The following is a 46,705-nucleotide window of genomic DNA, read 5'->3' as shown; positions in this document are numbered from 1 at the left end:
TCGTCAAGATTAAATTCCGAAACCCCTATCTGCGTATGCAGGTAGGGGTTTTGTTTTGTCCGCAGGAAAGTTCGTACAGCATTACCGGACCGCTCCCGGCTGTCACAGTCTCCCGACAATGCTAAGGTTCGGCCCTAGCGTTTGTATTTTCCCAAGGAAGCCTTTATGCCGGACGCCACGTCCCTCAACGCTGCTTTTATGGTGGTTCAAAGTAACAGTCTGAATGAACTGCGCAGCCTCGTGATCAGCGTAATGCGGCGTTATCCGCTGGCTCCCCTGGAAAATGAAATCGCCCTGGTGCAGAGCAACGGCATCGCACAGTGGCTCAAGCTGGCCCTGGCGGAAGATCCGGAAGAGGATGACATGGGCGGCTGCGGTATTGCCGCCGCCATCGACGTGCAGTTACCCGGTAGCTTCATGTGGCAGCTTTATCGCATGGTCCTTGGCCGGGATGAAATCCCGGTCAAATCGTTGCTCGATAAAGCGCCCCTGACCTGGCGTCTGATGCGCCTCCTCCCGCAACTGATTGACCAACCGCACTTTGAGCCACTGCAGCGCTTCCTGACCCATGACACTGATTTGCGTAAGCGCTACCAGTTAGCTGAGCGACTCGCAGACTTGTTTGACCAATACCAGGTCTATCGCGCCGACTGGCTCGAAGACTGGGCAGAAGGTCGTCACCAATTACGCAACGGCAGAGGCGAAGCCAAACCACTGGCCCCAGCCAACTGCTGGCAGGCCGAATTATGGCGAGCGCTGTTGCTGGATGTGGGTGAGGAAGGCATGGCGCAAAGCCGTGCCGGTGTTCATCAACGGTTTATCGAACGCATCAACAGCCTCGACGTCGCCCCCAGCGGATTGCCTTCACGGGTGATCGTTTTCGGGATTTCTTCGCTGCCCGCTCAAGCCCTCGAAGCACTCGCCGGACTGGCTCGTTTCAGTCAGGTTCTGCTGTGTGTGCATAACCCATGTCGTTACCATTGGGCTGACATCGTCGCCGATAAAGACCTGTTACGGCATCAATACAAGCGCCAGGCCCGCAAGAGCGGAATGCCCGTCGTACTCGACCCGCAAACGCTGCACCAGCATGCTCATCCGCTACTCGCTGCCTGGGGTAAACAGGGACGGGACTACATCAATCTTCTCGACAGCTATGACGATCCCAACAGCTATAGCTCCGCATTTCGTGATGGGCGCATCGACCTGTTCAGCGACAATCAGCCAAAGAACATGCTCAATCAATTGCAGGACGACATTCTCGAATTACGCCCACTGAGCGAAACACGAGAATGCTGGCCCATCGTCGATCTTGAGCAAGACGAGTCGATCCGTTTTCACATCGCCCACAGTGCCCAGCGTGAAGTCGAGATCCTGCATGATCAGCTCCTCGCACGCTTCAGCGCTGATCCAGATCTAAGGCCGCGCGACATCATTGTGATGGTCCCGGACATCGACAGTTATGCACCGCATATTCGCGCCGTATTCGGTCAGATTGAACGCAACGACCCTCGTTTCATTCCCTTCACGCTCGCGGATCAGGGCCAGCGTGGTCGCGATCCCCTGCTGATTGCGGTCGAACACCTGCTCAAACTTCCCGACAGTCGTTTCCCCGTTAGCGAGATCCTCGACCTGCTGGATGTTCCAGCATTACGTGCCCGCTTCGGCGTCGAGGAGCGTGATCTGCCGACGCTGCACCGCTGGATCGAAGGTGCGGGCATCCGCTGGGGAATGAATGCCGAGCAGCGTGCGGGGCTGGGCTTGCCTGAAGCGCTGGAGCAAAACAGTTGGCGATTCGGCCTGCGCCGGATGCTGCTGGGTTATGCCGTGGGCAGCGCCATTGCGTGCGAAGGCATTGAGCCGTACGACGAAATTGGCGGTCTGGATGCCGCGCTCATCGGACCTTTGGTGGCCCTGCTGGACGCGTTGGAAATCGCCCATCAGGAACTGGCTCAACCTGCACCGCCCAAGCAATGGGGCATTCGCTTGCAAGCATTGGTGCAGCTGTTCTTCCTGGCCAGCAACGAGCACGACGACTACTTGCTGGCCCAACTCGAAGAGCTGCGCGAAACCTGGCTCGACACCTGTGAATCCGTCGGTTTGCACGACGATTTGCCGCTGACCGTGGTTCGGGAAGCGTGGCTGGCCGGACTGGATCAGGGCCGCCTGTCCCAGCGCTTTCTGGCCGGTGCCGTTAACTTCTGCACATTGATGCCGATGCGGGCGATCCCGTTCAAACGCGTCTGTCTGCTGGGCATGAACGATGGCGACTACCCTCGTGCGCAACCGCCGCTGGATTTCGATCTGATGGGCAGTGACTACCGCCCTGGCGATCGATCCCGTCGTGAAGATGACCGCTATCTTCTATTGGAAGCGCTGCTGTCGGCACGTGATCAGCTCTACATCAGCTGGGTAGGTCGAAGCATTCGGGATAACAGTGAGCGCCCGGCTTCCGTGCTGATTGGCCAATTGCGTGACCATCTCGCCAGCGGCTGGCGATTGCGCGATGAGGACGAGGGCCTGCTGGAGGCCATGACTCAGGAACATCCATTGCAGCCCTTCAGCGCTCGTTACTTCCTTGAGGGTGACGCGCTGTTCAGCTACGCCAATGAATGGCAGGTTCTTCATCAAATCACCCATCAGGTGGCTGAAGGCGAAGTACTTGAAGCTTACGTACAAGAGGAGCCGCTGAGCCTCGGTCAATTGCAGGACTTCCTGCGCAATCCCGTGCGACATTTTTTCAGCCAGCGACTCAAGGTGTTCTTCGAAGCAGCTGAAGTGCCCTTGGCCGATGAAGAACCCTTTGTCCTCGATGCGCTGCAACGCTACAGCCTCAGCGACAGCTTGCTTGCAGCGGCGATGGGACGCATCGATCACGCCGATCGGGCACTGGAAGACCAGGCCAAACGCCTGCAAAACAGTGGGCTGCTGCCCATGGCCGGATTCGGCGAATGCCTTCAGCGTGAATTGATCGAACCGCTTCCGGATCTGTTGCAGCGTTATCAACAGCTCCTGGCGTTATGGCCGACACCGCTGACCAGCGCTTTGCCTGTGAATCTTGAGCTGGAAGGACTGCGCCTCGAAGGTTGGCTCAGTGGTCTGCATCAGCGTGCAGACGGTGGCTTGCTGTCGGTCACCACCATTCCCAACAGCATTGGCTCAATCAAAAACCGCAAATGGCACCGATTGACGAGGCCTTGGGTCAATCACCTGGTTGCCTGCGCCAGCGACATACCGATGACCACCGCACTGGTGGCCAGCGACGATAGCCTGCTGCTGGAGCCGCTGGAGAAGGGCGCCGCACTAAAAGCTCTGGGGCATCTTCTGGAGGCCTGGCAGGCGGGCATGCGTCAACCCCTGCCGGTTGCAGTTAAAACGGCCTTCGCCTGGCTTGGCCAGACCGATCCGCTGAAAGCCGAGGTCGCTGCCCGCAAAGCCTATGAAGGCGATGGCCAGACCACGGACGGAGAGCGCCGCGAAAACCCGGCACTCACCCGACAGTTTGCTGACTACGATGCACTGCTCGCCGACGAAACGTTCCCCGACTGGTGCAACGCCTTGTATAAACCGATGCTTGAAGCCCCGTGGCGTTCACTGACCAGCGAGGGGGCTCGTTCATGACCACAAAAATACCTCTGGCACTGGCCTTCCCACTGCGCGGCAGCCAACTGATCGAAGCCAGCGCCGGGACCGGCAAGACCTTCACCATTTCCGCGCTTTATCTGCGCCTTGTCCTCGGTCACGGCAATGACGAGAGTGGTTTCGGGCGTGAACTGTTGCCGCCGCAAATCCTCGTCGTGACCTTCACCGATGCCGCCACCAAAGAGCTGCGTGAACGTATCCGCACACGTTTGGCCGAGGCCGCGCGATTCTTCCGTGATGAAACACCTGCACCGGATGGCCTCATTGCCGAACTGCGTGATCAGTACCTGCCAGAACAGTGGTCCGGGTGTGCAAACCGGCTGGACATCGCCGCGCAATGGATGGATGAGGCGGCCGTCTCGACCATCCACAGTTGGTGCCAGCGCATGCTGCGCGAACATGCATTCGACAGCGGCAGCCTGTTTACCCAGACCCTGGAAACCGATCACAGCGATTTGCTGGGCGAAGTCCTGCGCGATTACTGGCGGTTGTTTTGTTACCCGATGCAAGGCGATGCACTGAACTGGGTCCGCAGCAATTGGGGCGGACCGGCAGCGTTGTTGCCACGTGTGCGCGGTTTGTTCGCCAGTGAACGTGACAGCGTTGAAGGAAAAGAGCCGGCCGAACTGATCAGCGAATGTTTGCAGGAGCGACGAAGCGCGTTGCTCGAACTCAAGATGCCGTGGCGCCAATGGGCAGACGAGTTGCTGGTGATCTGTCACCAAGGTGTCGCGAGCAAAAGCGTCGACGGTCGAAAAATGCAGGCACGCTACTTCGAGCCCTGGTTCGAAAAAATCAAAGCCTGGGCCGAAGATGAAGCGCTCGAGCAACTGGACATCGGCACCGGCTTCACGCGTTTGACACCGGATGGCATGGCCGAAGCCTGGAAAGGCGAAGTACCCCGTCATCCAGGATTGGACGCGATGCCCGGCCTGAAGGCCAGCCTCGACGGACTGCCAACCCCCGACGCTGCGGTTCTGCAACACGCCGCCCACTGGGTGGGAACGCGGTTCGAAGAAGAAAAGCGTCGCCGCGCCGAGATGGGCTTCGATGACATGCTGCTGCGTCTGGATGCCGCTTTGCAATCCGAGGGCGGCGAGCGTCTGGCCACCTTGATTCGGGAGCAGTTCCCGGTCGCGTTGATCGATGAATTCCAGGACACCGACCCGGTGCAATACCGGATCTTCGAAAGCATCTATCGCATCGAAGACAACAATCCCGAGTGCGGCCTGTTCCTTATCGGTGACCCGAAGCAGGCGATCTACGCGTTCCGTGGTGCCGACATTTATACCTACCTGCGCGCCCGTCAGGCCACGACCGGTCGACTGCATACGCTGGGCACCAACTTCCGCTCCAGCCATGGCATGGTCAGTGCGGTTAACCATGTATTCGAGCGCGCCGAGTCTCGTGAGTCGGGGCGCGGCGCGTTTCTGTTTCGGGAAAAGAACGGCGACAACCCGGTGCCGTTTCTGCCCGTGGAATCCCAGGGACGTAAAGAGGTTTTGCACGTAGAGGGGCAGGTGGTCCCGTCCCTGAATATCTGGCATTTGTCCGCAGAACAGCCCCTGTCCGGCGCGGTGTACCGGCAACAATTGGCCGCTGCCTGCGCCAGTGAAATCACGGCATTGCTCAATGGTGGGCAACAAGGGCGGGCGGGTTTCATCGCGGACGGAAAGGATTTCAGAGGCCTGCTGCCAGCCGATATCGCGATCCTTGTCCGCGATGGCAAAGAAGCTCAAGCGGTGCGCGGCGAACTCTCGGCTCGAGGTGTGCGCAGCGTCTATCTGTCGGACAAGGACTCGGTGTTCGCTGCACAAGAAGCTCACGACGTGCTGACCTGGCTCAAGGCCTGTGCCGAGCCCGACGTCGAGCGACCACTGCGAGCGGCGCTGGCCTGCATCACGCTTAATCTGTCGCTGGCTGAACTGGAGCGACTGAATCGGGACGAACTCGCCTGGGAAGCACGGGTCATGCAATTCCGTGGGTATCGTGAGCTCTGGCGCAAGCAAGGCGTGCTGCCGATGCTGCGACGTTTGCTGCATGACTTCCAGCTCCCGCAAGCGTTGATCGCGCGCAGCGATGGCGAACGAGTACTGACTAACCTGCTGCACCTGTCCGAATTGCTGCAACAGGCCGCCGCCGAACTCGATGGCGAGCAGGCGCTGATCCGTCACTTGTCCGAGCATCTGGCGTTGTCCGGCCAAGCGGGTGAAGAACAGATCCTGCGCCTGGAAAGCGACGAGCAACTGGTCAAGGTCGTGACCATTCACAAGTCCAAGGGGCTTGAATATCCCTTGGTGTTCCTGCCCTTCATCTGCTCGGCGAAACCGGTGGATGGCAGTCGTTTGCCGCTGCATTACCACGATGAAAACGGCAAGGCTCAGGTGAGTTTGAAGCCGACTGCCGAGTTGATTACGCTGGCCGACGATGAGCGTCTGGCCGAGGATCTGCGCTTGCTGTATGTCGCCCTGACTCGCGCGCAACATGCGTGCTGGCTCGGCGTGACCGATCTCAAACGCGGCAATAACAACAGTTCGGTGCTGCACTTGTCGGCGTTGGGCTACCTGTTGGGCGGTGGTTCGCCATTGGCCGAGTCGGCAGGCCTGAAGCGTTGGCTGGAAGACTTGCAGCAGGACTGCCCGGCGCTGACCTACGCGGAAATGCCGCCAGCCACCGCCGAGCTTTACCATCCACCGCAAAACCAAGCGAGTTTGCTTGCGCTGCGCGTCCCGAAACGCAAAGCCAGTGAAAACTGGTGGATCGCCTCCTACAGCGCCTTGCGCATCGGCGACAGCATGAGCGTGGGCAGTGACGAAGCCCCGGAGAGTCCGCAGGCGCAAAAGCTCTTCGACGACGAACGCCTCGACCCGCAAGCGCCACGAGAAGTGGCGGCCGGTGGCGGAGATATCCATCGATTCCCCCGGGGCCCCAACCCCGGCACCTTTCTTCATGGTTTGCTGGAATGGGCCGGCGACGAAGGTTTTGCCGCCAACCCACAAGCAGTCGAAGACGCGATTGCCCGGCGCTGCAACCGTCGTGGCTGGGAAGGCTGGATCACCACGCTGAGCGATTGGCTGCAACATTTGCTCAAGTCCCCACTGCACATCGGCGGCGGGCAGGCTCCGGTGATTTTCGAGCAACTGACCCAGTACCGTGTCGAGATGGAATTCTGGTTCGCCAGCCATAAAGTCGACGTGCTGAAACTGGATGAACTGGTGCGCCAGCACACCCACAACGGCGTTGCCCGAGTGGCCGCAGAACCGGTCTTGCTCAACGGCATGTTCAAGGGTTTTATCGACCTCACCTTCGAGCATGAGGGGCGCTATTACGTCGCCGACTACAAATCCAACTGGCTGGGCGTTGACGACGCGGCTTACACCGAACAGGCCATGGAACAGTCGATTCTCGATAACCGCTATGACCTGCAATACGTGTTGTACCTGTTGGCCTTGCACCGACAGCTCAAGGCGCGGCTGGTCGACTACGATTACGACCGGCATGTCGGTGGTGCGCTGTACCTGTTCTTGCGGGGTACGCGTGCTGCCAGCCAAGGCGTGTACTTCGCCCGTCCACCCAAAGAACTGATCGAGCGACTGGACCGCATGTTCCAGGGCAAGCCAGAACCCAAGGCCGAGCCCGCGTGGGAACAGGGAGTACTGCTATGAGCCGCACCTTTGCCGATTTGTTGCCCACCCCTTTGGCAGCCGAAAGCCTGGCGGATCTCGAGCCATTGAGTCGTGCCGATGACCTGCTGCTGTTACTGACGCGCTGGGTAGAGCGAGGCTGGTTGCGCGCGCTGGACAAGGCCTTTGTCGCCTTCCTCCACGAACTCGCGCCTGACGATGATCCGTTGGTGCTGCTCGCGGCCGCGTTGACCAGTCACCAACTGGGCCACGGCCATGTGTGCCTGGACCTGTTCGAGACCCTGAAAGAACCGGATTTCGCCCTGTCGCTGCCCCCTGAAGGTGATGTGCACAGTGGCGCGATGTTGTTGCCGTCGCAATTGCTTGAAGCACTGGACGGTGCCCATTGGTGCAAGGTGCTGGCTTCGAGCAGTCTGGTGGCGCTGGCCGCAGACGGGCGTGAAGCGGCGCAATCACGTCCCCTGGTTTTATCCGGCAAGCGCCTGTATCTGCGCCGCTACTGGGCGTACGAACGACGCATCGACGATGCCCTGCGCCTGCGCTTGGCAGAACACGAATCGACACCGGATGATTTATCCCAACGACTGACCGGTTTGTTTGGGGCAGCCAAAACCGGTGAAGTGATCGACTGGCAGAAACTCGCCTGTGCCCTGGCGACCCGCAGTGCCTTCAGCATCGTCACCGGCGGCCCGGGCACCGGCAAGACCACCACCGTCGTGCGCTTGCTGGCATTGCTCCAGGCTCCCGCCGTGGAAGCCGGCAAACCGCTGCGCATCCGCCTCGCCGCACCCACCGGCAAAGCCGCGGCCCGTCTCACGGAGTCGATCAGCCAACAAGTCCGGACCCTGCACGTCGCCGAATCGGTTCGCGGCCAGATCCCGTCGGACGTCACCACCGTTCACCGTTTGCTGGGCAGTCGACCGGGTACGCGGCACTTCCGCCATCACGCCGGTAATCGCTTGCCGCTGGATGTGCTGGTGGTGGACGAAGCGTCGATGATCGACCTGGAGATGATGGCCAATCTGCTGGATGCAATGCCGGCCCACGCGCGATTGGTGTTGTTGGGGGACAAGGATCAACTGGCCTCGGTAGAGGCGGGTGCTGTGCTGGGCGATCTGTGTCGGGATGCCGAGGCGGGTTGGTACAGCCCGCAGACTCGCCAGTGGCTGGAAACAGTCAGTGGTGAAAGCCTGGAAGACAGTGGTTTGCAGGCCGACACCCAGGGCACTCATCCGCTGGCCCAACAAGTGGTGATGTTGCGTCACTCGCGGCGGTTCGGCGAGGGCAGCGGCATTGGTCAACTGGCACGCTGGGTCAATCAGCAACAACCCGAACATGCCCGCAAACTGTTGGCAGCACGAAGTCACGACGACGTGTTTTCCCTGCCTCTAAAAGGGGAGCAGGACCGGGCCCTGGAGCGTCTTTTGCTGGAAGGGCATGGCGAAGGACCGCAAGGTTATCGCCACTATTTGAGTCTCCTGCGCAATCAGCGGCCAACGCTCGACAGCCCGCTCGACGATCCACGCTGGACCGAATGGGCGCGTCAGGTGTTGCAAGCCTTCGACGCTTTCCAATTGCTGTGCGCCGTGCGCAAGGGACCCTGGGGCGTGGAAGGGTTGAACCAGCGAGTGACTACCGCGTTGCTCAAGGCTCGATTGATCGACAGCGATCAGCAGTGGTACGAAGGTCGACCGGTGTTGATGACCCGCAACGACTATGGCCTGGGGTTGATGAACGGTGACATCGGCATTGCCCTCAAACTGCCGGAGCGTGATGGACCCGACGCAGGCAAGCAGGTGCTGCGCGTGGCGTTTCCGCGAAATGATGGTCAGGGCGGCGTGCGCTTTGTTCTGCCGAGCCGGCTCAACGATGTCGAAACCGTCTACGCCATGACCGTGCACAAATCCCAAGGCTCGGAATTTGCCCACACGGCGCTGATTCTGCCGGACGCCTTGAACCCTGTGCTCACGAAGGAACTGATCTACACCGGGATCACCCGGGCCAAGCATTGGTTCACCTTGATCGAACCTCGCGCCGGTGTATTTGAAGAAGCTGTTCGGCGCAAGGTCAAGCGCTTGAGCGGGTTGATGCTGGAGCTGGAAGAAGGGGTTACACCGAGCGATTGAGGTGCGAGTTTCCGGCGCCAAAAAACCGTCCAAAGCGCCGTAGTACGCGGCCTCGCGGGTGTTTCATCGCTATGCTATCGTGGCGAAATTATTTCGTTACGATCGAAGAGAATCACTGCATGAAGGTGGCTGCCTGGACGACAGGACGCGTCATTGGCGGCAAGCAAGTGTTGCTCGCTGGCCTGTTCTGCTGGCTGTCCGGCAGCGTTTTTGCGCAGTCGCAAACGCCGTCGAGCATGGCTGACCAGCGTGCCCAATCGGTCACTCAAGTGGTGCTCGGCATTCTCAGTTACGCCCGCTGGCCGGTTGAGCCCGCGCAACTGCGTTTGTGCGTGGTCGGCCCCACTGAATACACCGACGATCTGGTCAAAGGCACCACTCAGGCCACCGGCCGGCCTGTCACTGTGCGGCGCCTGCTGGCCGACTACCCGTCGATTGTCGGTGAATGCGATGCGGTGTACATCGGCAAACTGACCGGTGATGAACGCAGTCGACTGTTCGCCTCATTGATGGGGCGCCCGGTGCTGAGCATCAGTGAAAGCGACGATCAATGCACCGTCGGCAGCCTGTTCTGCCTGCGGGTTGGCGATGAGCAGGTGTCCTTCGAGGTCAATCTCGACTCCGTCGCCCGCAGTGGCGTGCGCATTCACCCCAGTGTGCTGCAACTGTCCCGCCGCAAGCCGGCGGCCTCATGAGCCTGTTCAAAGCCGGTACTCGCCCGACCTTGCGGTCAGTCATCGGTCGCGGGCATCTGATCGTCGCGCTGATCGCCGTGGCCATGGCCAGCGTGTCGCTGACCTTGCTTGGCGTCCTCGCGTTGCGGGTCTACGCCGACCACAACCTGCACCTGATTGCGCGCTCGATCGATTACACCGTCGAAGCAGCGGTGGTGTTCAACGACAAAGCCGCCGCCACTGAAGCGCTGGCCATGATCGCGTCTACCGAGGAAGTCGCCGACGCCCAGGTGCTGGACGCCAAAGGGCGGTTGCTGGCGCGCTGGCAGCGTTCGGAAAACGGTTTGTTCTCCGATCTCGAATTGCAGATCGCCAGGATCTTTCTGGAAAAACCCATCGACATGCCGATTGTTCATCAGGGGCGGGAGATTGGCAGCGTTCAGCTCACCGGGCACGGCGGCAGCCTGATGCGCTTTCTGCTCAGCGGTCTGGCGGGCATTGTCCTGTGTACGGCAATCAGTGCCTGGGTCGCGCTCTATCTGGCGCGACGCCAACTTCGCGGGATCACCGGCCCGCTGCGAAGCCTAGCCGCCGTGGCTCACGCCGCTCGCAGCGAGCGTGCATTCGACCGTCGCGTACCGCCGGCCGACATCGCCGAACTGGACAATCTGGGCAACGACTTCAATGCCTTGCTCGATGAGCTCGAATCCTGGCAGACCCACCTGCAAAGCGAGAACGAAACCCTGGCGCACCAGGCCAGCCATGACAGCCTCACCGGTTTGCCGAACCGCGCGTTTTTCGAAGGCCGGTTGATACGTGCGTTGCGCAACGCCAACAAGCTCAACGAGCGATTGGCTGTGCTGTTTCTCGACAGCGACCGCTTCAAGGAAATCAACGACAACTTTGGTCATGCGGCCGGTGACGCGGTGCTCGTGGCGGTCGCGACCCGCGTGCGCGCACAACTTCGCGAAGAGGACCTGGTGGCGCGTCTGGGCGGTGACGAGTTTGCCGTGCTGCTGTCACCGCTGCACAAAACCGAAGACGCCGAGCGGATTGCCGACAAGATCCTCGCCAGCATGGAAGCACCGATCCCGTTGCCGGGCGGTATCCATGTGTTGACTTCACTCAGTATCGGTATTGCGGTGTACCCGGATCATGGCGTCACGCCGGGCACTTTGCTCCATGCCGCTGACGCCGCCATGTACCAAGCCAAGCGCGTCGCTCGTGGCGCGCAGCACACGGCAGGATCGGAACATCCTGTCACCCATGCTCACACCAGGAGCTGATTGTTTTGTTCTCGATGACCCCGCGTTCCCTGCGATTTTTCGCGATCACCCTGTTCATGGCCTTGCTGGCATTGACCGGGTGCCAGACAGCACCGCAAAAGAGCCTGACCCCGGCGCAGATCGCCGTGCTTAAACAGCAAGGATTTGAACTGACCGAAGAAGGCTGGGCCTTTGGTCTGTCCGGCAAAGTCCTGTTTGGCAGTGACGACGACAGCCTGAATCCGGCCAGTACCGAAATCGTCCAGCGCATCGGCAAATCATTGCTCGGCGTTGGCATCGAGCGTGTGCGGGTCGATGGCCACACCGATGCTTCCGGCAAAGAGGCTTACAACCAACAACTGTCCCTGCGCCGTGCGAAAAGTGTCGGCAAGGTGCTGACCACAGTCGGCATGCAAGAACAGAACATCCAGTTGCGCGGTTTCGGCAGCAGCGAGCCGGTGGCGCCCAACACCACGGCAACGGGCCGTACCGAAAACCGCCGGGTGTCGATTGTGGTGAGCGCCGATTAATCGGCGAACAGCATCTTACGAGTTTCACCCATCAATAGAGCCTGATTCTGCTCAGTGACCGAGCGGATGTAATCCCACAACAGGGTGATCCGCTTGAGCTTCCTCAAGTCCTCGCGGCAGTACATCCAGAACTGCCGGGTGATATTGATCTCCTGCGGCAACACCGGCAGCAATCGTGGGTCCTGAGCCGCGAGGAAGCACGGCAGAATCGCCAGCGACCGCCCTTGCTGCGCCGCGACGAATTGCGCGATCACGCTGGTGCTGCGCAAATTGGCGCTGGCGCCGGGCAATACGTTCGCCAGGTACAACAGCTCTGAGCTGAACGCCAGGTCGTCGACATAGCTGATGAATGAATGCTTGCCCAGGTCTGCCGGGCGGCGGATGGGTGGGTGTTTGTCCAGATAGTCCTGGGTCGCGTACAGCTGCAAGCGGTAGTCGCAGAGTTTGCAGCACACGTACGGACCGTGCTCCGGGCGCTCCAGGGCGATGACGATATCCGCTTCGCGCTTGGACAGGCTGATGAAGTGCGGCAGCGGCAGGATGTCGACGGAAATCGCCGGGTAGGCGTCGACGAAGTGACTCAGTTGCGGCGTGATGAAAAAGCTGCCGAAGCCTTCGGTGCAGCCCATGCGCACATGCCCGGACAACGCCACCCCGGACCCCGACACCTGCTCGCAGGCCATGTGCAGCGTGCTTTCAATCGACTCCGCATAACCGAGCAATCGCTGACCCTCAGCGGTCAGGACAAAGCCGCTGGTCCGGGATTTCTCGAACAACAAAGTCCCCAATGCGGCTTCCAGCGAACTGATGCGCCGCGACACGGTGGTGTAGTCCACCGCCAGGCGCTTGGCCGCGGTGCTGGCCTTGCGGGTGCGGGCGACTTCGAGGAAAAACTTGAGGTCGTCCCAGTTCAGCGAGCCTAAAGACGTGATGTTTTTTTGCATGATGGACCGGCTTTTATGTGCGTTCTTATTAGAAGTTTGCACATCTATACTCCAAAAACAGCTGCACAACCAACTCGCGGCACACGCCTCATCGCAAGGCGACTTTCTCGCCTTGGCTCCCAAGATAGCTCTAACTATAAAAAGCAAACATCCGGAGACCCACATGAACGCTTCGCTCACGCCTGACCAAACCACTGTCCAAACGGTAAAGCTGTTGATCGACGGCCAATGGGTCGAGTCCAAATCCACTGAATGGCACGACATCGTCAACCCGGCGACCCAGCAAGTGCTGGCCAAGGTGCCGTTTGCGACCACTGAAGAAGTCGATGCTGCGATCAGCGCTGCTCATCGCGCCTTCCAGACCTGGAAGCTGACGCCGATCGGCGCGCGGATGCGCATCATGCTCAAGCTCCAGGCGCTGATTCGTGAACACTCCAAACGCATCGCCGTGGTCTTGAGTGCCGAACAGGGCAAAACCATTGCCGACGCTGAAGGCGACATTTTCCGTGGCCTGGAAGTGGTCGAGCACGCGTGTTCCATCGGCAGCCTGCAGATGGGTGAATTCGCCGAGAACGTCGCCGGCGGCGTCGACACCTACACCCTGCGTCAGCCAATCGGCGTGTGCGCCGGCATCACCCCGTTCAACTTCCCGGCGATGATTCCGCTGTGGATGTTCCCGATGGCCATCGCCTGCGGCAATACCTTCGTGCTCAAACCGTCCGAACAGGACCCGATGTCGACCATGCTCCTGGTGGAACTGGCGATCGAGGCTGGCGTTCCGGCGGGCGTGCTTAACGTCGTACATGGCGGCAAGGATGTTGTGGACGCACTGTGCACCCACAAAGACATCAAGGCGGTTTCCTTCGTCGGTTCGACCGCCGTCGGTACTCACGTCTACGACCTGGCCGGTAAACACGGCAAGCGCGTGCAATCGATGATGGGCGCGAAGAACCACGCCGTGGTGCTGCCGGATGCCAATCGCGAGCAAGCGCTGAACGCCCTGGTCGGCGCCGGTTTTGGCGCGGCGGGTCAACGTTGCATGGCCACTTCCGTGGTGGTGTTGGTGGGCGCGGCCAAACAATGGTTGCCGGACCTGAAAGCGCTGGCGCAGAAACTCACCGTGAATGCCGGCAGCGAGCCGGGCACAGATGTTGGCCCGGTGATCTCGAAAAAAGCCAAACAGCGCATTCTCGATCTGATCGAAAGCGGCATCAAGGAAGGCGCCAAACTGGAACTGGACGGTCGCGAGATCACGGTTCCAGGTTACGAGAAGGGCAACTTTGTCGGCCCGACCTTGTTCTCCGGCGTAACCACCGACATGCAGATCTACACCCAGGAAATTTTCGGCCCGGTGCTGGTGGTACTGGAAGTGAATACGCTCGACGAGGCTATTGCCCTGGTCAATGCCAACCCGTTCGGCAACGGCACCGGCCTGTTCACCCAGAGCGGCGCGGCGGCACGTAAATTCCAGACTGAAATCGACGTCGGCCAGGTCGGTATCAACATCCCGATTCCGGTGCCGGTCCCGTTCTTCAGCTTCACCGGTTCGCGCGGCTCCAAGCTGGGCGACCTCGGCCCGTATGGCAAGCAAGTGGTGCAGTTCTACACTCAGACCAAGACCGTCACCAGTCGCTGGTTCGATGACGACAGCGTCAACGACGGTGTGAACACCACCATCAACTTGCGATAAGGAGCCGGACATGAAAATCGCTTTTATCGGTCTCGGCAACATGGGCGCGCCGATGGCGCGCAACCTGATCAAGGCCGGCCACGCGCTACGCCTGGTCGACTTGAACAAAACCGTGCTGGCGGAGCTGGAGGAACTGGGCGGCAGCATCAGCCCTACCGCCCGTGAAGCGGCGCAAGGTGCAGAGCTGGTGATCACCATGCTTCCGGCCGCTGTGCATGTGCGCAGCGTATGGCTGGGCGAAGACGGCGTTCTCGCCGGCATCGGCCAAGGCGTGCCGGCCGTGGATTGCAGCACCATTGATCCACAGACCGCACGCGATGTCGCCGCCGCCGCTGCCAAGCAAGGCGTGGCCATGGCCGATGCACCGGTTTCCGGCGGCACCGGTGGCGCCGCGGCCGGGACGCTGACCTTCATGGTCGGCGCCACCCCGGAACTGTTTGCCACCCTGCAGCCGGTGCTGGCGCAGATGGGCCGCAACATCGTCCATTGCGGCGAAGTCGGCACCGGGCAAATCGCCAAAATCTGCAACAACCTGCTGCTGGCGATTTCCATGGTCGGCGTCAGCGAAGCAATGGCGCTGGGTGATGCCCTGGGGATCGACACCACCGTGCTCGCCGGGATCATCAACAGTTCCACCGGGCGTTGCTGGAGTTCGGAGATGTACAACCCATGGCCGGGCATCGTCGAAACGGCGCCGGCCTCGCGCGGCTACACCGGCGGCTTCGGTGCCGAACTGATGCTCAAGGATTTGGGGCTGGCCACGGAAGCGGCCCGTCAGGCGCACCAACCGGTGGTGCTCGGCGCGGTGGCCCAGCAGTTGTATCAGGCGATGAGCCAGCGTGGAGAGGGTGGCAAGGACTTCTCGGCGATCATCAACAGCTATCGCAAAGCTCAATAAGGTTTTCGCGGGGGCTGTGGCGAGGAAGCTTTTGTGGTGAGCACGCTTTTGTGGCGAGGGGGCTTGCCCCCGTTGGAGTGCGAAGCGCTCCCCTACATTCCTTCAGCCATAAAGAGTCGACTGAACATACGACGGCTTCGCCGCCGAACGGGGCGATGCGGCGTTCCGACAAGCCCCTCGCCACAGTGTTGCGCATTTCAAGTCAGAACATTGACCGGGAGATCACGTCGGGTGATCCCCCGGTTTTTTTGCATCAGGCAAACACGAAATACTTGCGCACGGTTTCAACCACTTCCCACGTGCCTTTCATCCCCGGCTCAATGACGAAAATATCACCGGCGCGCAGGTGGATCGGCTCTTTGCCTTCCGGGGTGATGATGCAGTAGCCCTCGCGGAAATCGCAGTATTCCCACTTCACGTATTCGACATACCACTTGCCCGGCGTGCAGATCCAGGTGCCCATGATCTTGCTGCCGTCTTCGCTGGTGTAGGCGTTGAGGTTGACGGTGTGCGGGTCACCTTCGAGTTTTTCCCATTTGCAGGCGTCAAGCACCGGCAGTGGATGAGTATCGCGAAGAACGGTAATCGGTGCGGTCATGATGACTCCGGGCAGTGGCTTGAAGAACTGAAGTGGCACCCTATAGCCCCCCTGCACCGGTCAGTTGTCTGAACTCGACATCCAGGTGTCCAGAAACGCGCACCCCTCAACTAAAGGGTCAAGACATGTAACAAGGCCTTCGCATAGCCGGGCAGCGCGGCAAAGTCCCGGGCACAGAGCAGGAGTTTGCGTTGGGCCCAGGGTTCATGCAGCGCGATGCTCTGGAAAGGGAGTTCGCCGGTCCAGCGTTCGACGGCCGCGAGCGGCACGATCGCCAACCCGGCACCGCGAGCGACCATGCGCATGACGCCATCAAAACCGTCGGCACGGATGCGGATTTTCAGGCGCGAACCGATGTGCAATGCCTGTTCTTCGAGGTACACGGCCAGGGCGCTGCTGGCGTTCAGGCCGACGTAATCGTGGTGCAAGGTGTCGCTGAAACTCAGGCATTCAGTGTCGGCCAACGGGTGGTCGTGGGGCAGGATCAATACCAGTGGATCGTCGCGAAAAGCGCGGGTCTGCAGGTCATCGGTGTCCACGGCGTCGGACACGATGCCCAGGTCTGCCGCACCTTGGCGCAAGGCGTGGGTGATGCGTGCGCTGGGCAATTCCTGAAGGTCGATGTCGAGGTTTGGATGTTCGTGCAGGAAATCGGCGAGCAATTCCGGCAGGTACTCGGTGATCGCCGTGGTGTTACACAGCAACCGGACCTGGCCTTTGACGCCTTTAGCGTATTCCGCCAGGTCCTGTTGCATGCGTTCGGCTTGTTGCAGCAGGGATCGGGCGTGTTTTGCCAGGGCTTTGCCGGCCGGCGTGGGGGTGACGCCGCGACGACCGCGTTGAAGAAATTCGATGCCGAGCGAAGCCTCCATGGCGCGGATTCTCGCGCTCGCCGCTGCCAGGGACAAATGACTGCGCGCGGCACCGGCGGTGATGTTGCCGCTGTCGAGGATGTTCAGGTAGAGGCGCAGGTCGGTCAGGTCGAAGTGCATCGGCAACCTCTGGAGGTGTGTTGTCTGGGCGGGCCCCTTCGCGAGCAAGCCCGCTCCCACAGTGGACCGTATTTTTTCAGTGAGAACTCGATCAACTGTGGGAGCGGGCTTGCTCGCGAAGAGGCCAGTAGCCTCAACCCATCTATAAGCCTATTGCTAGACAAGAGGCACCCTCAGTATATGGCAGATTTTCACCCGGCAAATCCAGGCTCAGGATAGCCCCATGAATACACTCGCCGCGTTCTATCAAAACCTCGGGCTGGCCTTGTCCTTACTGGTCATTGCCACGTTCCTCCTGGCCGGCATGATCAAAGGCATCATCGGTCTCGGCTTGCCCACCATCGCCATGGGCCTGCTCGGTCTGGCTATGGCACCGTCGCAGGCTGCCGCGCTGCTGATCATTCCTGCGACCCTCACCAATGTCTGGCAACTGGCATTCGGCGGGCACCTGCGCGGGTTGATCAAGCGTTTATGGCCGATGCTGCTGGCGATCTTTATCGGCACGGGCGCCGGCACGTTGTGGATCGGCATGGCCGGCGGGCATTGGGTCGTGCGGGCGTTGGGCGCCGCGTTGTTGCTCTACGCATTGAGCGGATTGTTCCTGCCGGCCTTGCGCGTCGGCAGTCGCGCCGAGCGTTGGCTCGGTCCGCTGTGCGGCGTGCTGACAGGCGTTATCACTTCGGCCACCGGCGTCTTCGTGATTCCGGCGGTGCCTTATCTGCAGGCGCTCGGTTTGAGCAAGGACGAACTCGTGCAGGCGTTGGGCTTGTCGTTCACCGTTTCGACCTTGGCGCTGGCGGCTGGCCTGTGGTGGCGCGACGCCTTGGGTGGTGGCGAACTGAGTGCGTCATTGCTGGCGCTGATCCCGGCCGTGCTCGGCCTGTTGCTGGGCCAATGGCTGCGGCAGCGGATCAGCGCGGCGCTGTTCAAGCGAGTGTTTTTCATCGGCCTCGGCGTGCTCGGCGGCCACTTGTTGATCAGCGGGTAGCGGATGACGGGCTGAGCATGTCGATGGCGCGGATCTCGAAATCCCGTTCCAGGAATTCGTCGCGCTGCTCAAGAAACTGCTTCATGTGCGGCAGGTTCGAGTGCACGTCCAGATGCGCCTGGGATTGCCAGATTTCGTAGAAGATAAACAGCGTCGGGTCCTGTTTGTCGCGCAGCATGTGGTACTCGATGCAGCCGGGCTCGGCGCGGCTGGCTTGCACATAGCCGTTGAAAAACGCTTCGAAGGCGTCGGATTTTTCCGGGCGGGTCTTGGCGTGCAGGATGAAGCCTTGCATTTCACTCATCAGAAATCCCCTCAAGTTAAGAATCGGCGCAAGTCTATGGCAACAATCGCCTGTCGATTCGTGCGTATTGGTCAAAAGGGTTTTGTGCATTCAGGACTTATTCCGCGCGAGCCTCGCCGCTAACCTGCCGCCATCCAATTTCTGACCTTTCGAGATTTCTCATGAAAAAAGTCCTGTTGCTCAATGGCGGAAAAAAATTCGCCCACTCCGATGGCCGCTACAACACCACCCTGCATGAAACGGCGCTGAGCGTGCTGGATCGTGGCGGCGTGGACGTGAAAGCCACCTTCATCGACGAGGGCTACGACGTCGCCGAAGAAGTCGCCAAATTTCTCTGGGCTGACGTGATCATTTATCAAATGCCAGGCTGGTGGATGGGCGCACCGTGGACCGTGAAAAAGTACATCGATGAAGTCTTCACCGAAGGCCATGGCAGCCTCTACGCCAGTGATGGCCGCACCCGTTCCGATGCGTCGCAAAAGTACGGCAGCGGCGGTTTGGTGCAGGGCAAGCAATACATGCTGTCGTTGACCTGGAATGCGCCGCAGCAAGCGTTCGACGACCCGACCGACTTCTTCGAAGCCAAGGGCGTGGACGCGGTGTACTTCCCGTTCCACAAGGCCAACGAGTTCCTCGGCATGACCGGCCTGCCGACCTTCCTGTGCGTCGACGTGATGAAACGCCCGAACATCGAAGCCGATGTCGCACGCTATGAAGAGCATTTGACCGAGGTGTTTGGCCTCAAGGCTTGAGGTTCCTTTTGCCCCGCATCCAGCTACTATCAAGCCAGTTTTGAATGAGGGGCCTTTGTGAAAGCCAGATCCGATGAATTGCAGATTTTCGTCTGCGTGATTGAATGCGGGTCGATTTCCGCTGCCGCCGAACAGGTCGGGCAAACGCCTTCGGCGGTCAGTCGCACGCTGTCGCGGCTGGAGGCCAAACTTGATACCACACTGATCAACCGCACCACGCGGCGCATGGACCTGACCGAAGAGGGCAAGTACTTCTTCGAGCACGCCAAGCGCATTCTCGATCAGATGGACGAGCTCGAAGAACGCCTCAACTCACGCCAGCAAACCCCGTCCGGGCGGCTGCGGATCAACGCCGCGTCACCGTTCATGCTGCACGCCATCGTGCCGTACATCGACGAATTCCGCCGGCTCTACCCGGACATCCAGCTGGAACTCAACAGCAACGACCTGATTATCGATCTGCTGGAGCAAAGCACCGACATCGCCATCCGCATCGGCACGCTGGCCGACTCGACCTTGCACGCCCGCTCGCTGGGGTGCAGTCCGCTGCACATCGTCGCCAGCCCGGCCTATATCGAGCAACACGGTGCGCCGCATGCGGTTGCGGATTTAAGTGACCACGCATTGCTGGGGTTTACCCAGAACGAAGGTCTCAACCAATGGCCGCTGCGTTATGTACACGGTGATCGCTGGCCGATCGAGGCGTCGATCAGTGCCTCCAGCGGCGAGACGATCCGGCACCTGGCGCTGGAAGGGCAGGGCATTGCCTGCCTGTCGCATTACATGACGATCGAGGACATTCGCGCCGGCCGTTTGCAAGTGTTGCTGGCGGACTTCAACAGCGGCTATCGTCAGCCAATCAACGCGGTGTACTACCGCAACTCGCAATTGGCCCTGCGTATTCAGTGCTTCCTCGACTTCATTCAGGGCAAGTTGGCGGTGTATGCGAACTCGGATTTCAAAGGCTGATTCGTGATCCCTGCGCAAGAGTGAATTGGGTCGGAGGGGATTTTTCCTCAGTGATCGCTCCTCGATACTCGTTGCATCACTTATTCACGCAGGGAGTTTCTCCATGAACGTATTCGTCACCGGCGCTGCAGGTTTCATCGGCGGCTCCATCGCCACCGGCCTGATCCGCGCGGGCCACAAGGTCACCGGCCTGGTGCGCAGCGAAGCCCAAGCCAATGAACTGAGCGCGCTAGGCATCACCCCGGTGATCGGCACGCTGGACGACAGCGCATTGCTCGCCGAACAGGCTCGTGCTGCCGACGCCGTGATCAACGCCGCCAGCAGCGACCATCGCGGCGCGGTGCAAGCGTTGCTCGACGCCTTGCGCGGCTCCAACAAAGTATTCCTGCACACCAGCGGTTCGAGCATCGTCGGCGATGCCTCCGGTGGTAAGTCCAGCGACGTCATTTACTTCGAAGACAAACTGCCGGAACCGACCGTCGACAAGGCCGCCCGCGTGGCCATCGACAACCTGATCCTCGCTGCCGCGAACGACGGCGTGAACTCGGCGGTGATCTGCAACACGCTGATCTACGGCCACAGCCTGGGCGTCAATCGCGACAGCGTGCAATTGCCGCGTTTGCTCAAACAGGCGCGTAAAAGTGGCGTGGTCCGGCATGTCGGCCCGGGGCAGAACATCTGGTCCAACGTGCACATCGAAGATGTCGTGTCCCTGTACCTGCTGGCGCTGACCAAAAATGCGCCGGGCACGTTCTACTTCGTAGAAAGCGGTGAGGCGTCGTTCATCGACATGACCACCGCGATTGCCCAAGCGCTGGAGTTGGGCGCGCCGCAAGACTGGCCGCTGAAAGACGCCGAGGCCGAGTGGGGGTATGAAATGGCCAACTATGGTTTGGGTTCCAACAGCCGGGTGCGCGGGAAGAAGGCGCGTGAGTTGCTGGGCTGGGCGCCGAAGCGGGTGTCGGTGATTGAGTGGATTCGGGACGAGATGGTTTGAGTTCGCTGTAGACCGCGTCGCTGCCTTCGCGAGCAAGCCCGCTCCCACATTTGATCTGCATCGCACCGGATATCGCGGATTAGCACATATCGAGTGTGGGAGCGGGCTTGCTCGCGAAGGCTTTTTCAGCAGCCCAACAACTGGCCGGGCCGCCCTCAATTCCGTAACATCCGCGCACTTTCCTCTCGTCACTCCCTGCGTGCGATCCCTCCCCATGAAACCAAAACGTCTACGCGCCGATGTCCTGGCCGGGCTCACGACCTCTTTCGCCCTGCTGCCCGAATGCATCGCCTTCGCGCTGGTGGCCCACCTCAATCCGCTGATGGGGCTTTACGGGGCGTTCATCATTTGCACCCTGACCGCGCTGTTCGGCGGGCGGCCGGGCATGGTGTCCGGTGCGGCCGGTTCGATGGCCGTGGTGATCGTCGCGCTGGTGGTGCAACACGGCGTGCAGTATCTGCTGGCGACGGTGTTGCTCGGCGGGTTGATCATGCTGGCGTTCGGGTTGCTGAAACTCGGCAAACTGGTGCGCATGGTCCCGCACCCGGTGATGCTCGGTTTCGTCAACGGCCTGGCGATCATCATTGCCCTGGCGCAGTTGGAACATTTCAAAAGCGGTGACACCTGGCTCAGTGGTACTCCGCTGTACATGATGACGGGGCTGGTGGCCGTGACCATGGCCATCGTTTACCTGCTGCCGCGCCTTACGCGTGCGGTGCCGCCGGCATTGGTGGCGATTCTGGGCGTGGGGCTGGCGGTGTATCTGCTGGGCTTGCCGACCCGTACGCTGGGCGACATGGCGCACATCGCCGGGGGCTTGCCGACCTTTGCGTTGCCAGACATTCCCTGGACGCTGGACACCCTGCGCATCATCGCGCCCTACGCGATTTTGATGGCGCTGGTCGGCCTGCTGGAAACCCTGCTGACCTTGAACCTGACCGACGAAATCACCGAGAGCCGTGGCTTCCCGGATCGTGAGTGCGTGGCGCTGGGCGCAGCGAACATGGTCTCGGGTGTGTTCGGTGGCATGGGCGGTTGCGCGATGATCGGCCAGACGGTAATCAACCTCAGTTCCGGCGGTCGTGGTCGACTGTCCGGTGTGGTTGCCGGGGTGCTGATCCTGCTGTTCATTTTGTTTCTGTCGCCGCTGATCGAGCGCATCCCACTGGCGGCGCTAGTCGGGGTGATGTTTGTGGTGTCACAGCAAACGTTCGCCTGGGCCTCGTTGCGGGTGGTGAACAAAGTGCCGTTGAACGACGTGTTGGTGATCCTCGCAGTGACGGTGATTACCGTGTTCACCGACCTGGCCACCGCCGTGTTGTGCGGGATCATCATCGCCGCGCTCAACTTTGCCTGGCAGCAGGCCCGGCAGCTGTACGCCGACAGTCATCTGGAAAACGACGGCAGCAAACTCTACCGGGTGCATGGCACGCTGTTCTTTGCCTCGACCACACCCTTTCTCAATCAATTCGACCCGGCCAATGATCCGGCCCACGTCACGCTGGATTGCCGGCATTTGAGCTTCGTTGATTACTCGGCCATCTCTGCGCTGGATACGTTGCGTGAACGCTACACCAAGGCCGGCAAGCACCTGCGCGTGCTGCACCTGTCGGAGCGTTGCAAGAAACTGCTGAAACGCGCGCGCGTGAGTCACGACTGAGGTCCCAAGTAAAATCCTTGTGGGAGCGAGCCTGCTCGCGATGGCGGTGTATCAGTCACATCATTGTTGACTGACACTCCCTCTTCGCGAGCAGGCTCGCTCCCACAGGGAAATCTGGATGTAAATTCGCCTGTCGGATTTACATATTCACCGACCTCGCATATCTCTCAGCGACAACCCTTACCCCTATACGAAAATAACTTTCACCTCGTTTGAATATCACCTCTCGAAATGTTTTAAGAGTTTCACAATCCATTCGACGTGACCCTTTCGAGGAGTACCGCATGACCCTGTCCTTCGGCTATTGGCTGCTGGTGTATGCCGCCATCGCCATCATTGCGCTGATCGTGCTGATCGCCCGTTACCGACTCAATCCCTTCATCGTGATCACCCTGGTGTCCATCGGTTTGGCCTTGCTGGCCGGGATGCCGGCGTCCGGCGTGGTCGGCGCCTATGAGGCGGGGGTCGGTAAAACCCTCGGGCATATCGCGCTGGTGGTGGCGCTGGGCACCATGCTCGGCAAGATGATGGCCGAGTCCGGCGGCGCCGAGCAGGTGGCGCGGACCTTGATCGACCGGTTTGGCGAAAAGAACGCGCACTGGGCGATGGTCTGCATCGCATTCCTGGTCGGGCTGCCGCTGTTTTTCGAAGTCGGTTTTGTGTTGCTGGTGCCGATTGCCTTTACCGTGGCGCGGCGTGTCGGTGTGTCGATCCTGATGGTCGGTTTGCCGATGGTCGCCGGCCTCTCGGTGGTGCACGCCTTGGTGCCGCCGCACCCGGCGGCGATGCTGGCGGTGCAGGTGTATGGGGCGTCGGTCGGGCAGACGTTGATGTACGCGATTTTGATCGGCATTCCGACGGCGATCATTGCTGGACCGCTGTATGCCAAGTTCATCGTGCCACGCATTCAACTGCCGGCGGAAAATCCGCTGGAGCGCCAGTTCCTCGACCGCGAACCACGCGACAGTTTGCCGGGGTTTGGCATCACCATGGCGACCATTCTGTTGCCGGTGGTGCTGATGCTGATCGGCGGCTGGGCCAACCTGATTTCCACGCCAGGCAGCGGCTTCAACCAGTTCCTGCTGTTCATCGGCAACTCGGTCATCGCGCTGTTGCTGGCGACCTTATTGAGCTTCTGGACCCTCGGCATCGCCCAGGGCTTCAGCCGTGAATCGATCCTCAAGTTCACCAACGAATGCCTGGCCCCCACCGCCAGCATCACCTTGCTGGTCGGCGCCGGCGGTGGTCTGAACCGGATTCTGGTGGACGCCGGCGTCACCGATCAGATCGTCAGCCTGGCCCACGAATTTCAGTTGTCGCCACTGATCATGGGCTGGCTGTTCGCCGCGTTAATGCGCATCGCCACCGGTTCCGCGACGGTGGCGATGACCACCGCCTCGGGGATTGTTGCGCCGGTGGCCATCGGCCTGGGTTATCCGCACCCGGAACTGCTGGTGCTGGCGACCGGTGCCGGCTCGGTGATTTTTTCCCACGTCAACGACGGCGGCTTCTGGTTGATCAAGGAATACTTCAACATGACCGTGGCCCAGACCTTCAAGACCTGGACCGTGTTGGAGACCATTATTTCCGTGGTCGCTTTCGGCCTGACCGTCGGCCTTTCTTACCTGATCTAACCGGAGTCGCCTGCCATGGACATCCTTTATCAGATCCGCGCCCGCCAGGACTCCTTCAGCGCCGGTGAAGGGCGTATCGCGCGCCTGATGCTCGACGACGTAGGGTTTGCCTCCGCTGCCAGCCTCGATGAGCTGGCGCTGAGGGCGGAAGTCAGCACCGCCACGCTATCGCGATTTGCCCGCACGGTGGGTTGCCGCGACCTGCGCGACTTGCGCCTGCAACTGGCCCAGGCCAGCGGCGTCGGCAGCCGTTTTCTCGACCCGGCAGGCACCCCCGATCAGTCGGCGTTTTACGGGCAGATCGTCGGTGATATCGAGTCGACCTTGCGCCAGCATCTGTCGGCGTTCGACGAGTCGCGCTTCGCCGATGCGGTGAAGCTGCTGGGCAAGGCGCGGATGATTCACGCGTTCGGCATGGGCGGCTGCTCGACCTTGTGCAGCGATGAACTGCAAGTGCGGCTGGTGCGATTCGGCTACCCGATTGCGGTGTGCCACGACCCGGTGATGATGCGCGTCACCGCCGCCAGCCTCGATGCCGGGCGCGCCGTCATTGCCTGTTCGCTGACCGGCATTACCCCCGAACTCATCGAAGCCGTCGAACTCGCGCGCAGTTACGGCGCACGCATTGTCGCCATCACCCGGGCTGATTCGCCGCTGGCGCAATTGGCGGACGTGCTGCTGCCGCTGCAAGGCGTCGAAACCTCGTTTATCTACAAACCCACGGCGGCGCGCTACGGCATGTTGCTGGCCATCGACGTGCTTGCCACCGAGCTGGCGCTGGCTAATCCTGAAGACAATCAAGAACGTCTGCGGCGGATCAAACTCGCCCTCGACGATTACCGCGGCGGCGACGATCACTTGCCGCTGGGAGACTGACATGAAGTACGACACGCTGATTCGCAACGCCCTGATCATCGACGGCAGCAACGCCCCGGGTTACACCGCCCACGTGGCGATCCTGGACGGTCGCATCGAGCGCATCGGCGACTTGCACGACGCTACTGCCACTGAAGAGATCGACGCCGCCGGTCGCGTGCTGGCGCCGGGTTTCATCGACGTCCACACCCATGACGACACGGTGGTGATCCGCCAGCCAGAGATGCTGCCCAAACTCAGCCAGGGCGTGACCACGGTGATCGTCGGCAACTGCGGCATCAGCGCTTCGCCGGTGAGTTTAAAAGGCAATCCGCCGGACCCGATGAACCTGCTCGGCACGGCCGCAGCGTTTGTTTATCCGACCTTCATCGACTACCGCGCAGCGGTCGAAGCGGCGAATACCACGCTAAACGTCGCCGCACTGGTCGGCCACACGGCGCTGCGCAGCAATCACCTCGACGACCTGTTTCGTACCGCCACGCCAGACGAAATCAGTGCGATGCGCGAACAACTGCGTGAAAGCCTGGAGGCCGGTGCATTGGGGTTATCCACAGGCCTGGCGTACGCCAGCGCGTTCTCGGCCTCCACCGATGAAGTGATGCAACTGACCGAAGAGCTGACGGCATTCGGCGCGGTGTACACCACCCATTTGCGCAGCGAGTTCGAACCGGTGCTGGAGGCCATGGACGAGGCGTTCCAGATCGGCCGTCATGCGAAATCCCCGGTGATCATTTCCCACCTCAAATGCGCCGGCGCTGGTAACTGGGGACGCAGTCCGCAATTGCTGGCCTCCCTCGAACACGCGGCGAAAACCCACCCGGTGGGCTGCGACTGTTACCCCTACGCGGCGAGTTCTTCAACGCTGGACCTCAAGCAAGTCACCGATGCCCATCGCATCACCATCACCTGGTCCACACCGCACCCTGAAATGGGCGGTCGCGACCTGATGGACATTGCCGCCGAGTGGAACCTGCCGTTGCTCGACGCTGCCCGCCAGTTGCAACCGGCGGGGGCGGTGTACTACGGCATGGATGAATCAGACGTACGAAGAATCCTCGCGCACCCGCTATCGATGGTCGGCTCTGACGGATTGCCGGAAGACCCGTTCCCGCATCCACGCCTGTGGGGCGCATTCCCAAGGGTTCTCGGCCATTTCAGTCGCGATGTCGGGTTGTTTCCGCTGCACACCGCGGTACACAAAATGACCGGGCTGTCGGCGGCGCGGTTTGGCTTGAAGGAACGTGGCGAAATCCGCGAAGGGCATTGGGCCGATCTGGTGTTGTTCAATCCGGAGACCATTCGCGACGTGGCGGACTTCAACGATCCGCAGCGGGCGGCAGAGGGGATCGACGGCGTGTGGGTCAACGGCGTATTGAGTTACAGCGAAGGGCAGGCGAACGGCAGAAGGGAAGGGCGCTTTTTGGCGCGGGAAGGGGATTTGCGTGACGGGTTTCAGTGAGCATTCTTTGTGGTCTGTCACACTAGTGGCACATTGCAATTAAAGAAAGCCACCACCGAGCCGAAGCGCTGACAATCGGCCCAGTTACACTGGGTGTCTTTTTCAGTCAGGGAGTAACTGCATGAGCTTCGGTAAAACCACCCCGATCCTGCGGATTTTCGATGAAGCCAAGGCGTTGGAATTCTACGTCGACTTCCTCGGCTTCAAGATCGACTGGCAGCACCGTTTCGAAGCGAACTTCCCGTTGTACTTGCAGGTGTCTCGCGGCGAATGCGTGTTGCACCTGTCCGAACACCACGGCGATGCGACGCCGGGTTCGGCCTTGCGGATCGAGACGGATGAGCTTGAAGTGTTCCAGCAGCAGTTGATCGCCAAGGAATACACGTTTTCGCATCCACAGATTCAGGCCATGCCGTGGGGCAGCCAGGACATGACCATCGCCGACCCGTTCGGCAATCGGTTGGTGTTCACCAACGCGATCAGCCTCTGAGCGCAAACGTTGTAAGCCGCGCAAAGAAGCCCGTTGCCGAACCCTTTGGTTTGGCAGCGGGCTTTTTTCGTTCATGGAAGCAGTGATCAGTCAGTGGGCACTAATTTATCCAGCACTTGATTGACCGCCATTTCCGCCACCATGACTATTTGGGCAATACCTTGCGCGGTTTTTCGGTGCGAGCCTTCGAGCAACGCGGCGAAGTCGTTGAGCATGACGGTGGCTGAGCCCAGGGTTTCACAGGCGTCGGTCAGCAAGGGTTCGGTGCCGGACGCCGGGTTGGCCATGTAGAGGCGGTTGGGTTGGTAGGGTTTGGCCATGACGTGGGCGGCCGGTGGGCCCAGATAGTGATTGAGGGCGCGCTCGGCGGCTTCGTGGAATTTCTTTGATTCCGGTGTTTCGTAGGGGGATGCCGGATCGGTGTCCGGTGGGTTTGGCGTAACTTTGAACATGGGCGCGTACCTTGTTAGACCGCATCCATTTCGCCGCTAAGCGAAAGGGAGGCAGCTGTGCGCAAGTTAGCGGACCGGTCGCATCCCATCCCGGCGCACCCGAAGGTGCCATGCGCACAGCCACCATCAAGCTCAGGCAAATGCCTGACTGGATGATACTTGTGCAACCAGGAGCGAATGTAGCCGAGCCGCTAAGCTCGATCACTGGGAATCAGTGACGCGATCCAAGTTACCGAGCAGCCCCGAGGCGCACAAGCCGGCGGATTCTGGCGTAGTCGTAGGCAGCGGCGCAAGGATCTGTGGGCGTTGTCGCGTAACGCCGAGTGTCTTTAAACATGCGCACTGAAAGACGTTTAATGCGCTGTCGCGACTGACGCCTTCGCGAGCAAGCCCGCTCCCACACTGAATCTGAGTGAGCACCTATTTTGTGTATGACTCATATCGAGTGTGGGAGCGGGCTTGCTCGCGAAGAGGCCCGTGCAGTCACACCCGGTAAGTCTGCCGAAACTCGCCGGGTGGCATTCCGCGTCGGCTCTTGAACGTACGGTGAAACGAGCGCGGTTCGGTGAAACCCAGGTACTGGGCGATGTCCTGAATCGGCAGCGTGCTGTTGAGCAGGTAATGCTCGGCCAGTTCCTGGCGCAGGTCGTCGAGGATTTGCTGGTACGACGTGCCAGCCTGATGCAACTGGCGTTGCAGCGTGCGCACCGACACGGCGAGATGCTCGGCCACTTGCTCCTTGCGTGGCAGGCCTTCCTTGAGCAGCTGGCGCAGGATGCTTTTGACCCGCTGCTCCAGCGACGCGTCCTCCAGTGTCGCCATCAACCCCTGCGCATGTTCTTCCAGGGTGCGCAGCAATTGCGCATCGGCCTGGCGCAACGGCAACTGCAAGTACGGCAACGGCACAATCAGCGCCGAATACGGCTGGTCGAACAGCACCGGGCAATCGAAGAACTGCTCGTATTGCGCCAGCGTCGCCTCGGCCGGGCGTGAATGTTCCAGCCAGACGGCGGCCGGTGACATTTGCGTATCGGCGATCCAGCGCGCGTATTGCAGCCAGGAGCCGAGCACGTTTTCCACCAGGTGCCGGCGAATGCGCGGGCGTTGATAGCGGCAGGTCCAGATCAGGTGCACGTTGCTGTCATGAACTTCGGCGCGGCTGACACCCATGTCGCCCACCAGTTTCTCGAACGGCATGATGCGGCTCATGGCATCGCCCAGGGTCGCGCAGTTCATCGTGATGTAACCCAGCACGCTCCAGGAGTTGGGCAACACAAAATGCGCGGCGTTGAGACCGAACAACGGATCGCCCGAGTGTTCGCAGAAATAATCGAGCAAGCGTTCATGGGCTTCACCCGGCAACCGCAGGCTGTTGTCACTCAACTGCTGCGCCTGCAATCCGGCCGCCGCCAACGCAGGCTCGATGGCCATACCCAGCTGTTCGGCATGACGCAGGTATTTGAGCAGCGGCGGAACGGAAGTGAACCCCAGGGATTGCATGATCGTATTCCTTTGATCAAGGCCCGCATGCGCGGATGAATGCGCTGAAAGGTAAGTTGAAACCACGGCTAAAGTAAATGGCTGGCATCTGTGCGACGTTTGACTCAATTGGCTACTCGAACTGGCCGGATGCGACCGTGACACTTTCGGGCAGCTGACTAGTATGGGGGCCTGAAATATCACCAATAAGAACCGCAAAAGGACACACGCATGCGACGCTGGAACGGCTGGGGAGATGCAACCACGGTGGTCGAACTGCCGGCCCAGGGCGCGAGTTTTCTCGCCCAACGGCTGGGTGACGGTCGAGCGTTGCCCGATGCCACGCTGGAAACGGCATTGGCCCGCGTGCCGGCCTCGCGGTTGCAGGAACACGCCTTGTACAGCGTGGTTGCGCAGGATCGTCTGCTGCATGCCCGGGGGCAGAGCTTGCCGGACTGGCTGGCATTGCGTGAAGGCGCGCTGGGGAAGTATCCCGACGCCGTGGCGTTCCCCGAGACTGCCGAGCAGATCCGCCAGTTGCTGGCGCTCGCTCATGAACAGGACTTGTGCCTGATTCCTTACGGCGGCGGCACGTCGGTGGCCGGGCACATCAACCCACCGAATTCGACGCGGCCCGTGGTCACGGTGTCCCTGGCGCGGATGAGTCGCCTGCTGGACCTCGACGAGCAGAGCCTGCTCGCCACCTTCGGCCCCGGCGCGACAGGGCCGCAGGTGGAAAGTCAGCTGCGGGCCCGGGGTTATACGCTGGGGCATTTCCCGCAGTCGTGGGAACTGTCGACCCTCGGTGGTTGGGTCGCCAGTCGATCCAGTGGCCAGCAATCGTTGCGCTACGGGCGCATCGAACAACTGTTCGCCGGCGGGACACTGGAGACTTTCGCCGGGCCGTTGGAGATTCCCACATTCCCGGCCTCAGCCGCCGGACCCGATCTGCGCGAAGTGGTGTTGGGCTGCGAAGGCCGTTTCGGGATTATTTCCGAGGTCAAGGTGCGGGTCAGTGCATTGCCCGCCGATGAGCGTTTCTACGGCGTGTTTCTGCCCAGTTGGACCAAGGCGCTGCAAGCCATCCGCCAATTGGCCCAGGCGCGCGTACCGCTGTCGATGCTGCGCTTGTCCAACGCGGTGGAAACCGAAACCCAGTTGGCGCTGGCCGGTCACCCGCAGCAGATCGCCTGGCTGGAAAAATACCTGTCGCTGCGCGGTGCCGGTGAAGGCAAATGCCTGCTGACGTTCGGCGTGACCGGTAATCGCCGGCAAAATGCGCTGTCCCTGAGCCAGGCCCGGCAGCACCTCAAGGCATTCGGCGGGGTGTTTACCGGCACCTTGCTCGGCAAGAAGTGGGCGCAGAACCGCTTCCGCTTTCCCTACTTGCGCGAGAACTTGTGGAACGCTGGTTATGTGGTCGACACACTCGAAACGGCCACTGACTGGAGCAACGTCGACAACCTGCTCACCCTGATCGAAAACAGCCTGCGTGATGCCTTGGCGGCTGAAGGCGAGCGGGTGCACGTGTTCACTCACCTGTCCCACGTCTACGGCGAAGGCTCGAGCATCTATACCACCTACGTGTTTCGCCCGGCGGCGGACTATCCCGCCACCCTGGCCCGCTGGCAGGCGCTCAAGCACGCGGCCAGCCAGACCATCGTCGACAACCACGGCACCATCAGTCACCAGCATGGCGTGGGCAAGGACCACGCGCCGTACCTGCTGCGCGAGAAAGGCGCGCTGGCGATGGACACCTTGCAGGCGCTGAGTAGGCATTTTGATCCGGCCGGGCGCCTGAACCCCGGCACGTTGTTGCCGGAGTGACGGCCGTGAGCCCGAACTGGAACGCCGCGTGGCGTCAGCAAGTGCTGCCGACGCTGGCGGATGAAACCTGGGACCTGATCGTCATCGGCGGCGGCATCAGCGGCGCCGGTATCCTGCGCGAAGCCGCGCGCCGTGGCTGGCGTTGCCTGCTGCTGGAGCAGCGCGATTTCGCCTGGGGTACGTCCAGTCGATCCTCGAAAATGGTTCACGGCGGCTTGCGTTACATCGCCAAGGGCCAGTGGCGCCTGACCCGCGATTCCGTCCGCGAGCGGCAGCGCCTGCTCGACGAAGCACCGGGGCTGGTGGAGCCGATGAGTTTCATGATGCCGCATTACCGTGGCGGTTTTCCCGGACCGCGAGTGCTCGGTGGTTTGTTGTCCGTCTATGACGCGCTGGCCGGACGGCGCAGCCATCGCTTCCATGACGCGCAACAACTGCGTTATCTGGCACCGGGAGTTAAGGAACATGACCTGCTGGGCGGCACCAGTTTTGTCGATGCGCTGACCGATGATGCCCGTTTGGTGATGCGCGTATTAGGCGAGGCTCGGGCCGATGGCGCCGTGGTACTGAACGGCGTGCGCGTGCAGCAATTGCTGCGTGAGGAGGGACGTGTTTGCGGGGTCCAGGTCGAGGACTGCGAAGGTGGCGGATTACTGACATTGCGTTGTGGCGTGCTGGCCGTGGCCACCGGCGCCTGGGCCGAACGCTTGCGCCTGCCCGATGCCCCGCGTCAGTTGCGCCCGTTGCGTGGCAGCCATTTGTTGCTGCCGGGCTGGCGCCTGCCGGTGGCGCAAGCCTTCACTTTCCTGCACGAGCGCGACCGTCGACCGGTGTTCGTTTTCCCTTGGGAGGGCGCCACGGTCGTCGGCACCACGGACCTCGATCATCAGGGCGATCTGGACCAGAGCGCGAGCATCAGCGTTGATGAACTCGATTATCTGCTGGCAGCCTGTACTCAACAATTTCCCCACGCAGAAGTAGTCGCTGACGACGTGCTGTCGACCTGGTCCGGGGTGCGCCCGGTGGTGGGCAGTGCGGCGGGTGAACATCAAGGCAAACCGTCGAATGAAACCCGCGAGCACGTACTGTGGCAGGAACCGGGTTGCGTGACCCTGGCCGGCGGCAAGCTGACCACCTTTCGCCCGCAAGCCATCGAAGTGCTCAAGGCCTGCGCGAGCATGCTCGACCGTCCCTTCAGTGACGACGCCGCGCCAGTGTTTGCCGTGGTGCCACCGCTGGACATCCCGGGGCTCTGTGGCAACCAGTGGCGGCGCCTGGCCGGGCGACATGGCCGTGACCTGCCGAGGCTGGCGACACTGATCGCGGAACTGGGCCATGACAGCGTGGGCGCCACGGACACCTTGTGGGCGGAGCTGGCCTTTGCCTGTGAGGCGGAAATGGTCCTGCACCTGGATGACTTGTTGTTGCGCCGAACCCGTCTGGGCCTGTTGCTGCCGCGCGGTGGCGAGGAATACTTTGCAGCCATCCGCCGACTCTGCCAGCCGCGACTCGGCTGGGACGACGAGCGTTGGCAACAGGAATTGCAGCGCTATCAGGCGTTATGGCAACGCCATCACGGTTTGCCCAGCTGTCGCGTTGAGCACCCATAACCCTGTAGCAGCTGTCGAGCGCAGCGAGGCAGCGTTCGGCGGCGAAGCCGTCGCAAAACCCTCACCCCGGTGTTTCAGATAAACCACCGGGGCAGGAATAGCGAGAACGTTGTTCTCGGACGCAGCCTCGCTGCGCTCGACAGCTGCTACAGGGCTACGGACTACGGAAAATAAGAATTCAGGAACGTGCGCGACCCATGCCCATTGAAGAGAGCTCCATGGATAACCACCCGAACAAGCGTTACCTGCTGGCCATCGACAATGGCACCCAGAGCGTGCGCGCGTTGCTCTTCGACCTGCAGGGTAATTTGCTGGGCAAAGGCAAGGTCGAGTTGCAGGCCTATTATTCGACGCAACCCGGCTGGGCCGAGCAGGACCCGGAGTATTACTGGGCGAAACTGGGTGAGGCTTGTCAGCAGGTGTGGCAGCAAACCGGTATCGATCGTTCACAGATTGCCGGCGTGTCCCTGACCACCCAGCGCGGCACGGTGATCAACGTCGATGCCCAAGGCAAGCCGCTGCGCCCGGCGATTCTGTGGCTTGATCAACGCCAGAGCGAAGTCGAAGGCGGGATCAAGGGGCCGTGGGGCTGGCTGTTCAAACTGGTCGGCGCGCAAGCCACCGTGGATTACTTTCGCGCCCAGGCCGAGGCCAACTGGATCGCCCGCCACCAGCCTGATGTCTGGGCGGCGACCGACAAGTTTTTGCTGCTTTCGGGGTTTCTCACCCATCGCCTGTGTGGGCGCTTTGTCGATTCCGTGGGCTGTTGCGTCGGCTACTTGCCGTTCGATTTCAAACGTCTGCAATGGGCCGCGCCCAGCGACTGGAAATGGCAGGCGCTGGCGGTGCGTCCCGAACAACTGCCGAGCCTGCTCAAACCCGGTGAAACCCTGGGCTACATCAGCGCCGAGGCCAGCCGCCACACCGGTATTCCTGAGGGGATTGCGCTGATCGCTGCTGGCGCCGACAAGGCCTGCGAAGTCGTCGGTTCAGGCGTCGTCGATGCAGACACGGTGTGCCTGTCCTACGGCACCACCGCGACGATCACCAGCACCCGGTCGCGCTACCTGGAAATCGTCCCGCTGATCCCGCCTTACCCGTCCGCGGTGCCGGATCAATACAACTGCGAGGTGATGATTTATCGCGGCTATTGGATGGTCAGCTGGTTCAAGAATGAGTTCGGCCTGCGGGAAATGCAGCAAGCCAAAGCGCAGGGCATTGAACCCGAGCAACTCTTCGATGCGCTGGTCGACGCGGTGCCAGCGGGGTCCATGGGGTTGATGCTGCAACCCTACTGGTCGCCCGGTATCCGCGAGCCGGGTGTGGAAGCCAAGGGCGCGATGATCGGCTTCGGCGACGTGCATACCCGCGCGCACATTTACCGGGCGATTCTTGAGGGGCTGGCGTATGCCTTGCGCCAGGGCATGGAGAAGATCGAGAAACGTTCGAAAATCTCGGTCAAGCGTTTGCGCGTTGCCGGTGGCGGCTCCCAGAGTGATGCGGCGATGCAGCTCACGGCGAACATTTTCGGGCTGCCGGCCGAGCGCCCGCATGTCTATGAAGCGTCAGGTCTGGGCGCGGCGATTTGCTGTGCGGTGGGGTTGGGTTTGCACGCGGATTTTCCCACGGCGATTGCGGCCATGACTCGGGTGGGAGCGGTGTTCATGCCGCAACCCGAGGCGCAGCAGATCTATGAGCGACTGTACAAAGAGGTTTACCTGCGCATGTATCGGCAGCTCAAGCCGTTGTACCAAAGCATCCGCAAAATCACTGGTTACCCGGCCTGAAATAACACCGAAGATCCCCTGTGGGAGCGGGCTTGCTCGCGAATGCGGTGTGTCAGTCACTACTTATTTCACTGACACACCGCCTTCGCGAGCAAGCCCGCTCCCACATTGATCCGTGCCGTTTCTTGCATCCTGGGCGTGGCGCTATCGGAGAACTTTTCTGGTGAGATTGGACAGTGTCAGGGGCAGGGTCGGTTGTTAGGCTCAACCCCACTGCTCATCCAATAAGAACCAAAAGCAATGAAGCTGACATTCCTCCTGTTGCTGCTTTGTGGAACGGCACCGATGGCGTGGGGCTGGTCCAACCACACGGTCGGCAGCTACCTGGCGTTGCAGGATCTGCCGGCCTTGCGCGATGCCCCGCAGGTCGAGGTCGAGCCGTTGGAGCAGTTTCTCGCGCAACAATACCCAGCCGTTTCTGCGCTGCTGGACGAACAGGAACGCTTCGCTCGCGAGCACTTCGCCCAATACCCGCCGCGCCCCGATAACCTGAAGTTGCCCGCCGTGCCTGGGGACAATTTGCGCCACGACTTCCTCACCGCGCTGCGGATCAATCCGCAGATTCATCTGGCCATGGTTATCCAGCCGATGCCGGGCAAGGACCTGCCCGAGCGAGAACACCTGAAGGCCGAGCAGGTCATGGTTGAGCAGACCCTGTCGCCGTGGAATCGCCAGCGTTTCATCCGCGTAACGGACGGCGAAAAAGTCGCGCCCCTGGCCGTGTTGGCCAGCGCCGCCGATGAACCTGATTACGGCCACGACATCAACCTGTTCAGCGATAACCCAGGCGAGGTGGGCGCGTTGTACGGCTTCGGCCCGCAGCCCTTTGGCGATGCGCGGTTTCAGTACAGTTCCCAGGCGCCGTTCCATATGGGGTTCTTCCATGAAAGTGCGGTGGTGTATGCCGCGGCCGGATTTCTTCAGCGCAGCTGGCCGGACTGGCGCGCCTACCAATACATGGGATTGGCGCGACTGGCGTTTGCCAGCGGCCATCCTTACTGGGGTTATCGTTTTCTCGGTTGGGGCCTGCACCACGTTCAGGACCTGACCCAGCCTTATCACGCCAAGCCACTGCCCGGCGTTGAACTGGCGAGCCTGCTGCTATTGGAAAGCAAGGCGCTGGCCGGCTTCGATTCGGACAAGAAGGCAGCTATCGAACGGGTCGCCACGCGGCACATGGAAGTGGAGAAGTATCAGTCGACCTGGCTGCGTCGCGTGCTGCGCGCCGGCCAGGCCCATCCGATGCTCGACGCATATGCCGACGCTGCACAGGACGCCGGTTATCCACCGTACTCAGTCGACTATCTGCGCGACGTGGTGAGCGCCGAGTCCGCCGACGCATCCGCAGCCTTTGATGAAGCCATCGGGCAGTGGCTGGACACGGCGCCGATCACCAGCGATTTCAGCGCCGGTAACCAGGTGCAGCGCGAAGACTTCGACCATCCGGCACTGAACCAACAGCTGTTCACACTGCTGGGGCATTTCGGTGCGCACAGCCGGATTTATGTCGATGCGGGTTTGGCGCCATAGCCATCGCGACAACGACGTAGAAACCCTAAAAACAATAAAACCAGGGAAGAGGAACAGATCATGAGAACCCGATTTCGCCTGTCTGGCGCGGCGCTCCCCGGCGTCGGCCTGGCAGGGCTGCTGCAACTGTGCGCGGTCGACGGCGTGCAGGCCGAAGAATTCAGTGTGCTGGACAATCAGGTCACCGGTTCATTCGACAGCACCTTGTCCTATGGCCGCTTGTGGCGGGTCCAGGGCCGGGACAAGAACAACGACGACATCAACACCAACGACGGCAATCGCAACTTCGACACCGGGCTGGTTTCCGAGGTGTACAAGATCACTTCGGAGCTGGAAGCCAACTATCAGAACTACGGGATGTTCATGCGCGGCACCGCGTTTTATGACACCCAACTGATGGACAAGCGCAACGATTACTACCGCAACAACAACCCGTCGCAACCGAGCCAGAGTTACCCGCAGGACGACCACTTCACCGGCCAGACCCGCGATATCGCCGGCAGCCGGGTGGAGATGCTCGACGCTTATCTCTATGGCAACTGGGACGTTGCGCAGATGCCGGTCACGGCTCGTATCGGACGCCAGGTGTTCAACTGGGGCGAGGGGATTTTCTACCGGGGCGGGATCAACACCACCAACCCGGTGGACGCGGCCAAATACCGTTTGCCCGGCGCCGAAGTCAAGGAAGTGCTGGTGCCGGTGGAGGCACTCAGCTTCAACATCGGCCTGACCGACACCCTGACCATGGAAAGCTTTTACCAGACCAACTGGAAGGAAACCCGCATCGACCCGGTCGGCACGTTCTACTCGCAGACGGACCTGTTCGCCGACGGCGGCAACACCGGCTACAACAACTTCACCGATACCGCGCTGGACACTCCGGTACCCGGTTTCGGCAACGTGATCGGTCTGTACAGCGCGCTGGGCAACAACCCCGCGCTCAACCAGGCCCTGAGTTCCACCGGCCTTTACGCCAATGGGGTCACTCCAACCTTCGGCAATATCGTCAAGGTCGCCTCGGTCGGCAAGGATTACAACGCGCGCAATGACGGTCAGTTCGGTTTCGCTTTCCGCTACATCGCCGAACAACTCAACAGCACCGAGTTCGGCTTGTACATGGTCAATTACCACGCCAAGGAGCCGACCGTTTCCGCCGATCTGGGTGGGTACCAGGGCATCGACATGAATGCCCTGACCAACCTGTTGACCGGTGTCGCCGGCAGTCAGGCGGGGCAACTGGCCAACGGCCTGGCGACCGTGGATGTACTGGGCAATATTCAGGCGCATCGCCGTTACGCCGAAGACATCCGCATGTACGGCTTCAGTTTCAACACTACGCTGGGCCAGGCGTCGGTGTTTGGTGAAGTGGCTTATCGGCCGAACTTGCCTATCGGCGTTGCGGCCACCAACGACCTGATCGGCGACCTGGCCAACGGCGCTGCCGCCGCGGCGGCCGGCCAGACCATCAACATTGGCGGGCAGCAGGTCACGCTCGCCAGCCAGATCAACAACGCTACGCGGGTCGAAGCGTTCAACACCTCAGTGGGCACCATTTACAACTTTGGCCCGAGCCTGTCGTTCGACTCGATGTTCGGCGTGTTCGAACTGGCGTCCGAGCACCTGCGCGGCAGCAGTTTGCAGTACACCGCGTACGACGGCAGCACCCGTTACTACGCGGGTACCGGTAACTTTTCCTATGTGTCCGGCGGTGATCGCGCCGACCAGGTCAACCGCAATTCCTACAGCTACACCGCGATGTTGAACGGCACCTGGAACGACGTGTACGCCGGGGTCAACGTCTCGCCTTACGTCGTCTACAAGGACGACTTCGAGGGCAACAGTTATCAGGCGGGCAACACCATCGAAGGCCGCAAGGCCTACACCCTGGGGATCAAGGCCAACTACCAGAACAAGCTGGAGGCCGAGCTGCAATACACCGAGTTCTACGGCGGCGGGCAGGACAACGGCCTGCGTGACCGCGACAACGTCGGCTTCAACCTCAAGTACTTCCTTTAAGTGCTACACGCAGACCAAATGTGGGAGCGGGCTTGCTCGCGAAGGCGGTGTATCAGGCGACATCTGTGCTGGATGTGCCGCCCTCTTCGCGAGCAAGCCCGCTCCCACATTGGATCTTCTGTGTCTTGCTGACCGCAGCAGGATTTATTTCGGAGAACGATGATGTTTCACACCTCACGCCTGACCAAAACCACACTGGCGCTGATCCTGAGCCTGGCCGCCGGCAGCACGCTGGCCGCCATTTCGCCCCAGCAAGCCGAGCAATTGAAAACCACCCTGACACCGCTGGGCGCCGAGCGTGCAGGCAACGCCGCCGGGACCATTCCGGCGTGGGCCGGCGGCATCACCCAGGCACCCGCAGGCTACAAACCCGGTCAACACCACCCGGACCCGTACGCGGCGGACAAGCCGCTGTTCACCATCACCAAGGCCAACCTCGATCAGTACAAGGCCCACCTCAGTCCGGGTCAGGTCGCCCTGTTCAACAGCTACCCCGACACCTTCCAGATGCCGGTCTATCCCTCTCGCCGGTCGGGTTCGGCACCGCAGTGGCTGTATGACAACACCTTCAAGAATGCGACCTCGGCCAAGCTGCTCGAGGGTGGCAGCGGTTTTGCCGACGCCTATGGCGGTGTGCCGTTCCCGGTGCCCAAGGACGGGATCGAAGTGCTGTGGAACCACATCACCCGTTATCGTGGCATCTATGTGGTGCGGCGTGCTTCCGAAGCGCCGGTCCAGCGCAACGGCAGCTTCGCGCTCGTGACCTCGCAGCAGGAAGGGCTCTTCAATTATTACCGTCCGGGCGGGCAGTTCGCCGACCTGAAAAACATCCTGTTTTACTACCTGGCGTTCGTGAAGAGCCCGGCCCGGCTGGCCGGTGGTGCGGCGTTGATTCACGAGACTCTGGACCAGCTCAAGGACCCGCGTCAGGCCTGGGTATACGACGCCGGGCAACGCCGTGTGCGCCGCGCGCCGAACCTGGCGTATGACACGCCGATCGCCTCATCCGACGGCCTGCGCACGGCGGATGATACCGACCTGTTCAACGGCTCGCCGGATCGCTACGACTGGAAGCTCAAGGGCAAGCAAGAGGTCTACATTCCGTACAACAACTACAAAGTCGGCAGCCCTGACGTGAAGTACGCGCAGTTGCTCACACCGGGTCACCTCAACCCGCAATTCACCCGTTATGAGCTGCATCGGGTGTGGGTGGTCGAAGGCACGCTCAAGCCGGGCTCGCGGCATATCTATTCCAAGCGTGTGCTGTTTATGGACGAAGATAGCTGGGGCGCCGCACTGGTGGATCAATATGACGGGCGAGGGGAGTTGTGGCGCGTGTCGATGGCCTACCTGAAAAACTTCTACGACCTGCCCACCACCTGGAGTGCGCTGGACGTCTTCCATGACTTGCAGGCGCGTCGTTACTACGTGCAGAACCTGGACAACGAAGAACCGGCCACCGTGGACTTCGCCCAACCAGTGCCGGAAGACGCGTATTTCATGCCGTCGGCCTTGCGCCAACGCGGGACGCGGTAACTTCCCTGACGCATTCGCGAGCAAGCCCGCTCCCACATTTGATCGTGGTACGACGCCGATCAAATGTGGGAGCGGGCTTGCTCGCGAATGGTTCTTTCATTCACCGCACAGTGAACGTCAAACGCGGAAGTGGCTGACCATCTGCTGCAATTGCCCACCCAACCGCGCCAGTTCAACACTGGAGGCGGCGGTTTCGTCGCTGGCGGCGGCGGTCTGTTCGGACACGTCGCGTACGTTGATGATGCTGCGGCTGATCTCTTCGGCCACGGCGCTTTGCTGTTCGGCAGCGGCGGCGATCTGCTGGTTCATCGACTGGATGTTGGACACCGTACGGGTGATGTTTTCCAGCGACACACCAGCCTTGCGCGTCAGCGCGACACTGCTGTCGGTCAGGGCGCGGCTGTTGTTCATGACCGCCGACACCTGTTGCGTACCATTTTGCAGAGCGGCCACCAGGCCTTCGATTTCTTCGGTGGATTTCTGTGTGCGCTGGGCCAGGCCCCGCACTTCATCGGCCACTACCGCAAAACCACGACCGGCTTCACCGGCGCGCGCGGCTTCAATCGCGGCGTTGAGCGCCAGCAGGTTGGTCTGTTCGGCGACGGCCTTGATCACATCCATGACGCTGCCGATCTTGTCGCTTTCCTGTTGCAGCACGCTCATGGCTTCGGTGGAACGCACGACTTCGCTGGCCAGACGCTCGATCTGGGCGATGGCTTCGTTGACCACTTTGTCGCCTTCACGGGCTTCGCCGTCTGCCGCGGCGGCGGCTTGCGAGGCTTCTTCGGCGTTGCGCGCGACTTCCTGCACCGTGGCGGTCATCTCGTGCATGGCGGTGGCGACCTGATCGGTTTCGATCTTCTGGCTGTTCACCCCGGCGCTGGTTTGTTCGGTCACGGCCGACAGTTCTTCGGCGGCGCTGGCGATTTGCGTGACGCCGTCGCGGATGCCGCTGATCAGATCGCGCAGGGTCACGCCCATGCGCGCGATGCCTTGTTGCAACACACCGAGTTCATCACGGCGCGTGACTTTGACATCCTGGGACAGGTCGCCGCTGGCGATGCGTTCAACCACGGCCAGGGTGTCGCGAATCGGGCCGGTGATTTGACGGGTGATGATCACGGCGGCAATCACGCCGACCAGCAACGCGAGCAAGGTGCTGATCATTTGCAAGGTGCGGGCCTGAGCGCTTTCGGCGTCGCGGCGGTCGAGCTGGATCTGATACAGCTGGTCGCTCAGGGTCACGATGGCGGCGCCCTGGTCGGTCATTTCCTTGCGCGCCTGCACCGCATCGGTGTTGGCCGCTTTAAACGACTGCAAGGCGCTGCGGTAGTTGACCAGCGCGGTTTCGAGCTGACGCAAGGCGTCTTGCTGAGTCTCGGCGAACTGCGCGTTGAGTGGTTTGAGGCTGGTAATCGCCACGTCCAGTTGGCCGACGGCTTTTTGTTCGGTCTCAGCGTTGGTGGTGGCGGTATAGCCGCGCACTTCATAGCGGGCCAGGATGAACGCTTCCTTGGCGGCGGTGATGGCCTGGAATTGCTCGAAGCGCTGATCGCTCAGCGGCATTTGCTGCACTCGGGTGCTGATGGCGTCGATCAGCGAGCTGGCGGTTTCAGCATTGGCGCCCATGGTGTCGCGGGCGCTGTTGCCGGTGCGGTAGGCGCTGCGCATTTTGTTCAGAGAGGTCTGGTACGCCGCAATGACGGTGCCTTGCTCTTTGAGCAGCTTGAGGTTTTCCGGGCTCTTGAATTTCGACAGCAACGCTTGTTGCTGAGCCGAGAAGGCGTCGAGGGTGGTCTGTACGTTCTGCGCGGCGGTTTCGTCGCCGTTGGTCAGCATGTATTGCAGGCGCACCACACGCAGCTTGGTCAGGCCGGCATTGAGCTGGGTGATGTCGCTCATCCAGTTGCTGCGGTCAATCAGGCTGCCCAGGCTTGTCCAGCCGGTCAGCGCCAGGACGCAGGTCAATGCCAGGACCAGGCCGAATCCCAGGCCCAGTTTCATGTTCACGCTGATATTGCCGAACCAGCTATTCATCAATTCCTCCAGGAACGTTGTGCTTCTTGATCGTCGATTGGCTGGAAGATTGTTGTTTTTGGGAGCCAGCAAGGTAGGTCGCAGGTGTGTATCGGCCGCATTCGCGAGAGCTGAAAGGATTTTGTAGGACGTACCCTGTAACAAGACTTTGCGTGGTTTTAAGCTTTTTTTCACATGAGTTTCACTCGCTGCCGACGCCTGCCTCATTACCCTCACCGGATTTGATGAGCGCGGTACGTGCCGGCGAGGCGGCTTGATGTGGAATTGAGACTGAATCTACTCGGGATAAAACGCTCGATCGATTTGAGCCGCTATGCCCGCTATCGCAATGCGGCGGTGGTGCTGGCGTCGGCGCTGCTGGTGATCCCGTTGACGGTCTGGCTGTTGCAGCCTGCCGCGGTGCCGGACCTGGCCCATGGCAATGTCGCGGGTGCCAAGGCACTGACGGACGGTTGGGCCAAGGGCGACATGATCGTGCTGGTGCGCCATGTCGAACGCTGCGATCACTCTCCGGCCCCTTGCCTGGCGGGCGATGATGGCATCACCGAGCGTTCCCGCAGCGTGGCGGTCAGTGTAGGCGAGCAGTTCCAGCGCCTCGGGATGAGCAAGGCGGACGTTTACAACAGTCCTATGGTCCGTACTGCGCAGACCGCCAATTTCATGTTCAGCAAGGCAGGCGTCGGCGAAGACTGGCTAATCAGTTGCAAGGGCACTATGTTGCGTGATGCCCTGGCGCACAAAGTGGCGGGGCGCAACCTGGTGCTGGTGACCCACAGCGAGTGCATGGCGCAACTTGAAAAAGACCTCAAGTTGCCGACCTCGACCCTGGGTTACGGCGCTTCATTGTTTATCTCCGCTCCAACACCGCAAACGACACACATGTTGGGTTTCATTGAAGCCTCCGACTGGCACACGGTAACCACCGAATGACTTTTTCTCTGGATCAGGACACACAATGCTGAATTTTTCCCGCCACCGCTTTTATTGGGTGAACTTCGGTATTGCGCTAGCCTGCGCGGCCGTGGTTTTCCTGATGTTTGACATGACCAAAATCGACATCTGGTTCAGCAACCTTCTTTTTGACCCGGTCACCCAGACCTTCCCGCTCGACAAGGTTCACTTCTTCGAGAAACTCACCCACAAGTGGGCGCGGATCATTCCGAACTGGACCGCTGAAATCGCCTTGATCGGCATGTTTCTTTCGTTTGCATGGCCACTGGTCAACCCGCAAAAGCGTCCGCGTATCGGTCAATTCCTCGAGCGAATCAAAGCAGCCCCCGTGCTGCGGTTTACCTACGACCATCGCCGTGACTTCATCTTTGTGGTGGTCGCGTTTTCCGTGTGCACCGGCGTGATCCATTTCCTCAAGGCGCACACCAGCGTGTACTGCCCGATTGAAACGACCCTCTACGGCGGCAAGATTGCTCACATGGAGTGGTACAACAACTTCCAGCTGTTCCGCGAAGCCGGCGACGGTCGCTGCTGGCCGGGTGGGCATGCGTCGGGCGGTTTCACCATGCTCGCGCTGTACTTCGTTGCGCGCCGTTACCAATGGCGTTTTTCCAAAGCGGTGTTGTGGTTCTCGTTGGTGCTGGGTTTCGTCTACGGCACCACGCGGGTTCTGCAAGGCTGGCATTACATGTCCCACACCTTCTGGGCCGGGATCTTCGTCTGGCTGGCGTGCCTGCTGACAGCCCTGGCGTTTTATGGCCGGGCCCGGCTGGATGTACCGGTGCTGCAAAAGGCCGAACGCTCCAGGGTTGATGTGGCTACAGGCTCACAAAGTAGTAAGCCTGTCGCCCCACCTTCATTGTCTTGAGCACCTTCAACGGCGCGGCCGGTTCGGTATCACCGGACATGACCGCGACGTTGGACGCTGATGCCGCGAGAAACTCATGCAGTTGCGCATCAGTGTCCAGGCCTTTGAGCAGGCGCTGGCTGTAGAACACACTGGCGCCACCCACTCGCTCATTGGCCTGGAACAGGGCGACCTGTTGTCCGTTGGCTTGCATCGTCTGAATCTGCGCGGTCAGCGGCACAAAGGACAAGGTGCGATCCGCCAGCGGCATCGCCCATTGCGCAGCGGCAAGGTAGCCGCCAATCACCACGGCGAACACGCCGATCACCCCACTCCGTCGATACCGTGCGATGCGCCCCAACAGGGTTGCAGCGGTTTCACGACCCTTCAGCTTTGCGTACAGCACACTCGCGTATTCCGCCGCAATCACCGCTGCCGCCGGTGTCATCGACATCAGGTACACGGTGCGTTTGCTCGAGGCTAGCGTCAGCATGGCGAACTGCGCCAGCAGCCACAGTGTGAAAAACAGCAAGTAACGATTGGCCACCAGACTTTTGCGGAAGTGCCAAAGCCCCAGGTACACCAGAATGTTCCACGGCAAAAACGCTTGCGGCAGCTTGGCCAGGTAGTAGTAGAACGGTTCGTAATGCCCGGCCTCGACGAACGAGCCGCTGAAGCGTCCGACACTGTTGGTCAGCAGCACATCCGTCACCGCCTGCGCTCCACTGCGCTGATAAAGCAGGGCGAGCCAGATCAGCAAAGGCACCAACCCCAGCAGCGTCAACAGTCCGGGGCGCAGCCAGGCCGCCAGGTTCAGGCGTTTGTCGATCAGCGTGTCGGCCAACAGGTACGCGAAGATCACCACCCCCGGCATGGCCAGGCCCAGCACGCCTTTGCTCAAGGTCGCGATAGCAATCCCTGAAGCAAACAGCATGGCGTTGCCGAGCGTCGACTTTTGTTGCCCTTGAAAGAACGCGAGCAACGCCATGCTCACGCCCAACGCCAGCAAGGCGTCTTCGCCGACGCCACGCACGTTGCTCCAGTAACTGGCCATGGTGGCGAGCAGGATGCCCGCCGTCCACGCGATGTCCTTGGGGCGGTCGAATCGACGCAGCATCGCGTAAAGAATCATCACGCTGAACAACCCGGCGAAGGCTGACGCCAGTCGCACGGCCCACGGTGTGCCGCCGAACACGCGGATCGCTGCGGCATCGAGCCATAAACTTAATGGCGGTTTTTCAAGAAACGGTTCGCCAAACAAACGGGGGGTCACCCAGTCGTTATCCAGGTGCATTGCCATGGCGATCCCGGCCACCCGAGCCTCGGTGGAACCTTGCAGTTGGTAATTGCCCAGCGCGAAGAAGAACAGCAAAGCGGCAAGCAGAAACAGTGAAGCGGCAGGGCGGGACATGGACGTCGAAGACCGGACAGGGAGCTGAGAGGCCGATCATAGGAAATGAGAGCTGAACGAAATGTGAACGGCACGTAGTTATCGAGTTATAGAAAACCCGACCCAATAGCGCCCTTTCTTGCAGGCAAAAAAAAGCCCGCGGGAGGGCGGGCAAACCGTAGTTTCTTGAATGAGCGAGGGCAATGTACCGATTGCTGAGGCGCGATGGGGTGAAGAAAAGTTCATGTAGATGAACGTCCTCGCGCCAGTGCGTCTACGGCAAGTGATCCGCCGCAAAGTCCGCCTCTGAACGCGCACGCAACTGGCCCTTGCGGCAGGCTTGCTGGAATCGTTCATAGTCGCGGTCATTCTGGTCGGTGTAGCTTTTTGCATACTTGACCAGCGCTTCTGCCAGCGCATCACTCTTGCCAATGTAGCCGCTGATCTGCGAAGCGTGCCCGGATGATTTGGCATGCGCGCGGGCGAGGGCGCGGCCACACAGGCGCCCATAGGCCGCAAAGGCTTCGGCATCGAAGTTTTCCAGTTCCGCTGAAATCTTCATGTCGCGCAACTGGCGTACATAAAAGTGTCGACCGCTGGGCCCGCTGGCCCAGCCAAGGAACAGGTCACTGGCCGACTGCATCAAGCGCTGACCATCGACCACGCGCTGACCCTCATGCCGGACACGGGATTTGACCTTCACGTAATCAGCCAGCACCGAAAGCCGCGCTTCCTTGAATTGCAGGAACAACGGGAACTCCTGTTCATCCGTCAGCAACGCCACCAGGCAGCGGGTGCCGACACTGCCCACACCCACGACTTTGAAGGCCATGTCGTGAACGTGAAACCGTGACAGCAACTCACGACGGTCGGCTTGCAGCGTGGCCCGGTATTCGCTCATGAATGTTTTGTACAGCGGGCGCCAGTCCGAGAGGCGCAGCCAGTCATCGTCGGCATCCAGCAGCGTGGTGTCTTTATGCAGGTGGAAAATTTCCGGCAGGTCATCGCGAATCACCAAATGACCTTTCGCGTCACGCTCGCTGATCTTTGGCAGCAGCTCAGCATGCGTCCGCCGCTCGGCCTTTTCGATGGCGCGCTCCACATGCTCCAGCGTGCTTTTGCTCGCCTGCTTGAGCAAATCATCGTAACTGATGGACTCGTACCAGTTCTCCAGCGAGCTTTGTTGGGCACATTCCAGCATGGTGTCCTGATAGGCGCGGACCACCTGGAAGCAGACGTCTTCCTCCACTGTTTCACCGTGGCGCAGGTCACGAGCTGCCACCATGAAACTTGCCACCAGACGTTTCAGGTCCCATTCCCACGGACCGGGGTGGACCTCGTCGAAATCATTCACGCTGAACAACAGATTGCGCTCGGGCGTGGCAAAACCACCGAAATTCATCAGATGGCAATCGCCGCAGATCGTCGAGACCAGGCCCATGTTGGGGGTGGTGGCCAGGTCGTGAGCCTGCAGCAAGGCGTTGCCGCGATAGAAGGTGAACGGCGACACGAGCATGCGGCCATATCGCAATTCGACCAGTGATTTGATTCGACCTTCGCTGGATCGCTTGATTAGCGGCAGTGGGTCACGGGTGACTTTTCCCATGGACGCTTGAGCTCTGCGCGAGCAGTTTTTGCGAGCAGCCTTGCCTTGCTTCAAGCGGTTCTCGAGGGTGGTCATGGGGGCTCTTTTTGGGTCGGTGTCATGGGGTGGGATCGAGGTGAGTGTAGAAGGGGTTTGGGTGGTTATGCGTAGGGTTCGGTGGGCGTGGTTTTGGAAGTGAGCGATTTTTGTGTGTCGTATACGCAACATCTACCTCTCGATGTTACGTATAAGGGACATTTTGTAAGGCGCCTGCGAGGGTCAGGCGCCTTACTTTCAATCGCGGGACTGTCAGATATTTTGTGTGCGGGCCGTTAACGGCCTGCCGTTAGGCAGCCATGCTTTTACCAGGTCGGCCTGATAAATCGATCTCCGTACAGAATCGCGAATTGATTCATCGCACTTTTCCAGTCATGGGCCGCGGAGCCCCAGTTTGCTGTGATATTGCGCAGTCCAAGCCAGATCAGTTTTGTCGCCGCATCGTCAGTCGGGAAGTGACCTCGGGTCTTGA

At 60.8% G+C, this 46,705-nt stretch carries 34 protein-coding genes and 2 pseudogenes; 25 read left to right on the top strand and 11 right to left on the bottom strand.

Annotated elements, in window-relative coordinates; translation table 11 throughout:
- Nucleotides 1-165: 165 nt before the first annotated feature.
- From recC to yfiB, 6 genes are all read left to right on the top strand, one after another.
- Complete coding sequence (gene recC / locus BK660_RS28605) at nucleotides 166-3,618, top strand: exodeoxyribonuclease V subunit gamma (RefSeq protein WP_123436185.1); 3,453 nt, start codon at nucleotides 166-168, stop codon at nucleotides 3,616-3,618.
- A complete protein-coding gene (gene recB / locus BK660_RS28600; RefSeq protein WP_123436184.1) occupies nucleotides 3,615-7,304 on the top strand; it encodes an exodeoxyribonuclease V subunit beta in 3,690 nt (1,229 codons plus the stop codon). Before recC ends, recB begins: the two co-directional genes overlap by 4 nt.
- Complete coding sequence (recD, locus tag BK660_RS28595; RefSeq protein WP_123436183.1) at nucleotides 7,301-9,409, top strand: exodeoxyribonuclease V subunit alpha; 2,109 nt, start codon at nucleotides 7,301-7,303, stop codon at nucleotides 9,407-9,409. Before recB ends, recD begins: the two co-directional genes overlap by 4 nt.
- A 119-nt stretch (nucleotides 9,410-9,528) precedes the next feature.
- Nucleotides 9,529-10,104 (top strand): regulatory sequestration protein YfiR, encoded by a 576-nt coding sequence (gene yfiR / locus BK660_RS28590; protein ID WP_123436182.1) that lies wholly within the window; start codon nucleotides 9,529-9,531, stop codon nucleotides 10,102-10,104.
- Nucleotides 10,101-11,369 carry a diguanylate cyclase DgcN/YfiN gene (dgcN, locus tag BK660_RS28585; protein ID WP_123436181.1) on the top strand — a complete coding sequence of 423 codons (1,269 nt, stop codon included), beginning with the start codon at nucleotides 10,101-10,103 and terminating at the stop codon, nucleotides 11,367-11,369. Before yfiR ends, dgcN begins: the two co-directional genes overlap by 4 nt.
- A 14-nt stretch (nucleotides 11,370-11,383) precedes the next feature.
- Nucleotides 11,384-11,878 (top strand): outer membrane lipoprotein YfiB, encoded by a 495-nt coding sequence (yfiB, locus tag BK660_RS28580; RefSeq protein ID WP_123436180.1) that lies wholly within the window; start codon nucleotides 11,384-11,386, stop codon nucleotides 11,876-11,878.
- Here yfiB and BK660_RS28575 read toward each other — a convergent pair.
- Nucleotides 11,875-12,822, bottom strand: coding sequence for a LysR family transcriptional regulator (locus BK660_RS28575; protein WP_123436179.1), 948 nt, complete (start codon nucleotides 12,820-12,822; stop codon nucleotides 11,875-11,877). The two genes, yfiB and BK660_RS28575, sit on opposite strands and share 4 nt — an antisense overlap.
- Nucleotides 12,823-12,985: 163 nt before the next feature.
- Between BK660_RS28575 and BK660_RS28570 the strand changes: the two genes are divergently transcribed.
- Together BK660_RS28570 and mmsB are read left to right on the top strand one after the other, a co-directional pair.
- Nucleotides 12,986-14,512 (top strand): CoA-acylating methylmalonate-semialdehyde dehydrogenase, encoded by a 1,527-nt coding sequence (locus BK660_RS28570; RefSeq protein ID WP_123436178.1) that lies wholly within the window; start codon nucleotides 12,986-12,988, stop codon nucleotides 14,510-14,512.
- 10 nt (nucleotides 14,513-14,522) lie between these two features.
- Nucleotides 14,523-15,410 (top strand): 3-hydroxyisobutyrate dehydrogenase, encoded by an 888-nt coding sequence (gene mmsB / locus BK660_RS28565; protein WP_123436177.1) that lies wholly within the window; start codon nucleotides 14,523-14,525, stop codon nucleotides 15,408-15,410.
- 253 nt (nucleotides 15,411-15,663) lie between these two features.
- On the opposite strand, the gene BK660_RS28560 is transcribed toward mmsB, so the two are convergent.
- Nucleotides 15,664-16,008, bottom strand: a complete 345-nt coding sequence (locus BK660_RS28560) for a cupin domain-containing protein (protein WP_007946320.1) — start codon at nucleotides 16,006-16,008, stop codon at nucleotides 15,664-15,666.
- Nucleotides 16,009-16,118: 110 nt separating this feature from the next.
- A complete protein-coding gene (locus tag BK660_RS28555) occupies nucleotides 16,119-17,000 on the bottom strand; it encodes a LysR substrate-binding domain-containing protein (protein ID WP_123436176.1) in 882 nt (293 codons plus the stop codon).
- Between the two features lie 223 nt (nucleotides 17,001-17,223).
- On the opposite strand from BK660_RS28555, the gene BK660_RS28550 reads away from it, so the two are divergent.
- Nucleotides 17,224-17,988 (top strand): sulfite exporter TauE/SafE family protein, encoded by a 765-nt coding sequence (locus BK660_RS28550; RefSeq protein ID WP_123436175.1) that lies wholly within the window; start codon nucleotides 17,224-17,226, stop codon nucleotides 17,986-17,988.
- Here the strand turns inward: BK660_RS28550 and BK660_RS28545 are convergent.
- Complete coding sequence (locus BK660_RS28545) at nucleotides 17,978-18,292, bottom strand: putative quinol monooxygenase (protein WP_123436174.1); 315 nt, start codon at nucleotides 18,290-18,292, stop codon at nucleotides 17,978-17,980. The two genes, BK660_RS28550 and BK660_RS28545, sit on opposite strands and share 11 nt — an antisense overlap.
- 161 nt (nucleotides 18,293-18,453) lie before the next feature.
- Here BK660_RS28545 and mdaB point away from each other — a divergent pair, with 161 nt between their 5' ends.
- The 8 genes from mdaB to BK660_RS28505 all read left to right on the top strand — a co-directional run bounded on the left by mdaB (nucleotide 18,454) and on the right by BK660_RS28505 (nucleotide 27,129).
- Entirely contained in the window at nucleotides 18,454-19,044 is a 591-nt protein-coding gene (mdaB, locus tag BK660_RS28540; RefSeq protein WP_123436173.1) for an NADPH:quinone oxidoreductase MdaB, read from the top strand.
- A 57-nt stretch (nucleotides 19,045-19,101) separates the two neighbouring features.
- Nucleotides 19,102-20,013 (top strand): LysR family transcriptional regulator, encoded by a 912-nt coding sequence (locus tag BK660_RS28535; protein ID WP_123436172.1) that lies wholly within the window; start codon nucleotides 19,102-19,104, stop codon nucleotides 20,011-20,013.
- Between the two features lie 103 nt (nucleotides 20,014-20,116).
- Entirely contained in the window at nucleotides 20,117-21,010 is an 894-nt protein-coding gene (locus BK660_RS28530) for an NAD-dependent epimerase/dehydratase family protein (protein ID WP_123436171.1), read from the top strand.
- A gap of 214 nt (nucleotides 21,011-21,224) precedes the next feature.
- On the top strand, nucleotides 21,225-22,670 hold the full coding sequence (locus BK660_RS28525; RefSeq protein WP_123436170.1) for a SulP family inorganic anion transporter: 1,446 nt from the start codon (nucleotides 21,225-21,227) through the stop codon (nucleotides 22,668-22,670).
- Between the two features lie 284 nt (nucleotides 22,671-22,954).
- On the top strand, nucleotides 22,955-24,304 hold the full coding sequence (locus BK660_RS28520) for a GntT/GntP/DsdX family permease (RefSeq protein ID WP_027924400.1): 1,350 nt from the start codon (nucleotides 22,955-22,957) through the stop codon (nucleotides 24,302-24,304).
- A 15-nt stretch (nucleotides 24,305-24,319) separates the two neighbouring features.
- A complete protein-coding gene (locus BK660_RS28515) occupies nucleotides 24,320-25,180 on the top strand; it encodes a MurR/RpiR family transcriptional regulator (protein WP_027924401.1) in 861 nt (286 codons plus the stop codon).
- A gap of 1 nt (nucleotide 25,181) precedes the next feature.
- Nucleotides 25,182-26,639: an N-acyl-D-amino-acid deacylase family protein gene (locus tag BK660_RS28510; protein WP_123436169.1), complete on the top strand. Its 1,458-nt coding sequence runs from the start codon at nucleotides 25,182-25,184 to the stop codon at nucleotides 26,637-26,639.
- Between the two features lie 121 nt (nucleotides 26,640-26,760).
- Nucleotides 26,761-27,129 carry a glyoxalase superfamily protein gene (locus BK660_RS28505; RefSeq protein WP_123436168.1) on the top strand — a complete coding sequence of 123 codons (369 nt, stop codon included), beginning with the start codon at nucleotides 26,761-26,763 and terminating at the stop codon, nucleotides 27,127-27,129.
- An 86-nt stretch (nucleotides 27,130-27,215) separates the two neighbouring features.
- Here the strand turns inward: BK660_RS28505 and BK660_RS28500 are convergent, their stop codons facing one another.
- Together BK660_RS28500 and gliR are read right to left on the bottom strand one after the other, a co-directional pair.
- Nucleotides 27,216-27,581, bottom strand: a complete 366-nt coding sequence (locus tag BK660_RS28500; RefSeq protein ID WP_123436167.1) for a DUF6124 family protein — start codon at nucleotides 27,579-27,581, stop codon at nucleotides 27,216-27,218.
- Nucleotides 27,582-28,064: 483 nt separating this feature from the next.
- Entirely contained in the window at nucleotides 28,065-29,081 is a 1,017-nt protein-coding gene (gene gliR, locus BK660_RS28495) for an AraC family transcriptional regulator GliR (protein WP_123436166.1), read from the bottom strand.
- Nucleotides 29,082-29,291: 210 nt separating this feature from the next.
- Here gliR and BK660_RS28490 point away from each other — a divergent pair, with 210 nt between their 5' ends.
- The 6 genes from BK660_RS28490 to BK660_RS28465 all read left to right on the top strand — a co-directional run bounded on the left by BK660_RS28490 (nucleotide 29,292) and on the right by BK660_RS28465 (nucleotide 39,366).
- On the top strand, nucleotides 29,292-30,887 hold the full coding sequence (locus tag BK660_RS28490; RefSeq protein WP_123436165.1) for an FAD-binding oxidoreductase: 1,596 nt from the start codon (nucleotides 29,292-29,294) through the stop codon (nucleotides 30,885-30,887).
- 5 nt (nucleotides 30,888-30,892) lie between these two features.
- On the top strand, nucleotides 30,893-32,497 hold the full coding sequence (locus BK660_RS28485; RefSeq protein ID WP_123436164.1) for a glycerol-3-phosphate dehydrogenase/oxidase: 1,605 nt from the start codon (nucleotides 30,893-30,895) through the stop codon (nucleotides 32,495-32,497).
- Between the two features lie 218 nt (nucleotides 32,498-32,715).
- Nucleotides 32,716-34,284, top strand: a complete 1,569-nt coding sequence (locus BK660_RS28480) for an FGGY-family carbohydrate kinase (protein WP_123436186.1) — start codon at nucleotides 32,716-32,718, stop codon at nucleotides 34,282-34,284.
- Nucleotides 34,285-34,524: 240 nt separating this feature from the next.
- Entirely contained in the window at nucleotides 34,525-35,814 is a 1,290-nt protein-coding gene (locus tag BK660_RS28475) for a phospholipase (protein WP_123436163.1), read from the top strand.
- 60 nt (nucleotides 35,815-35,874) lie between these two features.
- Nucleotides 35,875-37,830 carry a DUF1302 domain-containing protein gene (locus BK660_RS28470; RefSeq protein WP_185045235.1) on the top strand — a complete coding sequence of 652 codons (1,956 nt, stop codon included), beginning with the start codon at nucleotides 35,875-35,877 and terminating at the stop codon, nucleotides 37,828-37,830.
- 162 nt (nucleotides 37,831-37,992) lie between these two features.
- A complete protein-coding gene (locus tag BK660_RS28465) occupies nucleotides 37,993-39,366 on the top strand; it encodes a DUF1329 domain-containing protein (RefSeq protein ID WP_123436161.1) in 1,374 nt (457 codons plus the stop codon).
- 117 nt (nucleotides 39,367-39,483) lie between these two features.
- On the opposite strand, the gene BK660_RS33745 is transcribed toward BK660_RS28465, so the two are convergent.
- Entirely contained in the window at nucleotides 39,484-40,188 is a 705-nt protein-coding gene (locus BK660_RS33745; RefSeq protein WP_404942962.1) for a methyl-accepting chemotaxis protein, read from the bottom strand.
- A 201-nt stretch (nucleotides 40,189-40,389) separates the two neighbouring features.
- A pseudogene (locus BK660_RS33740) lies at nucleotides 40,390-41,268 on the bottom strand (methyl-accepting chemotaxis protein); the annotation flags it as partial.
- Nucleotides 41,269-41,661: 393 nt separating this feature from the next.
- Here BK660_RS33740 and pmrG point away from each other — a divergent pair.
- Nucleotides 41,662-42,333 carry a lipopolysaccharide core heptose(II)-phosphate phosphatase PmrG gene (gene pmrG / locus BK660_RS28455; protein WP_123436159.1) on the top strand — a complete coding sequence of 224 codons (672 nt, stop codon included), beginning with the start codon at nucleotides 41,662-41,664 and terminating at the stop codon, nucleotides 42,331-42,333.
- 25 nt (nucleotides 42,334-42,358) lie between these two features.
- A complete protein-coding gene (locus BK660_RS28450) occupies nucleotides 42,359-43,222 on the top strand; it encodes a phosphatase PAP2 family protein (protein ID WP_123436158.1) in 864 nt (287 codons plus the stop codon).
- Here the strand turns inward: BK660_RS28450 and BK660_RS28445 are convergent.
- From BK660_RS28445 to BK660_RS28435, 3 genes and pseudogenes are all read right to left on the bottom strand, one after another.
- Entirely contained in the window at nucleotides 43,173-44,612 is a 1,440-nt protein-coding gene (locus BK660_RS28445) for an ArnT family glycosyltransferase (RefSeq protein WP_123436157.1), read from the bottom strand. The two genes, BK660_RS28450 and BK660_RS28445, sit on opposite strands and share 50 nt — an antisense overlap.
- A 253-nt stretch (nucleotides 44,613-44,865) precedes the next feature.
- Nucleotides 44,866-46,272, bottom strand: a complete 1,407-nt coding sequence (locus tag BK660_RS28440) for a DUF2252 domain-containing protein (RefSeq protein WP_123436156.1) — start codon at nucleotides 46,270-46,272, stop codon at nucleotides 44,866-44,868.
- A gap of 266 nt (nucleotides 46,273-46,538) precedes the next feature.
- A pseudogene (locus tag BK660_RS28435) lies at nucleotides 46,539-46,705 on the bottom strand (IS256 family transposase); the annotation flags it as partial.

Source organism: Pseudomonas brassicacearum, assembly GCF_003732265.1.
Lineage (GTDB): Bacteria > Pseudomonadota > Gammaproteobacteria > Pseudomonadales > Pseudomonadaceae > Aquipseudomonas > Aquipseudomonas brassicacearum_D.
This window is presented reverse-complemented; position numbering and strand designations above follow the sequence as displayed.

What these genes read in the sequence shown, in the direction of transcription:
- BK660_RS28505 (WP_123436168.1), top strand. Translation starts at nt 26,761, where the DNA reads ATGAGCTTCGGTAAAACCACCCCGATCCTGCGGATTTTCGATGAAGCC.
- BK660_RS33745 (WP_404942962.1), bottom strand. Translation starts at nt 40,188, where the DNA reads ATGACCGCCACGGTGCAGGAAGTCGCGCGCAACGCCGAAGAAGCCTCG.
- BK660_RS28525 (WP_123436170.1), top strand. Translation starts at nt 21,225, where the DNA reads ATGAAACCAAAACGTCTACGCGCCGATGTCCTGGCCGGGCTCACGACC.
- BK660_RS28490 (WP_123436165.1), top strand. Translation starts at nt 29,292, where the DNA reads ATGCGACGCTGGAACGGCTGGGGAGATGCAACCACGGTGGTCGAACTG.
- BK660_RS28520 (WP_027924400.1), top strand. Translation starts at nt 22,955, where the DNA reads ATGACCCTGTCCTTCGGCTATTGGCTGCTGGTGTATGCCGCCATCGCC.
- recB (WP_123436184.1), top strand. Translation starts at nt 3,615, where the DNA reads ATGACCACAAAAATACCTCTGGCACTGGCCTTCCCACTGCGCGGCAGC.
- BK660_RS28440 (WP_123436156.1), bottom strand. Translation starts at nt 46,272, where the DNA reads ATGACCACCCTCGAGAACCGCTTGAAGCAAGGCAAGGCTGCTCGCAAA.
- BK660_RS28445 (WP_123436157.1), bottom strand. Translation starts at nt 44,612, where the DNA reads ATGTCCCGCCCTGCCGCTTCACTGTTTCTGCTTGCCGCTTTGCTGTTC.
- mdaB (WP_123436173.1), top strand. Translation starts at nt 18,454, where the DNA reads ATGAAAAAAGTCCTGTTGCTCAATGGCGGAAAAAAATTCGCCCACTCC.
- BK660_RS28475 (WP_123436163.1), top strand. Translation starts at nt 34,525, where the DNA reads ATGAAGCTGACATTCCTCCTGTTGCTGCTTTGTGGAACGGCACCGATG.
- mmsB (WP_123436177.1), top strand. Translation starts at nt 14,523, where the DNA reads ATGAAAATCGCTTTTATCGGTCTCGGCAACATGGGCGCGCCGATGGCG.
- BK660_RS28450 (WP_123436158.1), top strand. Translation starts at nt 42,359, where the DNA reads ATGCTGAATTTTTCCCGCCACCGCTTTTATTGGGTGAACTTCGGTATT.
- BK660_RS28560 (WP_007946320.1), bottom strand. Translation starts at nt 16,008, where the DNA reads ATGACCGCACCGATTACCGTTCTTCGCGATACTCATCCACTGCCGGTG.
- yfiR (WP_123436182.1), top strand. Translation starts at nt 9,529, where the DNA reads ATGAAGGTGGCTGCCTGGACGACAGGACGCGTCATTGGCGGCAAGCAA.
- BK660_RS28575 (WP_123436179.1), bottom strand. Translation starts at nt 12,822, where the DNA reads ATGCAAAAAAACATCACGTCTTTAGGCTCGCTGAACTGGGACGACCTC.
- BK660_RS28480 (WP_123436186.1), top strand. Translation starts at nt 32,716, where the DNA reads ATGGATAACCACCCGAACAAGCGTTACCTGCTGGCCATCGACAATGGC.
- BK660_RS28510 (WP_123436169.1), top strand. Translation starts at nt 25,182, where the DNA reads ATGAAGTACGACACGCTGATTCGCAACGCCCTGATCATCGACGGCAGC.
- recC (WP_123436185.1), top strand. Translation starts at nt 166, where the DNA reads ATGCCGGACGCCACGTCCCTCAACGCTGCTTTTATGGTGGTTCAAAGT.
- recD (WP_123436183.1), top strand. Translation starts at nt 7,301, where the DNA reads ATGAGCCGCACCTTTGCCGATTTGTTGCCCACCCCTTTGGCAGCCGAA.
- BK660_RS28530 (WP_123436171.1), top strand. Translation starts at nt 20,117, where the DNA reads ATGAACGTATTCGTCACCGGCGCTGCAGGTTTCATCGGCGGCTCCATC.
- gliR (WP_123436166.1), bottom strand. Translation starts at nt 29,081, where the DNA reads ATGCAATCCCTGGGGTTCACTTCCGTTCCGCCGCTGCTCAAATACCTG.
- BK660_RS28555 (WP_123436176.1), bottom strand. Translation starts at nt 17,000, where the DNA reads ATGCACTTCGACCTGACCGACCTGCGCCTCTACCTGAACATCCTCGAC.
- dgcN (WP_123436181.1), top strand. Translation starts at nt 10,101, where the DNA reads ATGAGCCTGTTCAAAGCCGGTACTCGCCCGACCTTGCGGTCAGTCATC.
- BK660_RS28545 (WP_123436174.1), bottom strand. Translation starts at nt 18,292, where the DNA reads ATGAGTGAAATGCAAGGCTTCATCCTGCACGCCAAGACCCGCCCGGAA.
- BK660_RS28550 (WP_123436175.1), top strand. Translation starts at nt 17,224, where the DNA reads ATGAATACACTCGCCGCGTTCTATCAAAACCTCGGGCTGGCCTTGTCC.
- BK660_RS28465 (WP_123436161.1), top strand. Translation starts at nt 37,993, where the DNA reads ATGTTTCACACCTCACGCCTGACCAAAACCACACTGGCGCTGATCCTG.
- BK660_RS28500 (WP_123436167.1), bottom strand. Translation starts at nt 27,581, where the DNA reads ATGTTCAAAGTTACGCCAAACCCACCGGACACCGATCCGGCATCCCCC.
- BK660_RS28470 (WP_185045235.1), top strand. Translation starts at nt 35,875, where the DNA reads ATGAGAACCCGATTTCGCCTGTCTGGCGCGGCGCTCCCCGGCGTCGGC.
- yfiB (WP_123436180.1), top strand. Translation starts at nt 11,384, where the DNA reads ATGACCCCGCGTTCCCTGCGATTTTTCGCGATCACCCTGTTCATGGCC.
- BK660_RS28515 (WP_027924401.1), top strand. Translation starts at nt 24,320, where the DNA reads ATGGACATCCTTTATCAGATCCGCGCCCGCCAGGACTCCTTCAGCGCC.
- BK660_RS28570 (WP_123436178.1), top strand. Translation starts at nt 12,986, where the DNA reads ATGAACGCTTCGCTCACGCCTGACCAAACCACTGTCCAAACGGTAAAG.